Raw genomic sequence first — 57,671 nt, forward strand, 5'->3', positions numbered from 1 at the left:
CGCAAGAGTGCACGTCGACCACTGGGTAAGCTGGGCAGTTGATGGACCTCTTGAATTTTCCCCCCGCGTAGCGTCGGATCGCCTATGGTTGATCCGAACCGGGGGGGCGACTTGCGACGCTTCACTCAATAACAAAGCCCAAGCGGAGTACCACAGATGGCGTTCTTCACCGCAGCCAGCAAGGCCGACTTCCAGCAACAACTGCAATCGGCCCTGGCTCAGCACATCAGCGATCAGGCATTGCCACAAGTAGCCCTGTTCGCCGATCAGTTCTTCGGCATCATCTCGCTGGACGAGCTTACCCAGCGCCGCCTCAGCGATCTGGCCGGCTGCACCCTTTCGGCCTGGCGCCTGCTGGAGCGGTTCGACCACGCCCAGCCCCAGGTGCGGGTGTACAACCCCGACTACGAGCGCCACGGCTGGCAATCGACCCATACCGCCGTTGAAGTGCTCCACGAAGATTTGCCGTTCCTGGTGGACTCGGTGCGTACCGAACTCAACCGTCGCGGTTACAGCATCCACACCCTGCAGACCACCGTGCTCAGTGTGCGCCGCGGCAGCCAGGGCGAGTTGCTCGAAGTATTGCCCAAGGGCACCCAGGGCGAAGACGTGCTGCACGAGTCGCTGATGTACCTGGAAATCGACCGCTGCGCCAACGCCACCGAGCTCAATGTGCTGGCCCGAGAGCTGGAGCAGGTGCTGGGCGAGGTCCGCACCGTGGTGCGCGACTTCGAGCCGATGAAGGCCAAGGTCCGCGACATGATCGCGCTGGTCGCCCAGAACACCTACAACACCGATACCCAGGAGAAGGCCGAAATCGAGGCCTTCCTGGAGTGGTTGACCGACAACCACTTCACCTTCCTGGGTTACGAGGAATTCGAGGTCAATGCCGATGCCCAGGGTGGCCAGCTGTCCTACGACCCGCAATCCTTCCTCGGCCTGACCCGCCTGCTGCGTTCGGGCCTGAGCGCCGACGACCTGCACATCGAAGACTACGCCGTGCAGTACCTGCACGAGCCCATGCTGCTGTCGTTCGCCAAGGCTGCCCACCCGAGCCGCGTGCATCGCCCGGCGTACCCGGACTACGTGTCGATTCGCCAGATCGATGCCGATGGCAAGGTGATCAAGGAATGCCGCTTCATGGGCCTGTACACCTCCTCGGTGTACGGCGAGAGCGTGCGCGAGATTCCCTATATCCGCCGCAAGGTGGCGGAAGTCGAACGTCGCTCTGGCTTCCACCCCAAGGCGCACCTGGGCAAGGAATTGGCCCAGGTGGTGGAAGTACTGCCCCGCGATGACCTGTTCCAGACGCCCATCGACGAGCTGTTCAGCACTGTGATGTCGATCGTGCAGATCCAGGAGCGCAACAAGATTCGCGTGTTCCTGCGCAAGGACCCCTACGGTCGTTTCTGCTACTGCCTGGCCTACGTCCCCCGCGATGTCTATTCCACCGAGGTGCGCCAGAAAATCCAGCAGGTGCTGATGGAGCGCCTCAAGGCCACCGATTGCGAGTTCTGGACGTTCTTCTCCGAGTCGGTGCTGGCGCGCGTGCAGCTGATTCTGCGGGTCGACCCGAAAAATCGCATCGATATCGACCCGCAACAGCTGGAAAACGAAGTGATCCAGGCCTGTCGCTCGTGGCAGGACGACTACGCCAGCCTGACCATCGAAAGCTTCGGGGAAGCGGCGGGTACCAATGTGCTGGCCGATTTCCCCAAGGGTTTCCCGGCCGGGTTCCGTGAGCGCTTCGCCGCGCATTCGGCAGTGGTCGACATGCAGCACGTGCTGGCGTTGTCCGACAGCCGTCCGTTGGTGATGAGCTTCTACCAGCCGCTGGCCCAGGGCGGCGAGCGCCAGTTGCACTGCAAGCTGTACCACGCCGATACGCCCCTGGCGCTGTCCGACGTGCTGCCGATTCTGGAAAACCTCGGCTTGCGTGTGCTGGGCGAGTTTCCTTATCGCCTGCGCCACCGCAGTGGCCGCGAGTTCTGGATTCACGATTTTGCCTTCACCTACAGCGAAGGCCTGAACCTGGACATCCAGCAGCTCAACGACACCCTGCAGGATGCCTTTGTGCACATCGTGCGCGGCGATGCCGAGAACGATGCCTTCAACCGCCTGGTATTGACCGCCGGCTTGCCGTGGCGCGATGTGGCGCTGCTGCGTGCCTACGCGCGCTACCTGAAACAGATCCGCCTGGGCTTCGATCTGGGCTACATCGCCAGCACCCTGAACAACCACACCGATATCGCCCGCGAGCTGACCCGGTTGTTCAAGACCCGCTTCTACCTGGCGCGCAAGCTTGCCGGGGACGATCTGGACGACAAGCAGCAACGCCTGGAACAGGCCATTCTGACCGCCCTGGATGACGTCCAGGTGCTTAACGAAGACCGTATCCTGCGTCGCTACCTGGACCTGATCAAAGCCACCCTGCGCACCAACTTCTACCAGACCGATGGCAATGGCCAGGCGAAGTCGTACTTCAGCTTCAAGTTCAACCCCAAGCTGATCCCCGAACTACCCAAGCCGGTGCCCAAGTTCGAGATCTTCGTCTATTCGCCTCGGGTCGAAGGCGTGCATCTGCGCTTCGGCAACGTGGCCCGTGGCGGCCTGCGCTGGTCGGACCGCGAGGAAGATTTCCGTACCGAGGTGCTGGGTCTGGTGAAGGCGCAACACGTGAAGAACTCGGTGATCGTACCGGTGGGCGCCAAGGGCGGCTTCGTACCGCGTCGCCTGCCGCTGGGCGGCGGCCGCGACGAGATCCAGAACGAGGCCATCGCCTGCTACCGGATCTTCATCTCGGGCTTGCTGGACATCACCGACAACCTCAAGGACGGCAGCGTGGTGCCGCCGGTCAACGTGGTGCGCCACGATGACGACGACCCCTACCTGGTGGTGGCAGCGGACAAGGGCACCGCGACCTTTTCCGACATCGCCAACGGCATCGCCATCGATTACGGCTTCTGGCTGGGCGACGCCTTCGCCTCTGGCGGTTCGGCCGGCTACGACCACAAGAAGATGGGCATCACCGCCAAGGGCGCCTGGGTGGGTGTACAGCGTCACTTCCGCGAACGCGGCATCAACGTCCAGCAAGACAGCATCACCGTGATCGGTGTGGGTGACATGGCCGGCGATGTGTTCGGCAATGGCCTGCTGATGTCCGACAAACTGCAGCTGGTAGCAGCCTTCAACCACCTGCACATCTTCATCGACCCGAACCCCGAACCGGCCAGCAGTTTTGCCGAGCGGCGCCGTCTGTACGACCTGCCGCGTTCGGCCTGGAGTGACTACGACACCTCGATCATGTCGGCGGGTGGCGGCATCTTCTCGCGCAGCGCCAAGAGCATTGCCATCAGCCCGCAGATGAAAGAGCGTTTTGACATCCAGGCTGACAAGCTGACGCCCACCGAACTGCTCAATGCACTGCTCAAGGCGCCGGTCGATCTGCTGTGGAACGGCGGTATCGGCACCTATGTGAAGTCCAGCGACGAAAGCCACGCCGATGTCGGCGACAAGGCCAACGACGCGCTGCGTGTCAACGGCAACGAACTGCGCTGCAAGGTGGTGGGCGAGGGCGGTAACCTGGGCATGACCCAACTGGGTCGCGTCGAGTTCGGCCTGGCCGGCGGTGCCACCAACACCGACTTCATCGACAACGCCGCAGGGGTAGACTGCTCCGACCACGAGGTCAACATCAAGATCCTGCTCAACGAAGTGGTGCAGGCCGGCGACATGACCGAGAAGCAGCGCAACCTGCTGCTGGGCAGCATGACCGACGAGGTCGGCAGCCTGGTGCTGGGCAACAACTACAAGCAGACCCAGGCGTTGTCCCTGGCGGCGCGTCGTGCCTACGAGCGCATCGCCGAGTACCGTCGCTTGATGGCCGACCTCGAAGTGCGGGGCAAGCTGGACCGCGCCATCGAGTTTCTGCCCACCGAGGAGCAGCTCAACGAGCGCGTGGCGGCCAACCAGGGCCTGACACGGGCGGAGCTGTCGGTACTGATCTCGTACAGCAAGATCGACCTGAACGAAGCGCTGCTGGCGTCCCAGGTGCCAGACGACACCTACCTGACCCGCGACATGGAAACCGCGTTTCCGCCGTCTCTGGTCAGCAAGTACGCCGAGGCCATGCGCAGTCATCGCCTGAAGCGCGAGATCGTCAGCACCCAGATCGCCAACGATCTGGTCAACAACATGGGCATCACTTTCGTGCAGCGCTTGAAGGAGTCCACGGGCATGACCCCGGCCAATGTCGCCGGGGCCTACGTGATCGTGCGGGACATCTTCCACCTGCCTCATTGGTTCCGTCAGATCGAGGCGCTGGACTATCAGGTGTCCGCCGATGTGCAACTGGCGTTGATGGACGAACTGATGCGTCTGGGCCGCCGTGCCACCCGCTGGTTCCTGCGCAGCCGTCGCAACGAGCTGGACGCCGGCCGTGACGTGGCGCACTTCGGGCCGCACATCGCCGCGCTGGGGCTCAAGCTCGACGAACTGTTGGAAGGCCCGACCCGTGAGCGCTGGCAGGCGCGTTATCAGGGCTATGTGGAATCGGGTGTGCCGGAGCTGCTGGCACGCATGGTTGCCGGTACCAGCCACTTGTATACCCTGCTGCCGATCATCGAGGCCTCTGACGTGACCGGTCAGAATGCCGCCGAAGTGGCCAAGGCGTTCTTCGCCGTGGGCAGCAAGCTGGACCTGACCTGGTACCTGCAGCAGATCAGCAGCTTGCCGGTGGAGAACAACTGGCAGGCCCTGGCCCGCGAGGCGTTCCGCGACGATATCGACCTGCAACAACGGGCGATCACCATTTCGGTACTGCAGATGCAGGACGCCCCAGCCGATGTGCAGGAGCGTCTGGACCTGTGGCTGGAGCAGCACGAAGTGATGGTCAAGCGCTGGCGCGCCATGCTCGACGAGATCAAGGCCGCGAGCGGGACCGATTACGCGATGTATGCCGTGGCGAATCGGGAGCTGATGGATCTGGCGTTGAGTGGGACCAGCAACGTCGTTTGACGGTTAGGGGGCTGGCTTTGTAGCGGCGTTGCATGGTCCGCTCTCCCTGAGGGAGAGGGGTCAACAGCTCCCTCTCCCCCAGGGAGAGGGCTGGGGTGAGGGGACCATCCAACCCAAATCCCAGGCCCGTCCCAAATCCCACATTCCCATCCCAACCCCAACCCCAACCCCAACCCAAAAAAAAGCCCGTCATCAGACGGGCTTTCTTCTGCAACTCATTCAATCAGACCATCAAGCCTGAACCACCGGAATGTTCGCGCTCGCCGCCGCATCGCGGAACTCGGCGATCTGGTCGAAGCTCAGGTAGCGGTACACATCGGCAGCCATGCTGTCGATGCTCGCCGCGTACTCCATGTACTCCTCGACAGTCGGCAGTTTGCCCAGAATGGACGCCACTGCTGCCAGTTCGGCGGAGGCCAGGAACACGTTGGCGCCGTCGCCCAAGCGGTTCGGGAAGTTACGCGTCGAGGTCGACACCACGGTGGAGTTCGGCTCTACACGTGCCTGGTTACCCATGCACAGCGAGCACCCCGGCATTTCCATGCGCGCGCCAGCCTTGCCGTAGATGCCGTAGTAGCCTTCCTCGGTCAGCTGGTGAGCGTCCATCTTGGTCGGCGGCGACAGCCACAGACGAGTTGGCAGCTGACCTTTGACCTTGTCGAGCAACTTGCCGGCAGCGCGGAAGTGGCCGATATTGGTCATGCAGGAACCGATGAACACTTCGTCGATCTTTTGGCCCTGGACGCTGGACAGCAGACGGGCGTCATCCGGATCGTTCGGCGCGCAGAGGACGGGCTCCTTGATCTCGGCCAGGTCGATCTCGATGATCTCCGCGTATTCGGCATCGGCGTCGGCCGACAGCAATACCGGGTTGGCGATCCAGGCTTCCATCGCCTGAGCACGACGTTCCATGGTGCGGGCATCGCCGTAGCCTTCGCTGATCATCCAGCGCAGCAGGGTGACGTTGGACTGCAGGTACTCGATGATCGGTTTTTCCGGCAGCTTGATGGTGCAACCGGCAGCGGAACGTTCAGCCGAAGCGTCGGACAGCTCGAACGCTTGCTCGATGGTCAGCTCGTCGAGACCTTCGATTTCCAGGATGCGACCCGAGAAGGCGTTGATCTTGCCTTTCTTCTCGACGGTCAGCAGGCCTTTCTGGATGCCGTAGTACGGAATCGCATGAACCAGGTCACGCAGGGTGATGCCAGGGTTCATCTTGCCTTTGAAGCGCACCAGCACCGACTCCGGCATGTCCAGCGGCATGACGCCGGTGGCAGCGGCGAAGGCGACCAGGCCGGAACCGGCCGGGAACGAGATGCCGATCGGGAAGCGGGTGTGCGAGTCACCACCGGTGCCGACGGTGTCAGGCAGCAGCATGCGGTTCAGCCAGCTGTGGATGATGCCGTCGCCAGGACGCAGGGACACGCCGCCACGGGTGCGGATGAAATCCGGCAGGGTGTGGTGGGTGGTGACGTCGATCGGCTTTGGATACGCCGCGGTGTGGCAGAACGACTGCATTACCAGGTCGGCCGAGAAGCCCAGGCAGGCGAGGTCCTTGAGCTCGTCGCGGGTCATCGGACCGGTGGTGTCCTGGGAACCGACGGTGGTCATCTTCGGTTCGCAGTAGGTGCCGGGGCGTACGCCTTTGCCCTCTGGCAGACCGCAGGCCTTGCCAACCATCTTCTGCGCCAGGGTGTAGCCCTTGCCGGTGTCGACAGGTGCTTCAGGCAGCTTGAACAGGTCGGTTGGGCCCAGGCCCAGCTCGGCGCGAGCCTTGTCGGTCAAGCCGCGGCCGACGATCAGCGGGATACGGCCGCCAGCGCGGACTTCGTCCAGCAGAACCGGGGTTTTCAGCTCGAACGTCGTGATCACTTCGTCGCTGTCGTGTTTGCACACCTTGCCCTGGTGGACATACAGGTCGATCACGTCGCCCATGTTGATGTTCGACACGTCGAATTCGATCGGCAGGGCGCCGGCGTCTTCCATGGTGTTGTAGAAGATCGGAGCGATCTTGCTGCCGAAGCAGAAGCCACCGGCGCGCTTGTTCGGCACGTAGGGGATGTCGGTACCGAAGAACCACAGCACCGAGTTGGTCGCCGATTTACGCGACGAACCGGTACCTACCACGTCACCGACGTAGGCTACCGGGAAGCCGTCGCCGTACATCTGGGCGATCTGCTTCATCGGGCCGATGGAGCCTTGCACGTCAGGCACGATGCCATCGCGGGCCATTTTCAGCATGGCCAGGGCGTGCAGCGGGATGTCCGGGCGCGACCAGGCGTCGGGTGCAGGGGACAGGTCGTCGGTATTGGTTTCGCCGGTGACCTTGAACACGCGCAGGCTGATCTTTTCGGCCAGGGTCGGACGCTTCTTGAACCACTCGCCATCGGCCCAGGATTGCAGCACGGCCTGAGCGTGGGCGTTGCCAGCCTTGGCTTTCTCGGCGACATCGTGGAAGGCGTCGAACATCAGCAGGGTGAATTTCAGCTGTTCGGCAGCGACCGGGGCCAGGGTGGCGTCATCCAGCAGCTCCACCATGGTGGCGATGTTGTAGCCGCCCTGCATGGTGCCCAGCAGCTCTACGGCGCGCTTCCTGTCGATCAGCGGGGAAGTGGCTTCGCCCTTGGCCAGGGCGGACAGGAAACCGGCCTTGACGTAGGCAGCTTCGTCAACGCCTGGCGGCACGCGGTTGGTGATCAGGTCGACCAGGAAGGCTTCTTCGCCGGCGGGAGGATTCTTCAGCAGCTCGACCAGGCCTGCGGTTTGTTCGGCGTTAAGCGGCTGGGGCACGATACCCTGGGCGGCACGCTCTTCGATGTGTTTGCGATAGGCTTCAAGCACAGTTATTACCCTCATCAGTGGTCCCGGAAGGGACGCTCATCCAGAGAATTCCAGCATCCATGCGCTGCGCGGTCTTTTGGGCCGTTTAGCCAGGATTGCGGGCATTCCTTACAGAAGCTGCTTTCAAAGTTTTACGCCTGTAGAAGGGAAGGCTGATGAGGGCTGGCACCGGCGACACCGGTGCCAACACCCTTCTACTGGATCAACTGTGCTCGTGACGCTTTGAAAACAGCTTCCAACGGACATTGGCGCCTAAAAAGGCTGCATGATTCTACGGTAATTTCAGCAGAAAGGTAAGTTAACCCCCACGACTTCTGGGGTGACCCTTGTTAGACAAAGGGCTAACATGCCGGTCTGTTCCACCGCGCAGCGTTCTGATTCGCCATGTCCAACCAATCCATCAAGACCCCTTGCGTCGGCCTCTGCTCCACCGTCTACGGTGATCTGGTGTGCCGCGGCTGCAAGCGCTATCACCATGAAGTCATTCACTGGAACGGCTACGACGAAGCGCAGAAACGCGCCGTGTGGATCCGTCTGGAGCAACTGCTGGTGCAGGTGATGGTGGCCAAGCTGGAAGTGTTCGATCCCCAGAGGCTGCGCCTGCAGCTTGAACAACGCAAGATACGTTTTGTCCCGCACCAGTCCGAATACTGCTGGGCCTACCAGTTGATCGCCCGCGGCGCGCGGGTCATCAACAACCTGGAGGCCTACGGCATGGTCTTGCTGCCCGAATTTCGCGACTGGCAGCTGCCCGAGTTGCGCGATGCCATCGATCGGGAATTCTTCATCCTGTCCGAGGCGCACTATCAACGCTATATCGCCCCGGCGTTCGTGCGTGACCTGACCGAACAGCGCATTATCTGAATCCGCGCGGCGGCCATCGCGGGTAGAACCCGCTCTCACAGCTGTTCTGTGCAGTTCGGCCAACCCCTGTGGAAGCGGGCACTGTCCGCGAAGAGGCCCGCCCATCCACCGTACATTTCCGGAACCTTCCCATGCTCATAGTCGCCGACGAAAACATCCCCCTGCTCGACGCCTTCTTCGAAGGTTTCGGCGAAATCCGCCGATTCCCCGGCCGTTCCATCGATCGCCAGGCCATTGCCGGGGCCGACGTGCTGCTGGTGCGCTCGGTGACCAAGGTCGACCGAACGTTGCTGGAAGGCAGCAGCGTGCGCTTCGTCGGCACCTGCACCATCGGCACCGATCACCTCGACCTGCCGTACTTCGCCGAAACCGGCATCCAATGGTCTGCGGCACCGGGCTGCAACGCCCGCGGCGTGGTCGACTACGTGTTGGGCAGCCTGCTCACTCTGGCCGAGATCGAGGGCGTCGAGCTGAGTCAGCGGCGTTACGGCGTGGTCGGGGCAGGGCAGGTAGGCGGCCGGCTGATTGCCGTGCTGCGTGGCCTGGGCTGGGATGTGCGGGTGTGCGATCCGGTGCGCCAGGCCGAAGAAGGCGGTGATTACGTCAGCCTCGAGGAGATCGTGGCGGACTGCGACGTGATCAGTCTGCATACGCCGCTGACCCATGGGGGCGAGCATCCCACCTGGCACCTGTTCGACGCCCGGCGTCTACAGGCCTTGCAGCCTGGCACCTGGCTGATCAATGCCGCCCGTGGCCCGGTAATCGACAACGCTGCGCTGCGCGAGACCTTGCTGGATCGCGACGACCTGCAAGCGGTACTGGACGTTTGGGAAGCCGAACCTCAGGTGGACCTGGGGCTGGCCGAGTTCTGCGTGATCGGCACCCCGCACATTGCCGGCTACAGCCTGGATGGGCGGCGTCGCGGTACGGCGCAGATCTATCAAGCGTTCTGCCAGTTTCTCGGCCAGCCTGCGCGCGTTCATCTGGATGAGTTGCTGCCCAAGCCCTGGCTTGGGGAAGTCACCCTCAGCGCCGACACCGATCCGGCGTGGGCCTTGGCCATGCTGTGCCGCGGCGTCTACGACCCACGCCGCGACGACGCCGATTTTCGTCGCAGCCTGAGTGAGGACGTAGGGGAGCAACGCGCGGCATTCGATCAGTTGCGCAAACATTACCCGCCGCGCCGAGAAATCGAGGGGTTGCGGGTGCGGGTGGAGGGGGATTCGCAGGCCTTGCGGCAGCTGGTGACAGCCTTGGGGGGAGTGTTGGTTTAAGAAAGAGGGCGCCCTACGCGGTATGTCTTTCGCGCCCTCTGCCCTAAAAAACAAAACCCGACCAAACGGCCGGGTTCAAGAATTCATCACGTCGATCACGCTTTATTGGAAGGTTCGACCAGACGTTTTTCCAGCTCGCGACAGGCATCCTGCACCATGTCCTCGGTGATCGGCACTTCGCGCCCTTGAGCGTCGATGATCGACCCGCCTACTGGCTCCTGCGGATGTACCCGCACGACTTCAATGCTGTTCTGCGATGTGTTCTGCAAGCCCATGGCCTCTCTCCTCGTCAGGTGGGTGCTCAATATGAACCCGTCGGATGAAAGCGCCGTTACAGCCCGGCGTTCATCAAGTGGCAGCCCTACTTCAGCAGAAAGCGGCTGCCGCGGCCAGCGATGTATTAGACCAAAACGGCCTAAACCACTGCCGACGGCCTCTATTGAGCTGACTTTGCCACTTTCATGGAGTTCCCCTACAAGCAGCCATCCGTCTGGGTGTACGCTTGCAGGTCAATTCGAAACGGACGGCACATGATCCAGATCCTTTCTTCCCGCCAGCGCCGTGCGGCGCGTCTGGCATGGCGCTTCGTGCGACCCTACCGATGGCAGGCCCTGGGCGCACTGTTGGCGCTGATCGTGACCGCGGGTATTACCTTGTCCATGGGCCAGGGCATTCGCCTGCTGGTGGACCAAGGCTTCATGACTCAGTCCAGCGAACTGCTCAACCGCTCGATCGCCGGTTTCATGATGTTGATCGTCGGCCTGGCGCTGGGCACCTTTGCCCGCTTCTATCTGGTGTCCTGGATTGGCGAGCGCTGCGTGGCGGACATTCGCCGGCAGGTCTTCGATCACCTGGTGTACCTGCACCCCGGCTTCTACGAGAACAACCGCAGTTCCGAGATCCAGTCGCGGTTGACCACCGACACTACCCTGCTGCAATCGGTGATCGGCTCGTCCCTGTCGTTGTTTCTGCGCAACGCCTTGATGGTCATCGGTGGTGTAGTGCTCTTGTTCATCACCAATCCCAAGCTCACCAGCATCGTGGTGGTGGCCCTACCCTTGGTGCTGGCGCCGATCCTGATGTTCGGCCGTCGTGTGCGCAGCCTGTCGCGGCAAAGTCAGGACCGCATCGCCGATGTTGGCAGCTATGTGGCCGAGACACTGACCCAGATCAAGACCGTCCAGGCCTACAACCATCAGGCCGAAGACCGACGCCGCTTTGCGCAGACCGTGGAGCAGGCGTTCGATACCGCGCGCCAGCGCATCCTGCAGCGGGCCTGGCTGATCACGCTGGTGATCGTGCTGGTGCTGGGCGCGGTGGCCGTGATGCTCTGGGTCGGCGGCATGGATGTGATCGCCGGGCGCATTTCGGCGGGGGAGTTGGCGGCTTTCGTGTTTTACAGCCTTATCGTCGGCAGCGCGTTCGGCACGCTGAGCGAGGTCATGGGCGAACTCCAGCGTGCCGCCGGCGCGGCCGAGCGGATCGCCGAACTGCTGCAGGCACGCAGCGAAATCCAGGCACCCTGCGAAGGGTTGCAACGTTTGCCGGCCAGGGCAAGCGGGGCGTTGGCGCTCGATGATGTCGTGTTCGCCTACCCCTCACGGCTCGACCAGCCCGCCATCAAAGGGCTGAGTTTGCACGTATCGCCCGGTGAAACCCTGGCCTTGGTGGGGCCTTCCGGGGCCGGCAAGTCAACGATCTTCGACTTGCTGCTGCGTTTCTACGACCCCCAGCAGGGCCGCGTGTCGATTGAAGGCATCGAGTTGACCCAGCTCGATCCACTGGATCTGCGCCGCCACTTCGCTATGGTCTCGCAAACCCCAGCGCTGTTCTATGGCTCGGTGGAGGACAACATCCGCTATGGCAAGGCCAATGCCACTGCCGCGCAGATCGAGGCGGCGGCGCGCATTGCCCACGCCCATGAGTTCATTCTGCAACTGCCACAGGGTTATCAGACGCATCTGGGCGATGCCGGTTTGGGGTTGTCCGGCGGCCAGCGGCAACGCCTGGCCATCGCCAGGGCGTTGCTGGTGGATGCGCCCATCCTGCTGTTGGATGAGGCGACCAGCGCGCTGGACGCGCAAAGCGAGCATCTGATCCAGCAGGCGCTGCCGACACTGATGCAGGGCCGTACGACCCTGGTGATTGCCCACCGCCTGGCCACGGTGCAGAACGCCGATCGCATTGCGGTGATAGAGGAGGGGAGGTTGATTGCACTGGGGACCCACCGGGAACTGATCGCCGGGAATCCCCTGTATGCCCGACTGGCGCAGTTGCAGTTCGGGCTCTAGCGGCCTATTGGCGGCGACCGCGGCCCCTTATCTGCAGGGGTGGCGTGAAACCGCGAACAGGGCAGACCTGCTAACTGCGAATCAGCGGTACTCGCACAGGTACGCGGTTTCCACCGACACTTTCAGCTGAAATTTGCTGTTGGCCGGCACGTTGAACTGGCTGCCGGTGGCAAAGGTTTCCCACTCGCCGCTGTCAGGCAGCTTGACCACCAACTCACCCGACACCACGTGCATGATTTCGCGCTGGGCCGTGCCGAATTCGTACTCGCCGGGGGCCATCACGCCGATAGTGGCCGGGCCGTCTGCCTGGCTGAAAGCGATAGACTTGACGGTGCCATCGAAATATTCGTTGACCTTGAACATGGGCAGTTCCTCGCGCAGTGGTTGAAAAAAGGCTGGCCAGTATGCCCAAGCCTCTGCCACGCGTCATCCGCTTTGGGGGCTGCCTTGAGCAGGAAGTACCAGGGGCAGCAACCTGGCAGTATTGCGCGCGTCTTCCAGAGCGCGATGCTGCTGGCCGCTGAACTGCATGCCCGCGAGCTGCAACGCCGCATTGAGCCCCAGCGGGCGTTGCAGCTTGCGAGCCTTGGCGAAGCGCTGCTTCAGGTTGATGTGGGCCACCTGTGTCAGCACACTGTCGAGTCTGAGTTGCTGCCAGTCGAGCACCAGTTGCTGGCGGTCGTAATCGCCCCAGCTCACCCAGCCTTGCAGCTGTGATCGATAGGGCGCCAGCCACTGCTCGAACGCCGGCCATACTTGGGGCAAGGGCAAGGCATCGTCAACGTTGGCCTGGCTGATGTGGGTCAGTTGCCGGCAGAACGGCGTTAGACAGGGCCGCCGTATTGGCTTGACGAAACACTGGAACTGGTCGACCTCACGGCCATCGCGGTTGACCAGGCTCGCGCCGATTTCGATGATTTCCATTTCAGTGACCGGCCAACCACCTTCGTCGGTGGTGGCTTCCAGGTCGATGACCAGCCAATGCGGCATAACGGGCTCCCAGGCACGTGCGCTTACAGCCTAGAGCCTAACCAAGGGCGAAGAGTTCCGATATCCCCTGTATGTACCTGATTGCGTGACAAGTGCGATGGCCTATTTAGCAGTTGTCAGCTGGGGGCAAAACCCCTAGCGTACGCGCTTCTGAAAACCGGCTTGCGGAGATGTTGCCTTGAAGTTCTCGTGCGTAAAGGCTGCCCTGGCCTGCGTCACCTCTCTTGGGCTGTCGCTGTGGGCGTGTGTGGCCTGGTCCGCGCAGGAAATCCGCATAGGCGCCGCGCATTTTCCCCCGTATGTCGTGCACCCTGAGCAAAACGTCGACAATGGCCTGCTGGCGCAGTTGGCAGCGGCCTTGAACGGCGCGCAGGACGACTATCACTTCGTGCTGATACCTACGTCTTTGCCCCGTCGTTACCAGGATTTCGAGCAGGGGCGAGTGGACATGGCCTTGTTCGAGAATCCCGATTGGGGTTGGCAAGGCATTGCGCACGAGGCGGTTGATCTAGGGCTGGAGGACGCCGAGGTGTTCGTGACGCTCAAGGGCGACCATGAGCAGGACTATTTCGACGATCTGAACGGCAAACGCCTGGCGCTGTTCAGTGGTTATCACTATGCATTCGCCGGTTTCGATGCGAACCCGCAGTACCTGCTACGGCGCTTCAGCGCGACCTTGACCTATTCCCACGACAGCAACCTGATGATGGTTCTGCGCCAGCGTGCGGACATCGCCCTGGTCACGCGTTCGTATCTGCACGATTTCCTGGCTCGCAATCCAGAACTGGCAGAAAAACTGCTGGTCTCGCGCCGCATCGATCAGCACTACCACCATTACGCATTGGTCAGGCCAGGCGCGCCGATTACCGGCCATGCGTTCCAGGCTTTGCTGCAGCGCTTGCGCGCCGATGGCCAGCTATCCGCCTTATTTTCACCCTACGAAGTGGCGGTCCTGCCGTCTGAAGAGCAGCAGATGATGGCCCGAACCAAGCCCATCGCTCACTGACGGATCAATGATCCATGCGCTGACGCTTCGTCACCCGGCTGACATAGGCCTGGCTTTCCCGCTCCGCTTCCTCGCGGGTGGCGAACGGACCTTCAAGGGTGTTCTCCCGTGTGCTGAAGAAATAGAAGCCGTTGACCGTGCTGAAGCGCTCCGCACGAAAGTGCGTGGCCGGGCGCGGGTCTTGTGCACGTTTACCAAACATTGCATTGCTCCTCTGATGAACGCCGAATGGTGGAAAACCGGCGCCAATGGCGCCGGGAGCCCTTACAACATATCTTCAGGCTTGACCCACTGGTCGAACTGCTCGTCCGACAGGTGCCCCAGGGCCAGCGCCGCCTCACGCAAGGTCGAGCCCTCCGTGTACGCCTTCTTGGCGATTTCGGCAGCCTTGTCATAGCCAATGTGCGGGTTGAGCGCGGTCACCAGCATCAAACCACGTTCCAGGTGTTCTGCCATCTGCCTCGCGTCCGGAACCAGGCCAGCCACGCAATGCTCCTGGAAATTGCGGCAGCCGTCGGCCAGTAGTTTGATCGACTGCAGCAGGTTGTGGATGATCACCGGCTTGTACACATTGAGCTGCAGATGCCCCTGGCTGGCGGCAATGCCGATCACCACGTCATTGCCCATCACCTGACAAGCCAGCATGGAGAGCGCTTCGCACTGGGTCGGGTTGACCTTGCCGGGCATGATCGAACTGCCGGGTTCGTTGGCCGGCAGCTTGATTTCCGCCAGGCCTGCCCGCGGGCCGGAGCCCAACAGGCGAAAATCGTTGGCCAGCTTCATCAACGCCACCGCCAGGGTTTTCAGCGCCCCGGACAGCGTCGTCAGAGGCTCATGCCCGGCCAGGGCGGCGAACTTGTTGGGCGCAGTCACGAATGGCAGCCCGGACAAGGCTGCCAATTCCGCTGCGATCGCTTCGCTGAAGCCCTTCGGTGCATTGAGTCCGGTGCCTACGGCAGTACCGCCCTGGGCCAGTTCGCACACGGCAGGAAGGGCTGCGCGGATGGCTTTCTCTGCATAGTCCAACTGCGCAACGTAGGCGGACAGTTCCTGACCGAAAGTGATCGGCGTGGCATCCATCATGTGGGTGCGTCCGGTCTTGACCAGATGCATATGGCGTGCAGACAGATCAGCCAGGCCTTCGGACAGCTCGGCAATGCCCGGCAGCAGGTCACCTTGAACGGCCTGGGCGGCAGCGATGTGCATGGCCGTGGGGAAGCAGTCGTTGGAGCTCTGGGAGCGATTGACGTGGTCGTTGGGGTGGACCGGGGCCTTGCCGCCGCGGCCATTGCCCGCCAGCTCGTTGGCGCGCCCGGCAATCACTTCGTTGACGTTCATGTTGCTCTGGGTGCCGCTGCCTGTTTGCCACACCACCAGCGGGAATTGACTGTCCAGCTCGCCGCTCAGCACCTCATTGGCAGCCTGTTCGATCAGGCGAGCGATATCGGCGGGCAGGTCGCCGTTGCGATCATTGACACGCGCTGCGGCCTTCTTGATCAGCGCCAGGGCATGGGAGACCGGCAGTGGCATACGCTCGCTGCCAATCGCGAAATTGACCAGCGAGCGCTGCGTCTGGGCGCCCCAATAGGCGTCTTCAGGAACTTCGACCTGTCCGAGGCTGTCTGTTTCGATACGGCTCATGCTGTTCATACTCCTTGTTCGGGCTCGTGTCGCGCACTGGCGCGGTTACAGGCTTGCCTTAGACGCGGTGCTACCGCGGCCTTCGCTATTTAGGTAGCGTCCCTGGCTTCAGGTTCAATGAAACTGCATGTGCCGTTCGTAGCTCGGGGTTGAGTCACGCGCGCCCAAGAGCGCAGAATGATCGATTCTGGGGTTTTACCTCGCCTGCTAGATAAGGAAACTCGATGACTCGTTTTCGTGCCATCTGCACCGCGGCTGTTCTCGTCTGTGCCAGTGGCCAGGTGCTCGCCGATACCGCTAGCCACAATGCCAGCGCCGAAGCCTTCCTGATGATGGCCCACGCTGACAAGCTGGGTACCCCGGTGTACATGCAAGTGCAGCAGATGTTTGCTCAGCGCTTCGAACAAACCAAGGCGCCAGCGACCAAGCAAGCTACCCTCGAAACCTACCAGGCCAAGGCCAACGCCGCCCTGGACCAGGCCATTGGCTGGCCGAAGCTCAAGCCGGACATGGTCAAGCTGTACACCACCAACTTCTCCGAGCAGGAGCTCAAGGACCTGGTCAAGTTCTACCAGTCGCCGCTGGGCAAGAAAGTCCTCGAGAAGATGCCGGCCGTGACCCAGCAGTCCGCCCAGCTGACCCAGCAGAAGCTGGAAAGCGCGGTGCCGGTGGTCAACAAGTTGCTGGCTGACATGACCAAGGAACTCGACCCGCAAGGTGCCGCCAAGGCTGGCGCCGCGCCGGCCAAGCCGTAACGGAGCCGCCGTCGATGTCCATGCAGCAACGTATCCAATCGACCCTCGGGCTGTTGCAACCGCAACACCTCGAGGTGCTGGACGAAAGTCACATGCACAGCCGGGGTACGCAAACCCACTACAAGGCTGTAGTGGTGAGTGATCGCTTCGTTGGCCTCAACAGCGTCAAGCGCCACCAGTTGGTGTACGGCACGCTGAGCGAGCTGATGGGTGAGTTTCATGCCCTGGCGCTGCACACCTATACGCCCGAGGAATGGGCCAAGGTCGATGCGGCCCCCGCGTCGCCGACGTGTGCCGGCGGTGGGCACTGATCCACGGATTTTGCTAGAATCCGCAACCCGCCAGTGGCCAAGCCGCTGGCGGGTTTTTTGTGCCTGACCCTAGGTAAGTCTTGCAACCGCGAAGAATCTCGCAAGACCACCCAACACCCTATTGAACACATCCGGTCCGGCCCTTACGAGGCTGACCACCTGGAGATCTACCACCCATGACACAAGCCATCGTCGTGGCGGCACTGTACAAGTTCGTCACCCTGGAAAACTATGTGGAGATGCGTGAGCCGTTGTTGCAGGCCATGCTCGACAACGATATCAAAGGCACCCTGCTGATCGCCCAAGAGGGCATCAACGGCACGGTCTCGGGCAGCCGCGAAGGCATCGACGGCCTGCTGGCGTGGCTCAAGCTCGATCCGCGCATGGACGATATCGATCACAAGGAATCCTACTGCGACGAGCAGCCGTTCTACCGCACCAAGGTCAAGCTCAAGAAAGAGATCGTCACTCTAGGGGTGCCTGGGGTGGACCCCAATCGCAAGGTCGGCACCTATGTCGAGCCGCAGGACTGGAACGCACTGATCAGCGATCCCGAAGTACTGCTGATCGACACACGTAACGACTACGAGGTATCGATCGGCACCTTTCAGGGCGCCATCGATCCCAAGACCACCTCGTTTCGCGAGTTTCCCGAGTACATCAAGGCCAACTTCGACCCGGCGGTGCACAAGAAGGTCGCCATGTTCTGCACCGGCGGCATTCGCTGCGAAAAAGCCTCCAGCTACATGCTCGGCGAAGGTTTCGACGAGGTGTATCACCTCAAGGGCGGCATTCTCAAGTATCTGGAAGAGGTGCCCCAGCAGGACAGCAAGTGGGAAGGCGACTGCTTCGTCTTCGACAACCGTGTCACAGTGCGTCACGATCTCACCGAAGGTGACTATGATCAATGTCATGCCTGCCGCACGCCAATCAGCGTGCAGGACCGGGAGTCGGAGCACTACGTGGCAGGCATCAGTTGCCCTCATTGCTGGAACAGCTTGAGCGAGAAAACGCGTAAGAGCGCCATCGATCGGCAGAAGCAGATCGAACTGGCCCGCGCGCGCAACCTGCCACACCCTATTGGCCACAACTACCGCAAAGCCGCCCAGGATTGAAAGCATGTCGCGCAACCGCCTGATCTACGTGATGGACCCGATGTGCTCCTGGTGCTGGGGCTTCGCTCCAGTGGCCGAGGCCTTGATCCAGCAGGCGGAGGCCGCCGGGGTGAAAACCCACGTCGTGGTTGGCGGTCTGCGCACCGGCAGCGGCGCTGCCCTGGACCCTGATACCCGCGCCTACATCGTCAAGCACTGGCAGGCGGTGTACGAGGCCACCGAGCAGCCGTTCAAGTTCGAAGGTGCGCTGCCCGACGGCTTCGTCTACGACACCGAGCCTGCCTGCCGCGCGGTGGTGGTGGCGCGGGAGCTGGCTGCCGATCTGGCCTGGCCGCTGGCCAAGCTGATCGAGCATGCGTTCTATGCTCAGGGTGTGGACGTGACCCAGGCCGCTGAGCTGGTGCGACTTGCCGAAGTGGCCGGTATCCCGCGCATCGAGTTTGCCGAAGCGTACGACCGCGAAGCTGCGCTCCAGAGCACTCAGGTGGATTTTTCCTGGGCGCGTGACCTGGGCATCTCCGGTTTTCCGACGCTGCTTGCCGAGCGTAACGGGCAGCTGGCCTTGCTGACCAATGGCTATCAGCCGTTGACCGCATTGGCACCGCTGCTGGGGCGTTGGCTCGAGCGCGCCGCCCATGCTTGAGCCGTCGGCGCCCACCGATTCGAACGCTCAACCGTCTTCGCGCCAGGCCGACCGGCTGAGTTGGGCTGAAATCCGTCGGCTGGCGCTGCGCCATCGCAAAGCGCTGTGGATCGCCAATGGCGTGGCAGTGCTGGCGACGCTGTGCAGTGTGCCCATCCCCTTGCTGCTGCCGTTGCTGGTGGATGAAGTGCTGCTCGGCAATGGCGATGCGGCCCTGAAATGGATGGGGCACGTGCTGCCGTCGGCCTGGCAGGTGCCGGCCGGCTTCATAGGCGTGATGCTGGTGCTGACCTTGGCCTTGCGCTGCGGGGCTCTGCTGTTCAACGTGGTGCAGGCGCGGCTTTTTGCCAGCCTGGCCAAAGATATCGTCTACCGCCTGCGGGTTCGCCTGATCGAGCGGCTCAAGCGTATTTCCCTGAGCGAATACGAGAGCCTGGGCAGTGGCACCGTGACCACCCACCTGGTAACGGATCTGGACACCCTGGACAAGTTCATCGGCGACACCCTGAGCCGCTTTCTGGTGGCCATGCTGACCCTGGCCGGTACAGCCGGAATCCTCTTGTGGATGCACTGGAAGCTGGCCTTGTTGATTCTGCTGTTCAATCCGCTGGTGGTCTACGCCACGGTCAAGCTGGGCAAGCGCGTCAAACATCTGAAGAAACTGGAGAACGACAGCACCGCGCGGTTCACCCAGGCGCTGAGCGAGACGCTGGATTCGATCCAGGAAATCCGCGCGAGCAATCGCCAGGGGTACTTTCTTGGCCGGCTGGGCCTGCGTGCGCAAGAGGTGCGCGACTTTGCAGTGGCCTCCATGTGGAAAAGCGACGCCTCCGGGCGGGCCAGCGCCGTATTGTTTCAGTTCGGTATCGACATCTTCCGCGCCGCGGCCATGCTCACCGTGTTGTTCTCGGACCTCAGCATCGGCCAGATGCTCGCGGTGTTCAGCTACCTGTGGTTCATGATCGCCCCGGTGGAGCAGCTGTTGAACCTGCAGTACGCCTTCTATGCGGCAGGCGGCGCCCTGGGCCGCATCAACGAACTGCTGGCGCGAGCCGACGAGCCCGAGTACCCAGGGGGCAGCGACCCCTTCCAGGGTCGCAGCACCGTTGGCATCGAGGTACGTGGCCTGAGCTTTGCCTACGCCGAAGACAGCGTGCTGGATCGTCTGGACCTGAGCATCGCCCCAGGGGAAAAGGTGGCGATCGTCGGCGCCAGCGGTGGCGGCAAGAGCACGTTGGTGCAGCTGTTGCTGGGCCTGTACACCCCTCAGTGCGGAGAGATTCGCTTTGGTGGCGCCACCCAGCAGGCAATTGGCCTGGAAACCCTGCGCGACAATGTGGCGGTGGTGCTCCAGCACCCGTCGCTGTTCAACGACAGCATTCGCGCCAACCTGACCATGGGCCGCGACAGCACCGACCACGCCTGCTGGAACGCATTGGCGATCGCCCAGCTCGACAGCACCGTGCGGGCGCTTCCCCAAGGCCTGGACAGTATCGTCGGACGTTCAGGCGTCAGGCTGTCGGGTGGCCAGCGACAACGCCTGGCCATCGCGCGAATGGTGCTGGCCGAGCCCAAAGTGGTGATCCTCGATGAGGCGACTTCCGCTCTGGATGCGGCCACCGAATACAATCTGCACCAGGCGCTGGGGCAGTTTCTGCAGGGGCGCACGACCTTGATCATCGCCCACCGTCTTTCGGCGGTGAAGCAGGCTGACCGGGTGCTGGTGTTCGACGGCGGGCGGATCGCCGAAGATGGCGACCATCAGCAGTTGATCGCCGAGGGAGGCCTGTACGCCAGGCTTTACGGCTACCTGCAGCAAGTTTGATCTCGCTTCTCTATCAGAGAACGCTGTTCGATTGCAGGCAGGCCGTGTACAAACTGTTTCAAGTCGGTAAAAACTATCTCAATCTTTTCAAAAACTAGCCTAGTCTGTGCCAGTGGGGATTGAAGTTTTTACTCGGATGTTGCCTGGACTGCTGAAGCAAGGGACCTCATGAAGCAAGCACAGACGCTCGATACACCGAGATTATTGGGGATTGTCTGGCCATTCATCGCCGTCGTCGGGCTGATGGCGCTGTTGGGTTGCTTCAGTCTGTACGCGTTGTCTGCGGTGCGCAGCTATGTGGCGGGCGAAAGCTTCTGGTCCAAAGGCCAGAAGGACGCGATCTACTACCTCAATCTCTACGCCGACAGCCGCGATGAGCAGGTTTTCCAGAAATACCTGCGCGCGATCGCCGTGCCCCAAGGTGGCCATGAGCTGCGCCTGGCGCTGGATCGGCCCGAACCCGACATCGAAGCAGCGCGCGCGGGCATACTCAAAGGCAACAACCACCCGGATGACGTCAAGAACATCATCTGGTTGTATCGCCACTTCAGCGAAGTCAGTTTCATGGCCCGGGCCATCGATCGGTGGAAGATCGGTGATGCCTACCTGATGCAGCTGGATGCCGTCGCCCAGCAGATGCATGCCGCGCAACAGGCTGGCAGCGCCACCGACGCCGACATGGCGCGCTGGAAGGCGCAGATCATGAGCATCAACGATGAAGTCACGCCAGCGGCCATGGCCTTCAGCGTGGCATTGGGCGAAGGATCGCGCACGGTCCAATACCTGCTGGTGATCAGCAACTTGCTGGTGGCTGCGCTGCTGATTGCCCTGGCGCTGTGGCGTACGCGCAAGCTGCTCAATCAGCGGCATGCCTTTGCCTACGCGCTGCAGTTGGAAAAAGACCGTGCCCAAGTCACGCTGGCTTCGATTGGCGATGGGGTCATCACCACCGATGTCGATGGTGCGATCCTGTACATGAACCCCGCCGCCGAGCAGCTGACGCACTGGAATGCCGAGCAGGCCATGGGCTTGCCGCTGGCGGCGCTGTTCAATCTGCTGGACGAGAATGCCGAAAAAGACAGCTTCACGCTGATCGAGCACATCGTCAGCGGCGATCTGCGCGGGGGCAGCGAACACGCCAAGCTGATCCAGCGTCTGGACGGCAGCACGGTGTCGGTGACGCTGGTGGGCGCGCCGATCCAGACCGAGGATCGCATCAGTGGCACCGTGCTGGTGCTGCATGACATGACTCAGGAGCGGCAATACATTGCCAATCTGTCCTGGCAGGCCACTCACGATGCGCTGACAGGCCTGGCCAATCGGCGCGAATTCGAGTTCCGCCTGGAGCAGGCGCTGTCGTCGCTGATGCGTTCACAGACGCAGCATTCGCTGATGTTCCTGGACCTGGACCAGTTCAAGCTGGTCAACGATACCTGCGGCCATGCCGCCGGCGATGAACTGCTGCGCCACATCTGCGCGCTGCTGCAGTCGGGCCTGCGCGAAGGCGACACGCTGGCGCGTCTGGGGGGGGACGAATTCGGCATCCTGCTGGAGAACTGCCCGCCGGACATGGCCGAGAAGATTGCCGAGAATCTGCGCCAGACCGTCCAGAATCTGCACTTCGTATGGAAGGGCAGGCCATTCGTCACCACGGTCAGCCTGGGGCTGGTGCACATCAACCAGACACCAACCACCCTCGAAGCTTCGCTGCGGGCGGCAGACATGGCGTGCTACCTGGCCAAGGAAAAGGGCCGTAACAGGGTGCAGGTCTACCATGCCAATGACAGTGAGTTGTCGCTGCGTGTGGGCGAGATGGCGTGGGTGCAGCGGCTGCACATGGCCCTGGAAGAGAACCGCTTCTGCCTGTACGCCCAGGAAATCGCGGCCCTGAGTGGGGTGGACGAACGCAAGGGCGGACATATCGAGGTATTGCTGCGGTTGAACGACGAGTCGGGGCGAATCATCATGCCCGAGGTCTTCATACCGGCAGCCGAGCGCTACGGTTTGATGACCGCGCTGGATCGCTGGGTGGTGCACAATGTGTTCCAGGTGATCCGCCAGTGTATCGATCAGAATCAGCCCGGGCCGCTGGCAATGTGCGCCATCAACTTGTCGGGAATCAGTATCGGCGACGAGGAATTTCTGGAATACCTGCGCGAGCAATTCGAGCGTTATGCCATCCCGCCGGAATTAATTTGTTTCGAAATCACCGAGACCAGTGCCATCGCCAATCTCGGTAGTGCCATCCGCTTTATCAATGAATTGAAGAGCTTAGGCTGTCACTTTTCGCTGGATGACTTCTGTGCGGGTATGTCTTCGTTCGCCTATCTGAAACATTTGCCCGTCGATTATTTGAAAATCGATGGCAGTTTCGTTAAAGATATGTTGGACGACCCGATCAACAGGGCCATGGTCGAAGTGATCAACCATATTGGCCACGTCATGGGTAAACGCACCATTGCCGAGTTTGTCGAGACGCCACTGATAGAACAGGCTTTGCTGGAAATTGGCGTGGATTACGCGCAAGGATATTTGATCGAGCGGCCCCAAGTCTTTACCTGCGACAGTCTTCGACGTGAGCAGGGAAGGCTGAAGCCGCTTCGGTTCAGCGCGCCTAACACTTTTCGCTAAAGGCACTTTGCCACTGTTCTTCACTTAATTAAATGGAGGTTTGTCAGTGAAAGATCCCTTTATCCGCCTTGGTCCGCTAATGGATCCGAAAAGTTATCCGCAGTGGGCGCAGAAACTTATTGAGGATTGTGCGGAAAACAAGCGGCGAGTGGTCGAGCATGAACTGTATGCGCGGATGCGCGACAATCAGTTGAGCTCCAGAACTATGCGCCATTACTTGATTGGCGGTTGGCCCGTAGTTGAACAGTTTTCACTGTACATGGCGCAGAACCTGACCAAAACCCGCTTCGCCCGTCATCCGGGTGAAGACATGGCGCGCCGCTGGCTGATGCGCAACATCCGCGTCGAGCTTAATCACGCGGACTATTGGGTGAACTGGAGTCAGGCCCACGGCGTGAGCCTGGAAGACTTGCTGGCCCAGGATGTTCCGGCCGAGCTGCATGCCTTGAGTCATTGGTGCTGGCAGAGCTGTGCCACGGATTCGCTGGCGGTGGCCATGGCGGCGACCAACTACGCTATCGAAGGGGCTACGGGCGAATGGTCGGCTGTGGTGTGTGCCAACGACACCTATGCCCAGGCGTTTCCCGAGCAGCACCGCAAGCGCGCGATGCGCTGGTTGAGTCTGCATGCGCAATACGACGATGAGCATCCCTGGGAAGCATTGGAGATCATCTGCACCTTGATCGGCAACGAAGCCACGGTGTTCCAGCAGGCCGAGCTGCGTAACGCCATCTGCAAGAGCTACGACTTCATGTTCCTGTTTCTGGAGCGTTGCATGGCGCTGGAGCAGCGTGCCACCGGCCACGGCGTGGTCGAGAAGATGGCGCTGGCGTGATTCACGGCGGTGCGCCGCTCTACAGGAGCGGCGCACCGCCGCCAACACCGCGCTGACTACCGCAGCTACTTTTGCGCGTCGAATGCTTGCCCGTTGATGCCGGTGCTATCCGGACCCATCAGATACAGGTACACCGGCATGATGTCTTCAGGCGCCGGGTTTCGGCCCGGATCCTCGGCTGGGTAGGCCTGGGCGCGCATCGCGGTACGGGTGCCGCCAGGGTTGATGCTGTTGGAGCGAACGGCGGCCACGCCTTCGAGCTCGTCGGCCAGGGTCTGCATCAGGCCTTCGGTGGCGAACTTCGACACACCATAGGCGCCCCAGTGCGCACGGCCCTTGCGGCCCACGCTGCTGGAGGTGAACACCACTGAACCGTCCTGGGACAGTTTGAGCAGCGGCAACAGTGCGCCGGTCAGCATGAACGTTGCGTTGACGTTGACCTGCATCACTTGCATGAACTGCTCGCCGCTCAGCTGCTCCAGCGGTGTGCGCGGGCCGATGATCGAGGCGTTGTGCAGGAGGCCATCGAGGTGGCCGAATTCGCGTTCTATCATCGCGGCCAGTTCGTGGTACTGACCTGGCAGCGCGGTTTCCAGGTCGAAGGGAATGACAGCCGGTTTTGCATGGCCGGCGGCTTCGATTTCGTCATAGAGCGCGATCAGATGGGCTTCGGTCTTGCCCAGCAGCAGCACGGTCGCGCCATGGGCCGCGTAGGTTCTGGCAGCGGCAGCACCGATGCCGCGGCCTGCGCCGGTGACTAGAATGATGCGCCCGGCCAACAGATCGGGAGGGGCTGAGTAGTCGAACATCGGGTTGTTCCTTTTTCAGGTGGGGCGCCAGCATGAATGCAGTCGCACGGCGACCGGGACCCTGAGGGAGCGGGCTCTGCCCGCGAAAGGCGTTCGCCAACCCCCCAGTCAGATCAGCATCCGCACAACGCCTGATCCAGCACCTTGCGCAGGTCCAGTGGGCGGTCCACTACCACATCGGCGCCCCAATGATTGGGGTTGTCGCTGGGGTGGATGTAGCCGTAGCGCACCGCAGCAGTCTTGGTGCCGGCGTCACGGCCCGACTCGATGTCGCGCAGGTCATCGCCCACGAACAGGACGCTGGCAGGGTCCAGGTCCAGCTTGCTGCAGGCCAGCAACAATGGCTCGGGATCGGGCTTGCTGTTCTTCACATGATCCGGGCAGATCAGCACCGCGCAGCGCTCGGCCAAGCCCAGCTGTTGCATGATCGGTTCGGCGAAGCGTACGGGCTTGTTGGTCACCACGCCCCAGATCAGGTTAGCCTTCTCGATGTCGGCGAGCAGTTCGGCCATGCCTTCGTACAGGTGGCTGTGCACGGCGCAGCCGACCTGATAGCGCTCGAGAAACTCCAGGCGCAGCGCTTCGAACTCCGGCGCGTCGGGCGACAGGGCGAAAGCCGCGGAGACCATCGCCCGCGCGCCACCGGAAATCACGTCGTGAATCAGCTTGCCGTCCACCGCTGGCAAGCCGCGCTCGGCCAGCATCGCCTGACAGATGGCGATGAAGTCGGGCGAGGTGTCCAGCAAGGTGCCGTCCATGTCGAAGAGTACGGCTCGAAGGCGCATGTTTATTCCTCGCGCAGGGTCTGGATCATGTAGTTGACGTCGACGTCCGAGGCCAGCTTGTAGTGCTTGGTCAGGGGGTTGTAGGTCAGGCCGATGATATCCTTGACCGTCAGCCCAGCCTCACGGCTCCAGGCGCCCAGCTCGGAAGGGCGGATGAATTTCTTGAAGTCGTGGGTGCCGCGTGGCAGCAGCTTCATGATGTACTCGGCGCCGATGATGGCGAACAGGTAGGCCTTGGGGTTGCGGTTGATGGTGGAGAAAAACACCTGGCCGCCGGGCTTGACCATGCGAAAGCAGGCGCGGATCACCGAAGAAGGATCGGGCACGTGCTCGAGCATTTCCAGGCAGGTCACCACGTCGAATTGCTCCGGGCATTCCTCGGCCAGGGCCTCGGCAGTGGTCTGGCGGTACTCCACCTGGACCCCGGATTCCAACTGGTGCAATTGAGCGACCGCCAGTGGCGCTTCACCCATGTCGATGCCGGTCACGGTGGCGCCGCGCAAGGCCATGGCCTCGCTGAGGATGCCGCCCCCACAGCCCACGTCCAGCACCTTCTTGCCGGCCAGCTTGACGCGCTCGTCGATCCAGTTGACGCGTAGCGGGTTGATGTCGTGCAGCGGCTTGAACTCGCTGTTGCGGTCCCACCAGCGGTGAGCCAGGGCTTCGAATTTGGCGATTTCGGCGTGATCGACGTTGCTCATTGGGTGTCCTCTAAACGGTTTGATTCTTCAGATCGTGGGTGGGGCGAGCGGCGCTCGATCATTCAGCGGCCCCGATGCGCTCACCCCAGGCGATGGCGGTGGCGCGCAGTTGCTGTTCATTCAGGCGCGTCAGGCGCCGCTCGTCCAACAGGTGTTTGCCGGCGACCCAGACATGCTGCACGCAGTCTCGACCGCAGGTGTAGATCAATTGCGATACCGGGTCGTAGACCGGTTGCTGGGCCAGCTGGGACAGGTCGAAGGCGACGATGTCCGCCGCCTTGCCCACTTCCAGCGAGCCGATATGCTGTTCCAGGCCCAGCGCGCGGGCGCCGTTGAGCGTCGCCATGCGCAGGGCCCGATGGGCGTCCAGCGCGCTCGCCGAGCCAGCCACCGCCTTGGCCAGCAGCGCGGCCGTGCGGGTTTCGCCGAGCAGGTCGAGATCGTTGTTGCTGGCTGCGCCATCGGTGCCGATGGCCACGTTCACGCCCGCCTGCCAGAGCTTCTCGACCGGGCAGAAGCCGCTGGCCAGCTTGAGGTTCGATTCGGGACAGTGCACCACGCTGGTATTGCTCTCTACCAGCAGCGCCAGGTCCTCATCGTTCACCTGGGTCATGTGCACGGCCTGAAACCGCGGTCCCAGCAGGCCCAGTCGGGCGAGGCGGGCGAGGGGGCGTTCGTGGTTCTGGTCCAGCGCATCCTGGACTTCGCTGGCCGATTCGTGGACATGCATATGAATGGCGGCGTCCAGTTCGTCGGCCAGTACCCGGACCTTTTCCAGGTTGTCGTCGCTCACGCTATAGGGCGCGTGGGGCCCGAAAGCGATGCTGATGCGCGGGTGGTGCTTGAGATCATTGAACAGCTCGACGCCCTTGTGCAGGGCTTCGTCGGCGGTGCGTGCCCCGGGAATGGGGAAGTCCAGCACGGCAATGGTGATCTGCGCGCGGATACCGCTGTCATGGACCCGGCTGGCCGCCGTGGCGGGAAAGAAATACATATCCGAAAAGCAGCTGATGCCGCCTTTCAACTGCTCGGCGATTGCCAGGTCGGTGCCGTCGCGCACGAAGTCTTCGTTGACCCAGCGCGCCTCGGCGGGCCAGATATGCTTTTGCAGCCAGGTCATCAGCGGCAGGTCGTCGGCCAGGCCGCGAAACAGCGTCATGGCGGCATGGCCGTGAGCATTGACCAGCCCCGGCGCCAGCAGGCTACCCGGCAGCTCACGGGTTTCCAGCGCTGTCAGGCGCAGCGCCGCTTGCCGAGGGCCGATGAACACGATGCGACCGTCGCGGATGCCCAGGCCATGCTCTTTGAGCACCACACCGGCCGGCTCCACTGGCACCAGCCAGGTCGGCAGCAACAGCAGGTCCAGTGGAGTGTCGGCGTTGGGCATGGCGGAGTCCGGTGCAGATGAACGATGATGGCGAAGTATACCCGAGCGTCTTCACCGGGGGCTCGCTATAATCGACCGCTTTTGATGTCTGAGTATGGGGTGAGGCATGCGCGATCGACTGTTGGCTGCCGAAAGAGTGAAAGCCATCGATTGGCGCGATGGCGCTTTGTATCTGTTGGATCAGCGCGCACTGCCGGCGCAGGAAGTCTGGCTGTCCTTCGTCGATGCTGCCGGCGTGGCCAGCGCCATCCGTTCGATGGTGGTGCGGGGTGCCCCGGCCATCGGCATCTGTGCCGCCTACGCTGTGGTGCTGGCCGCCCGCTTGCGGGTGGTCGCTGGCGGCGACTGGCGCAGCGCGTTGGACGAAGACTTCAAGCTGCTGGCCGCCTCCCGGCCTACCGCGATCAACCTGTTCTGGGCCTTGGGTCGGATGCGTGAGCGTCTGACCCGGCTGCGTCCGACCGACGACCTGCTCACCGTGCTGGAAGCCGAAGCACTCGCCATCCACGAGAGCGACCGTGAAGCCAACCTGACCATGGCCCAACTGGGTGTCGACCTGATCCGTCGGCATCAGGGCAATCTGCAGACCGTACTCACCCATTGCAACACCGGCGCGCTGGCTACGGGCGGTTTCGGCACGGCGCTGGGCGTGATTCGCGGCGCATTCCTGGAGGGCATGGTCGAGCGCGTCTACGTCGATGAAACCCGGCCCTGGCTGCAGGGCTCGCGATTGACCGCGTGGGAACTGGCCAACGAAGGCATTCCAGTGACCGTGAACGCCGATTCCGCGGCGGCCCACCTGATGAAGACCAAGGGCATCACCTGGGTCATCGTCGGCGCCGATCGCATCACGGCCAATGGCGATGTGGCAAACAAGATCGGCACCTATCAACTGGCGGTGTGCGCCATGCACCACGGGGTACGCTTCATGGTGGTGGCGCCCAGTTCGACCATCGACATGAATCTGGCCAGCGGCGAGGACATTCCCATCGAGGAACGCGACGGCCGGGAACTGCTGGAAATCGGCGGCCAGCGCATCGGTGCCAATGTCGATGCCTTCAATGCCGTGTTCGATGTGACACCGGCCGATCTCATCGATGTGATCGTGACCGAGAAGGGCATCGTCGAGCGCCCGGACACTGCCAAGATGGCTCAACTGATGTGCCGCAAGCGCCTTCACTGAGCCGCCACGCCACCTCACCTGGCCGATCAGGTCGATCTGGCGGCCGGTCTGGACAAAAAACGCACATCTTTTCACTGCCGATTTGTGCTCCAAGCCCCTAAGAGCCACCTTGCAGGGCGATCCTGCTCAGATTAATGGTCCTGCCAGGGTTTTAGGGGATAGGTCCCTGACGGCGATTGTGGTAACATCCGGCGGTTTTCGGGGCTGCATTGCGGTGCTGCCCTGACGCCGCTGATCCATGGCATAACTCGTTGATTTGTCGTAAGTCGCTGCTGGCACCTGGCCACGGCGGCGAGCTTCGTTCGTCCCGCAGGGGCGCGGCGGAGTTTCACCAGAAAAAGGAATCAGGCTTCTCATGGGCGAACTGGCCAAAGAAATCCTCCCGGTCAATATCGAAGACGAGCTGAGACAGTCCTACCTCGACTACGCAATGAGCGTAATCGTCGGTCGTGCACTGCCTGATGCGCGTGATGGCTTGAAGCCCGTGCATCGCCGCGTTCTGTTTGCGATGAGTGAACTGGGCAACGATTGGAACAAGCCTTACAAGAAATCCGCCCGTGTGGTCGGTGACGTCATCGGTAAGTATCACCCCCACGGTGACACGGCCGTCTACGACACCATCGTACGGATGGCGCAGCCATTCTCGCTGCGCTACCTGCTGGTCGACGGCCAGGGCAACTTCGGTTCGGTGGACGGTGACAACGCCGCGGCCATGCGATACACCGAAGTGCGCATGACCAAGCTGGCGCACGAGCTGCTGGCCGACCTGCACAAGGAAACCGTCGACTGGGTGCCCAACTACGACGGCACCGAGCTGATCCCCGCGGTCATGCCGACCAAGATCCCCAACCTGCTGGTCAACGGCTCCAGCGGCATTGCCGTGGGCATGGCCACCAACATTCCGCCACACAACCTGGGCGAAGTGCTGGACGGCTGCCTGGCCGTGATCGACAACCCGGACGTCACCATCGATGAGCTGATGCAGTTCATCCCTGGCCCGGACTTCCCGACCGCCGCCATCATCAACGGCCGCCAGGGCATCATCGAGGCTTACCGCACCGGCCGCGGCCGCATCTACATGCGTGCCCGCTCCCACGTCGAAGACATCGACAAGGTCGGTGGTCGCCAGCAGATCGTGGTCACCGAACTGCCGTACCAGTTGAACAAGGCGCGCCTGATCGAGAAGATCGCCGAGCTGGTCAAAGAGAAGAAGCTGGAAGGTATCTCCGAACTGCGCGACGAATCCGACAAGGACGGCATGCGCATCGTCATCGAACTGCGCCGCGGTGAAGTGCCGGAGGTGATTCTCAACAACCTCTACGCGCAAACCCAGCTGCAGGCCGTGTTCGGCATCAACATCGTCGCGCTGATCGACAACCGCCCGCGCATCCTCAACCTCAAGGATCTGCTCGAAGCCTTCGTTCGCCACCGTCGCGAAGTGGTCACTCGGCGTACCGTGTTCGAGTTGCGCAAGGCCCGCGAGCGCGGCCATATCCTTGAGGGCCAGGCCGTTGCCCTGTCCAACATCGATCCGGTCATCGCCCTGATCAAGGCCTCGCCGACACCGTCGGAAGCCAAGGAAGCTCTGATCAGCACCCCGTGGGAATCCAGTGCCGTGGTGGCCATGGTCGAGCGCGCCGGCGCCGAATCGTCGCGCCCCGAGAACCTGGACCCGCAATACGGTCTGCGCGACGGCAAGTATTTCCTCTCGCCGGAACAGGCCCAGGCGATCCTCGAGTTGCGTCTGCACCGCCTGACGGGTCTGGAGCATGAGAAGCTTCTGGCCGAGTACCAGGAGATTCTCAACCAGATCGGCGAGCTGATCCGCATCCTCAACAGCGCCGAGCGCCTGATGGAAGTGATCCGCGAAGAGCTCGAGCTGATCCGCGCCGAATACGGCGACGTGCGTCGCACCGAGATCCTCGATTCGCGCCTCGACCTGACCCTGGGTGACATGATCCCGGAAGAAGAACGCGTGGTGACCATCTCCCACAGCGGTTACGCCAAGACCCAACCCCTGTCCTCCTACCAGGCCCAGCGCCGTGGCGGCAAGGGCAAGTCGGCCACCGGAGTCAAGGACGAGGACTACATCTCGCACCTGCTGGTCGCCAACAGTCACGCCACCCTGCTGCTGTTCTCCAGCAAGGGCAAGGTGTACTGGCTCAAGACCTACGAAATTCCCGAAGCGTCACGCGCCGCCCGTGGTCGGCCGCTGGTCAACCTGCTGCCGTTGGACGATGGCGAGTACATCACCACCATGCTGCAGATCGACCTGGAAGCCTTGCAGGCCAGTGCCGGTGCCGACGAAGATCTGGACGACGCCGATGACGCCGTGCTCGAAGGCGAGATCGTCGAGCCGGAGGAGGTCGTCGAGGCCGCCGAAAGCGAAGACGGCGACACCGCCGAACTGGTGGCAGAGCCTACCGGCGCCTACATTTTCATGGCGACCGCCTTCGGTACGGTCAAGAAAACACCGTTGGCCCAGTTCGCTCGCCCACGCTCCAGTGGGCTGATCGCACTGAAGCTCAAGGAAGGCGACACCCTGATCGCTGCGGCCATCACCGACGGCGCCAAGGAAGTCATGCTGTTCTCCGACGCCGGCAAGGTGATTCGCTTCGCCGAGAGCGTCGTGCGCCAGATGGGCCGCGGCGCCCGTGGTATCCGCGGCATGCGCCTGGGCAAGGGCCAGCAGTTGATCTCCATGCTGATCCCGGAGTCCGGCGCGCAGATCCTCACCGCTTCGGAGCGCGGCTTCGGCAAGCGCACACCGCTGAGCAAGTTCCCACGTCGCGGCCGTGGCGGTCAGGGCGTGATCGCCATGGTCACCAAGGAGCGCAACGGCAAGCTGATCGGCGCGATCCAGTCCCAGGAAGGCGAAGAGATCATGCTGATCTCCGACCAGGGCACTCTGGTACGCACCCGCGTCGGCGAAGTCTCCAGCCTGGGCCGAAATACCCAGGGCGTGACCTTGATCAAGCTGATCACCGACGAGAAGCTGGTAGGCCTGGAGCGTGTTCAGGAGCCTTCGGAAGTCGAGGGTGATGAGCTGGAAGAGGGCGTGATCGACGAGGCGGTCGAGGGTGTCGAGGCCGTCGACCCAGAGGTGGGCGAGGGTGATGCCCAGGCCGATGCTGTGGATGATGCGCCTGAAGAGTAATCTGTAGGGCAGGCATATCGGCGGCGCAGCCATCGCGGGCGGAGCCCGCTCCCACGGGGGGTATGCGGTGCATTTGGGAATCACTTGCTGCACAGGTGATTTTCGATGCTGCAGTCCACTGGGGGAGCGGGCTTTGCCCGCGATGAGGCCGGCCTTCACGCCCCGCAGACCCGAGATACACTGGGCCCAGCCCCGAATTCAAGCAGAGCGAGAGTGGATGTGAGCAATCGAGCCTTTAACTTCTGCGCAGGTCCCGCTGCGCTTCCCGAAGCAGTGTTGCAACGTGCCCAGGCGGAGATGCTGAACTGGCGCGGCAAGGGTCTTTCCGTCATGGAAATGAGCCACCGCAGCGACGAGTACACGGCCATCGCCGAGAAGGCCGAGCAGGATCTGCGCGATCTGCTCAACGTTCCGTCCAACTACAAGGTGCTGTTCCTGCAAGGCGGTGCCAGTCAGCAGTTCGCCGAAATCCCGCTGAACCTGCTGCCGGAAAACGGCACGGCGGACTACATCGAGACCGGTATCTGGTCCAAGAAGGCCATCGAGGAAGCCCGCCGCTACGGCAACATCAACGTTGCTGCCAGCGCCAAGTCCTACGACTATCTGGCCATTCCCGGCCAGAACGAATGGAACCTGACGCCAGGGGCCGCCTACGTCCACTACGCCTCCAACGAAACCATCGGCGGCCTGGAGTTTGACTGGGTGCCTCAGACCGGCGATACCCCGCTGGTGGTCGATATGTCCTCGGACATCCTCTCGCGCCCCATCGACGTCTCGCAGTTCGGCCTGATCTACGCCGGCGCACAGAAGAACATCGGCCCCAGCGGCCTGGTGGTGGTGATCGTGCGTGAAGACCTGCTGGGCAACGCCCGCAGTGCCTGCCCGACCATGCTCGACTACAAGGTCGCGGCGGACAACGGCTCCATGTACAACACCCCGGCGACCTATTCCTGGTACCTCTCGGGCCTGGTGTTCGAGTGGCTCAAGGAGCAGGGTGGCGTCGATGCCATGGAGCAGCGCAACCGCGCCAAGAAAGACCGCCTGTACGGTTTCATCGACAGCAGCGCGTTCTACAGCAACCCGATCTCGGCCAACGCCCGCTCGTGGATGAACGTGCCGTTCCGCCTGGCTGACGAGCGTCTGGACAAGGCCTTCCTGGCCGGCGCCGATGCCCGCGGCCTGCTCAATCTCAAGGGTCACCGTTCGGTCGGTGGCATGCGCGCCTCCATCTACAACGCCCTGGGCCTCGACGCCATCGAAGCGCTGGTCAGCTACATGGCGGAGTTCGAAAAGGAAAACGGCTGATGTCCGAGCATGAACTCAAGGCCCTGCGGGTCCGTATCGACAGCCTCGACGAGAAGATCCTCGAGCTGATCAGTGACCGTGCCCGCTGCGCCGAAGAAGTGGCCCGCGTCAAGATGGCTGCCCTGGCCGAGGGCGAAGTGCCGGTGTTCTATCGCCCCGAGCGTGAAGCCCAGGTGCTCAAACGGGTGATGCAGCGCAACAAGGGGCCGTTGAGCAACGAGGAGATGGCGCGTCTGTTCCGTGAGGTGATGTCGTCTTGCCTGGCGTTGGAGAACCCACTGAAAGTTGCTTACCTGGGGCCTGAAGGGACCTTCACCCAGGCTGCAGCCATGAAGCATTTCGGCCACGCAGTGATCAGCAAGCCGATGGCGGCCATCGATGAGGTGTTCCGCGAAGTGGTCGCCGGAGCGGTGAACTTTGGCGTGGTCCCGGTGGAAAACTCCACCGAGGGCGCGGTCAACCACACCCTCGACAGCTTCCTGGAACACGACATGGTGATCTGTGGTGAGGTCGAACTGCGTATCCACCACCATTTGCTGATCGGCGACAACACCAAGACCGACAGCATCAGCCGTATCTATTCCCATGCCCAGTCGCTGGCCCAGTGCCGCAAATGGCTGGACGCCCATTACCCCAATGTCGAACGCGTCGCGGTATCCAGCAATGCCGAAGCGGCCAAGCGCGTCAAGGGCGAGTGGAACTCGGCGGCTATTGCCGGCGACATGGCCGCAGGGCTCTACGGCCTGGAGCGCCTGGCAGAGAAAATCGAGGATCGGCCAGACAACGCCACGCGTTTTCTGATCATCGGTAATCAGGAAGTCCCTCCCACTGGCGACGACAAGACCTCGATCATTGTCTCCATGAGCAACCGTCCGGGTGCGCTGCATGAGCTGCTGGTGCCGTTCCACGACAACGGTATCGACCTGACTCGCATCGAAACGCGGCCTTCGCGCAGCGGCAAGTGGACCTACGTGTTCTTCATCGACTTCGTGGGTCACCACCGTGATCCGCTGATCAAGGGCGTGCTGGAAAAAATCAGCCAGGAAGCGGTAGCACTCAAGGTGCTGGGCTCCTACCCCAAAGCAGTTCTTTAAGAAGGGTTTGCACGCATGACTGATTTCCTTGCCCTGGCCCAGACCGGCGTTCAGCAACTTTCCGCGTACGTCCCCGGCAAGCCGGTGGATGAACTGGCCCGCGAGCTGAACCTGGATCCGGCCAATATCATCAAGCTGGCCAGTAACGAAAACCCACTGGGCGCCAGCCCGAAAAGCCTGGCGGCGATCCAGAAAGAACTCGCCGAGCTGACCCGTTACCCCGATGGCAACGGTTTCAACCTCAAGACGTTGCTGGCCCGGCAGTGTCGGGTAGAGCTTTCCCAGGTCACCCTGGGCAATGGCTCCAACGATATTCTGGAGCTGGTAGCAAGGGCTTACCTGGCGCCTGGCCTGAATGCGGTCTTCAGTGAGCACGCCTTTGCGGTCTATCCGCTGGTGGTCCAGGCAGTCAATGCCGGCGCACGGGTGATTCCGGCGAAGGACTGGGGTCATGATCTGCCGGCCATGCTGGCGGCCATCGACGACAAGACTCGCGTGGTGTTCATCGCCAACCCCAACAACCCCACGGGTACCTGGTTCGGTCCACAGGCCCTGGAGGAGTTCCTCAAGGCAGTGCCGGAGAGCGTCCTGGTCGTGCTCGACGAGGCGTACATCGAATACGCCAGCGGTGGCGAGCTGCCTGACGGCCTGGACTACCTGGCCGATTACCCGAACCTGCTGGTCTCGCGCACCTTTTCCAAGGCCTATGGCCTGGCGGCGTTGCGTGTCGGTTACGCGTTGTCGTCCCCCGTGGTGGCCGACGTGCTCAATCGGGTACGCCAGCCGTTCAACGTCAACAGCCTGGCCCTGGCCGCCGCGTGTGCTGCGCTTGGCGATACCGATTACCTGGCGCGTAGCCGTGAACTGAACACGGCGGGTATGCAGCAACTGGAGAATGGTTTTCGCGATCTGGGCCTGGAATGGATACCCTCCAAGGGCAATTTCATCGCTGTCGACGTCGGGCGCGAAGCGGGCCCGGTCTTCCAGGGCCTGCTGCGCGAAGGCGTGATCGTGCGTCCAGTGGCCGGGTACGGCATGCCCAACCACTTGCGGGTGACCATCGGGTTGCCGCGTGAAAACAGTCGCTTCCTCGATGCGTTGCGAGCGGTGCTGGCACGTGGGTGAATTCACGCAATTGCAATCCGCCGAGGCTAAGATCGGCCGCCTGGTGGTCGTCGGTCTGGGCTTGATCGGCGGGTCGTTTGCCAAGGGCCTCAAGCAAAGCGGTCTGTGCTCGGAAGTGGTCGGTGTGGATCTGGACGCGCAATCCCGGCTGCGCGCCGTGGAGCTGGGCGTGGTCGACCGCAGCGAGGCAGATCTGGCCCGCGCCTGCGTCGGGGCTGACGTGATTCAGTTGGCGGTGCCGATCCTGGGCATGGAGAAGGTCCTGGCCGCGCTGGCCAGGCTGGATCTTGGTCGGGCGGTGATCACCGATGTCGGCAGCGCCAAGGGCAATGTGGTCCGCGCCTTCCGCCAGGCATTTGCCGGCGACCTGACGCGCTTTGTACCCGGCCATCCGATTGCCGGTTCCGAGCAGAGCGGGGTGGAAGCTTCCAACCCCGATCTGTTCAAGCGGCACAAGGTGATCCTGACGCCATTGCCGGAGACCGACCCGCGCGCGTTGCAGCAGGTCGATGCGCTGTGGCGTGCGCTGGGCGCGGATGTCGAGCACATGGAAGTCGACCGCCACGACGAAGTGCTGGCCGCGACCAGCCATCTGCCGCACCTGCTGGCCTTCGGTTTGGTCGATTCGTTGGCCAAGCGCAGTGAAAATCTGGAGATCTTCCGTTACGCTGCTGGCGGTTTCCGCGATTTCACAAGGATCGCAGGCAGTGACCCGGTCATGTGGCACGACATCTTCCTCGCCAACCGCGAGGCCGTCCTGCGCACACTCGATACATATCGCAGCGATCTCGACGCCTTGCGCGACGCGGTCGATGCAGGGGACGGGCACCAATTGCTGGGCGTGTTCACACGCGCTCGGGTGGCCCGCGAGCATTTCAGTAAAATCCTGGCCCGTCGGGCCTATGTGGACGCTATGAATTCCAACGACGACCTGATTTTCCTGGGTAAACCCGGCGGCAGCCTCTCTGGCCGTATTCGCGTACCGGGTGACAAATCCATTTCCCATCGCTCGATCATGCTCGGCTCCCTGGCTGAGGGCACCACCGAGGTCGAAGGCTTTCTGGAAGGCGAGGACGCGTTGGCGACCTTGCAGGCCTTCCGCGACATGGGCGTAGTCATCGAGGGTCCGAACCAGGGCCGCGTGACCATCCATGGTGTCGGCCTGCATGGCCTCAAGCCGCCGCCGGGCCCGATCTATCTGGGCAACTCCGGCACCTCGATGCGCCTGCTGTCCGGTATTCTCGCGGCGCAGAGCTTCGACACCACCCTGACGGGCGATGCGTCGCTGTCCAAGCGTCCGATGAACCGCGTGGCCAATCCTCTGCGGGAAATGGGCGCCGTCATCGAAACGGCCGCCGAAGGCCGTCCGCCCATGGTGATCCGTGGGGGGCACAAGCTCAAGGCTCTGAACTACACGCTGCCGATGGCTTCGGCGCAGGTCAAATCGTGCCTGTTGCTGGCGGGCCTGTGGGCTGAAGGCAAGACCACCACCACTGAACCGGCTCCGACCCGCGACCACACCGAGCGCATGCTGCGCGGGTTTGGCTACCCGGTGGAAGTGAATGGGCCGCAGGCTTCGGTGGAGTCCGGCCACAAGCTGACCGCGACCCATATCGAAGTGCCGGGGGACATTTCCTCCTCGGCGTTCTTCCTGGTCGCGGCCTCCATCGCCGAAGGTTCTGACCTGACGCTGGAACACGTGGGTATCAACCCCACGCGTACCGGCGTGATCGACATCCTGCGCCTGATGGGTGCCGACATCACGCTGGAGAATCAGCGTGAGGTGGGCGGCGAGCCCGTGGCCGACCTGCACGTGCGTGCGGCCAGCCTCAAAGGGATCGAGATCCCCGAAGAACTGGTCCCACTGGCCATCGACGAGTTTCCTGTGTTGTTCGTGGCGGCCGCCTGCGCCGAAGGGCGTACCGTGCTGCGCGGCGCCGAGGAACTGCGGGTCAAGGAGTCCGACCGCATCCAGGTGATGGCCGATGGCTTGCTGGCATTGGGCGTGAAGTGCGAACCCACCCCCGACGGCATCATCATCGACGGTGTCGGCGCGGGCGTGCCGGCCATGGGTGGCGGCGAAGTCCACGGCCATGGCGACCATCGCATCGCCATGGCATTCAGTGTGGCCTCCCTGCGCGCGAGCGCGCCGATCCGCATCCATGACTGCGCCAACGTCGCCACCTCGTTCCCCAACTTCCTGGGCCTGTGTGCCCAGGTGGGCATCAACGTGGCCGAAGAGGGCAAGTCGTGAACGTGGCGCCGGTGATCACCATCGACGGCCCCAGCGGTTCGGGCAAGGGCACCATCGCCGGTATCCTGGCCAAGCGCCTGGGCTGGAATCTGCTCGACTCGGGCGCACTCTATCGCCTGTTGGCCTATGCGGCGCAGAATCACGGCGTGCAGTGGAGCAACGAAGCGTCGCTGATGGTGATGGCTGCGCACCTGGACGTGCAGTTCATCGGCGAGAAGATCATTCTGGAAGGCGAAGACGTCAGCAAAGACATTCGCAACGAGCAGATCGGTGCCGGCGCCTCACAGGTCGCTGCGCTGCCAGCCGTGCGCGACGCTTTGCTGCAGCGTCAGCGGGCGTTCCAGGAAGCACCCGGGCTGGTGGCCGACGGTCGCGACATGGGCACCGTGGTGTTTACCGAGGCGCCCCTGAAAATTTTCCTGACCGCCAGCGCCGAGGAACGGGCGCGGCGACGTTACTTGCAGTTGAAGGCTGCGGGCAACGATGTTAGTCTGTCGAGTCTGCTAGATGAGATACGTGCACGCGATGAGCGTGATACCCAGCGCGCAGTAGCCCCGCTCAAGCCGGCGGCCGATGCGATACAGCTGGATTCCACCGAATTGTCCATCGAGCAGGTGTTGGAACGCATCATGAGCGAGATCGCGCTTCGCGATATCGCCGGGTGACGAAGAAGCCATACGGGAACCCAGTCAACATCCCGGTGGCTTTCTTTTACTTGAACGAAACCCACGTTGTCTGGAGCGTGGCTGATGGGCGTATGTTTCGCCCAAATCTACAGGAATTAAAATGAGCGAAAGCTTTGCAGAACTCTTTGAAGAAAGCCTAAAAACTCTCAATCTTCAGCCAGGCGCAATCATCACCGGTATCGTTGTCGATATCGACGGTGACTGGGTTACCGTTCACGCCGGTCTGAAATCCGAGGGTGTCATCCCGCTCGAGCAGTTCTACAACGACGCTGGCGAACTGACCATCAAGGTCGGTGACGAAGTTCACGTTGCGCTGGACGCGGTCGAAGACGGCTTTGGCGAAACCAAACTGTCCCGTGAAAAAGCCAAGCGCGCCGAGTGCTGGATCGTTCTGGAAGCAGCTTTCGCCGCCGAGGAAGTGGTCAAGGGCGTTATCAACGGTAAGGTTAAGGGCGGCTTCACTGTCGACGTTAACGGCATCCGTGCGTTCCTGCCTGGTTCCCTGGTCGATGTCCGCCCTGTGCGCGACACCACCCACCTGGAAGGTAAAGAGCTCGAATTCAAGGTCATCAAGCTGGACCAGAAGCGCAACAACGTTGTCGTTTCCCGTCGCAGTGTCCTGGAAGCCGAGAACTCCGCCGAGCGCGAAGCTCTGCTGGAATCCCTGCAGGAAGGTCAGCAAGTCAAAGGTATCGTCAAGAACCTCACCGATTACGGCGCATTCGTCGATCTGGGTGGCGTCGATGGCCTGCTGCACATCACCGACATGGCCTGGAAGCGTATCAAGCACCCATCGGAAATCGTCAATGTTGGCGACGAGATCGATGTCAAGGTTCTGAAGTACGATCGCGAGCGTAACCGCGTATCCCTGGGCCTGAAGCAACTGGGCGAAGACCCATGGGTTGCTATCAAGGCACGTTACCCAGAAAGCACCCGCGTCATGGCGCGCGTCACCAACCTGACCGACTACGGCTGCTTCGCAGAGCTGGAAGAAGGCGTGGAAGGCCTGGTACACGTTTCCGAAATGGACTGGACCAACAAGAACATCCACCCTTCGAAAGTCGTACAAGTCGGCGACGAAGTGGAAGTCATGGTTCTGGACATCGACGAAGAGCGTCGTCGTATCTCCCTGGGTATCAAGCAGTGCAAGTCCAACCCATGGGAAGACTTCTCTGGCCAGTTCAACAAGGGCGATAAGATCTCCGGCACCATCAAGTCGATCACCGATTTCGGTATCTTCATTGGTCTGGACGGCGGCATCGACGGCCTGGTTCACCTGTCCGATATCTCCTGGAACGAAGTCGGCGAAGAAGCCGTACGTCGCTTCAAGAAGGGCGACGAGCTGGACACCGTCATCCTGTCGGTAGATCCAGAGCGCGAGCGCATCTCCCTGGGCATCAAGCAGCTGGAAGACGATCCGTTCTCCAACTACGTTGCTGTCAATGACAAAGGCGCTATCGTTCGCGGTACCGTCAAGGAAGTTGACGCCAAGGGCGCTGTCATCACCCTGGCCGACGATATCGAAGCCACTCTGAAAGCTTCCGAAATCAGCCGTGATCGCGTTGAAGACGCGCGTAACGTCCTGAAGGAAGGCGAAGAAGTCGAAGCCAAGATCATCAGCGTCGACCGCAAGTCCCGCGTCATCCAACTGTCGATCAAATCGAAAGACGTTGAAGACGAGAAAGAAGCGATCCAGAGCCTGCGCGACAAGCCAGCCACTTCGGATATCGCTGCCGGTCCTACCACTCTGGGCGACCTGCTGCGTGCTCAGATGGAAAAGCAGAACTAAGTTCTGTTTGACCTGTAAAAAAGGGCGGCTTCGGTCGCCCTTTTTTGTGCCTGCAATTTGGCCATTACGGCTTGCACCGAACTATCGCGGGGGCCCTATACTCAAAGCCGTAACAAAATGCCCAAGGACCCCCGGGATGAAAATTGTAGTAACCGCGATCCTGTTCGTTTTGATCGGCGCCACTTCAGCATGCTCGACGACCTCAGTGGTCAAGCGTGAGTACAAAGGTGCCCAGGCGTTGCAGATCAACTGCAGCGGGCTGGGGTCTTCCTGGGACAAGTGCTACGCCAAAGCCCAGCGCTCCTGCCTTGCCAATGGCTATCGCGTATTGGCCAAGACCTCCGATGTGAAGGAGGAACCTGGAGATGGCTTTCTCGGCTGGAATCCGGGGATGGCCAGCCGCACCATGTTCGTGAGGTGCAACGCCCCCAGCTAGGTGAAGCGCTTTTGCCCAGGCGTCATGTTTCTGTGGGTCAGATGTTGGCAAGGTCAATGCATGCAACGTGTCTAGCACCGCGAATTCGACTGAATTCCGTCGTACGGACATCTTGTGACAGTGACTTCAAACCTATGACCCCATCCGCAGCACTCACCACCTGCCATAGCCTGCCGCGCAATCCCGCGGGCCGGGACTTTGTGGTGGGCGATATCCATGGCCACTTCGAACTGGTCGAAGATGTCATGCGTCAGGTAGCGTTCGACCCGCAGCGTGACCGGATGATCGCGGTCGGCGACCTGGTCGACCGCGGCCCCAACTCCCATGACGTGCTGGCTTGGCTCAAGCAGCCCTGGTTTTTTTCGGTGCGAGGCAATCACGAACAGATGATCCTCGATCATCATGTCGGTACCGGTGAAGAAGCCCGCCATCGCAAGAACGGCGGCGCCTGGTTCCACGATTCCGATCAGGCCGTACGCCGGGCCATTGCCTTGCGGCTAGGGGCGCTGCCATTTGCACTGGAAGTTGAAACCGCTGCAGGCAAAGTTGGCGTGGTGCACGCCGAACCACCCTTGCTGCCAGGTCAGCACCATTGGGACGACGTCGTCCTTAATCTCTCGGGCGGGCAGGGCGGTGATGTGCAGCAATTGGCCCAGCGCCAGGCGCTGTATTCGCGCTTACGGATTCAACAGCGGGACGTGGTGCCGGTCCAGGGGGTACGGAGCGTCTACGTGGGTCACACGAGCGTCCCGGAGCCCATGCAGTTGGGCAATGTGGTGTATCTGGATACTGGCTGCTCCTGGGCCGATGGCAAGCTCAGTGCCATCGAGTTGAGCTCGGGCATGATCATTACCGCAGAGTACGAACAGTTACAAAGTTCCTGGTAGCGCGACCGAAACGCGATTGAAGTTAATTAGCAATTAGCCATCTATTTGGATAGGGTAGGTGGCCTGAAAACGCCATCAATGCAGTCGCTAAGGCCGGGGAATGAAACAGATACTGATCATCGCAGCTGCGCTGCTGATCACCGCATGTGCCGCAACCTCCACTACACACGGCAAACGTGGCAGCCGTGGTATCCACATCAACTGCTCGGGTCTGACCTCGTCGTGGAATCAGTGCCTCAAGGAGGCAGACTCGGCCTGCGGTCCGGCGGGTTATCGAACCTTGGCCAAGTCCAGCGATGCCAAGGAAGACCCTCAGGATTATCTGTTTGGCCTCAACCCGGCCGGCTATTCGACGCGCAGCATGATCATCAAATGCCGCAAGAGCAGCACCTTCGATTAAAACGGGTGTGAACCAGAACGGCTCATAAGTCCCTCAAAGTACGCGCAAAAACCGGGCGACCCGTGCAAGGACGCGGGTTGCGTATGACCCAAAATGAATCACCCGGCTGTCATGCTTCTGCAAAGCCACTGTGCTCAAACCAATTGATTTCGAAGAAGTCAAGGCTTGGGCTGTTCAAATCTGTCCGACCATGCTAAAACCTTCTGAGCGCTGATCTAGCTGCTTGATAAAGAAGGGAAAAATATGACGAAGTCGGAATTGATCGAACGTATTGTCACCCATCAAGGTCTACTCTCATCGAAGGATGTCGAACTGGCCATCAAGACCATGCTCGAGCAAATGTCGCAGTGCCTGGCCACTGGCGATCGGATCGAGATTCGCGGTTTTGGCAGCTTTTCCCTGCATTATCGGGCGCCACGCGTAGGTCGCAACCCAAAGACCGGCCAGTCTGTCAGCCTCGACGGCAAGTTCGTCCCGCACTTCAAGCCGGGCAAGGAACTGCGTGATCGCGTCAACGAGGACGAAGAGCACGTTTGATTGCACCGGTGAAAGGAGAAGGTTTTGCGTAATCTGAAAAAGCTGTTGCTGGTACTCATCTTCCTGGCGGTCGCCGCAGTGGTGCTGCTGTTCGTATTGGAAAATCAGCAGCCGATAGCGCTCACCTTCCTGGGCTGGTCCGGCCCTTCCTTGCCAGTATCGGTATTCGTGTTGTTGGGTCTGCTGGCCGGCATGGCGATTGGCCCCGTGCTGGGCTGGTACGTCGCTGCACGCAGCAAACGCCGCTTTCGCAAGCGCCTTGCCCAATCCAAGGCCGCCACCCCGTTGTGATGTCGGTCCGCCATCGGGTGTCTGGCTCCCGCTCAGGCGTTACTGGTCGGGTATGAGAAACATCATGTAGCAGGCAGGTAAGCGCCATGAAACGCTTTTCACGCCCCTACCTTCCTGGTTCTGTTGCACAATAGGCGCAGACTGTTTTCCCAGGATCGACAATGTCACAACCATCTCGCTACGGTGCTCGCCCGTTGGGTGCCGCGCTGGCTTTCGTATTGATCGGCCTTGCCGGTTGCTCCTCGCAAAAACCAGCCATCTACGAACACGAGAACTTCGACGACTCGGGTACCTTCTCGCGCAATTATCCGGTCAGCGATACGGCTTCCTGTGAAGCAGCACGGCGCGCGTTGTTGAGCCAAGGCTACATCATCACCAGCAGTGATCCGAAGCTGGTCAGTGGCCACAAGAGCTTTCAACAAACCGGCGAAACTCATCTGGAAATCAGCTTCAACGTCGTCTGCGCAGCGGATGCGACGGACCAGGGCTCGACGATGTTTGCCAATGCCCTGCAGGATCGCTACGCGCTGAAGAAGGTCAATAACTCTGCCAGCCTTGGCGTGGGTGTGCTGGGGTCGGTGTCGATGCCCATTGGCTCCACCGACGACTCGATGGTAAAGGTCGCCAGCGAGACAGTGGCCTCGGACAAGTTCTACGACCGCTATTTTTCCCTGGTGGAAAGCTTCCTGCCCGCCGAGGTCAAGAAGGCTGCCCATATCCCCGAGAAACCGAAGAACGATCTGGGGGTACCGGAAGCGGCACCGGCGCCACTTGCTCCGGCAGAGCAGTCCAACCAGCCCGCACAGCCGGCAGTCCAAGCCCCTGCCCAAGCGGTGCCTGAGGTCTCGCAACCCATGGCACCACCCGCAGAGCCGGCGCCGATCGAATCCATTCCCCTCGAGCCCGCGCCAACCGTCGAAAGCGCTCCGCCGGTCTCTGCTCCAGCCGAGGCACCGGCACCGGCGGCCGAGCCTTCGGTCGACACGCCAGCCGCTACGCCAGCCCCGTGATAAATCCTGCCGCCTTTGCTACGTTTGATAGTCAAGGGTGGTGGGTTCAATCGCCCTGGTCAGGCGTCATCGTTCCTTCATCGTGGCACTTTATGCTCGTGCTCAAGGTCGGTAACTGCCCATGGCCTGGACATCATCGTGAGGGGAGCAAACCAATGGACGACTATCAGGAAGAATGGCTGGAACTGCGTGCCGCAGAGCAAGATCCGCTAGAGCCTGCGGACGACGCTACGGAGTTGTGACGGCTGTACCCGCGCCATCTCGGCCATCTGGGTGCACGCTCAATGACGGGCTGAACGCCGGTATTCACCAGGCGTCTGCCCGCTCCACCGTTTGAACGCCCGCTGGAACGCTTCCGCCGAAGCGAAACCCAGCAGATAGGCAATTTCCCCCAGCACCAGTTCAGTGTCCCGAATGTAGGTCATCGCCAGGTCGCGGCGGGTGTCATTGAGGATGGCACGAAACTGAGTCCCTTCATCCGCCAGTCTGCGCCGCAAGGTCCACACCGGCAACTTCAGGCGTGCGGCAACTTCCTCCAGGCCCGGCTCGCGGCCACCGTTGAGCAACGGCCCCAGCAACTGACCGATGCGCTCACTCAGTGTGCGTGTGCGGGTGACCTTTTCCAGCTCCTGTTCACACAGTTGCAATAGATGCTGCCAGGTGCTGGGACAGTGATCGGGGTTGCGCAGGCTCAAGCTGGCGTGGTCCAGGCGCACCTGGTTGTGTTCGCAGTCGAAGAAGGTGTGCAGCGGATAGAGCTCGGCATACCCCGGTGGCGCGAACTCGATGTCAATGCGCTGCGGTTGGAGCGCGTGGCCAGCCAGGGTACCGAGTTGATGCACCCAGCCGGTCAGTAACGAGTCGACGACGAAGCGGTTGTAGGCATTGTACGGGCTGATCGAATAGAACCTCAGCCAGGCGCCGGCGGAGTCTTCATGGAAGCTGGATTGGCCGCGGTAGTTGGAGGCATACAGCGGTTCGAAGCGGATCAGCGTGCGAGCCGCTTCACGCACGGTGGGTGCCTGTGCCGCCGCCACCCCGGCAAGCCCGGCCTGGCTCAGGCGGCTGGCCCGTCCCATGGCCAGGCCCAACCCCGCATCACCGGTCAATTCGATGGCCGCATGCCCAAGGCGCATGTAGCGAGGAATCGACAATCGCCCGCCGGCTTGTGCCAGGCGGCCCGGATCAAGACCATAAGCGTCCAGCAGCGGCGTCGGATCCTGGCCGTGGCTACGCACGGCCGCAGTCAGGCTCTGAATGAAGCCGACCGAAAGATCCCCCAGCCGGACAGGGGCGCGGCTCATGTGCTCATAGCCACAAGTTGATCAAGCGCGCGCCCCGACCCTCGCTCACCTGGCTGGTGTGCTCGTCACGGCGAACAAAACTCTGCCCTTCGTTCGGCTCATTCCAGAAGCGGCCACCCATGAATACTGCAAGGCTTGCCAGGGGCTGATCGCCGGGTATCAGCCGCTGCCATGCCTGGCCCTCGGTGACCTCTCCCGGTTGCAGCGTGATCTGGGCAGGTGGCATGGAACTTCGAAACCCGCGCCATGGCCGTTGCCAGCGCCCTGGGCCCGAGGCCGATGCCGGAACAGCGAGCAACTGCACGTTCTGCTCACGCAGTTGGGCGTAACTGGCCGGATACCAGCTATCGGTGCCGATCAGTACGCCCAGCCTGCCGGCGGGAGTATCGACAATATTGAAAGGCGCATCGCCTGCGGGCTCCACATAGCGACGTGTCGCGTGATTGAGAAAGTGCTGACGTTGCGGCTGTGCCAACGGGCGACCGTTGCTGCCGAACACTACACTGATGTTGTAGAGCGGGCCACGGCCCGGGCGCAGCTCGCCTTGTACCAGCGACGGGTTGGGCAAGACGATGGAACCGGCCACCAGGGTGATCCCGAATTCTCTCGCCAGCCCGCCGAACAGATGCTGATATTGCTCGGCCATCTCCTGAGCCTTCATGCGCAGGTAGGCGTCCTCGAGACGGTCACGCCCCTGGGCACCGATCAATCCGCTGGCGAACTGGAGCGGATTGCTCAGCGCCAGCCATTGCTCGGCTTCCTTGCGCTCGGTGGCCTCGTAGAATTCCTTCTTCTCGCCCACCGCCCATAACCAGGTACCGATGTGTTCCGGCAGCACCACCACGGTCTTGTCGTTGAGCAGCCCTTGCTCGCGGGCTCGCCGCAGGTAGCCCGCCAGCTTCAGATGCAGGCGCTGCACGCTCTGGTAGTCGGCGGCGAAGAGTTCGGGCTGGATGCCCAGCAGATTGCCGCGATCGCCTCGCTCACCTTGAATGGCGTCCGTCTGGATGCGCAGGTCGGACAGGTAGTAGCTGGCCGGGCGTTTGCCGGTCCATAGTGCATAGACTGCCACGCATGTCACGAGCAGCAGGACGACAAGGGAAGTCAGGAGTTTACGCATGGGTTACAACGGCAGGCACCGGTACTGGGGTCGGCCTAGGGTAGACGCCGTACGCGGGCGGATCAATGACTTGTGTCGGCATCAGCGCTCGAGCGGCTCGGCAGGCCGCGGCAAGGCGAGGGTAAAGCAGGTGCCGCGGGCGTCACTGACAACCGTGACCGTGCCGCCGAGCAGGGTCATGATCGAGCGCACGATGGCCAGGCCCAGGCCACCGGAGTCTCCCGGCTCTGCCCGCGAGGGATCGATGCGAAAGAATCGATCAAAGAGTTTGTCCAGGTGTTCGGCGGCAATGGCCGGCCCCTGGTTGCAGACGCTGATGCAGGCCGTATCGTCCAGGTAATGGCAGCGCAACTGCACCGCCGTGCCGGGCAGGGCATGGCGCACGGCGTTGGCCAGCAGGTTGGCCAAGGCGCGTTGCAGCAATTGCAGGTCGGTTTGCAGGGTGCCGTTGAGGCTGTGTTGCAAGGTGGCGCCGCGGTCCTCGGCCAGGGCCTGGAAGTAGTCGCACATCTCATCGCCCAGCCAGGCCAGGTCGATGGCTTGCAGATTCACCGGGCGCTGCCCGTGATCGGCCCGAGCCAGGAACAGCAGGTTTTCCACCATACGGTTCAGGCGCTCGTACTCTTCGATATTGGAGCCCAGCAGTTCGCGGTATTCGGCAGCAGTGCGCGGTTGGTTGAGCGCCTGCCCGGTGCTGCCCAGCAAGTTGTGCAGGGGTGTGCGGATTTCGTGGGCCAGGTCCGCGGAAAACTGTGACAGCCTTTCGAACCCTTGGTCCAGCCGGGTCAACATGCCGTTGAGCGCCTGGATGGGCGCCTGTAATTCGGCGGGCACGGCGTTGGACGGCAGCCGTTTGTGCAGATTGCGCAGGTCGATCTGGGCCACCGCCAGGGCGATATCTTGCAGGGGCGCCAATGCCCGACGGACCAGCAGCAGACCAATGCCCAGCGCCAGCAATGCGCCCGTGGCCACACCCAGATACAGACGCAGCCGATAGCTGGCCAGGATCGCCTCGCGCTCGGCCAGGCGCTTGCCGACCAGCACGGTCAGCTGTTCGCCCGCTGGGCCCAGGGCGCGGCCGCTGAGCACCAGTGCAGCGTCGTGAACGTGGATGTCGGCACGCTGGGGCGGCTGGTCAATGGCAATGGGCGCTACGCTGGGCAGCAACTGGGCGTGAGGGTTGATCTCGATGACGGTGCTGCCATCGGCACGGCGCACCCACAGAACGCTTTCCTGATTGCCGAGCATGTTCTGGTAAAGGCCGGGGCGCTGTTGCAGTGCGCCCAGGCTATCGCTGTCGTGCAGCAGGGCACGCACCTGCTCCAGGCGGCCCAGCAGTGCCAGATCGTCGCGGTAGGCAATTTCGGCTATCAGAGAGCGATACAAAAACAGCGCCACGCCGGCCAGCACCACGGAGCACACCAGGGCAAACGCCAGGCCCAGGCGCCAGGCCAGGGAATGGGCGCGATCACTCATCCTCGGTGTCCAGCTGATAACCCACGCCGCGCACGGTGTGAATCAGCTTGGGCATGAACGGGTCGTCGACCTTGGCGCGCAGCCGGCGCACGGCCACTTCGACCATGTTGGTGTCGCTGTCGAAGTTCAGGTTCCACACCTGTGAAGCGATCAGCGTGCGGGACAACGCTTCGCCGCGGCGGCTGACCAGCATGTGCAGCAGGGCGAATTCCTTGTTGGTCAGGTTGATGCGCTGGCCACCCCGGCTGACCCTTCGGCGCAATAGATCCAGCTCCAGATCGGCGACGCGATAGACCTCAGGTTCGCGAGCCGGGCCGCGCCGTAGCAAGGTACGGACCCTGGCCAGCAGTTCAGCGAAGGCGAAGGGTTTGACCAGGTAGTCGTCGGCTCCCAGTTCCAGACCGCGCACGCGGTCCTCGATCGCATCCTTGGCGGTGAGAAACAGCACCGGTGTTTCACCGCGCTGACGGATCAGCTTGAGCAATTGCCAGCCATTGAGGCCCGGCAGCATCACGTCCAGGATGACCAGGTCGTACACCTGTTCCTCGATCAGGTAGCGCCCGTCCAGGCCGTTCAAGGCCACGTCCACCGCAAAACCCGACTCCCCCAGCCCCTTGGCCAGGAAATTGGCCGTCTTGGCTTCGTCTTCCACTACCAGCACTCGCATCGCTCACCTCTTTGTATGCGCGCCTAGGCTAGGCCTGATACGCCGGCTTGCCTATTACAAAGTTGTAATCCGTGTGACGGGGTTCTGTGGGGGAGGGGTTGTTAACGTGCAGCCACCCCCATCAGGAGCTCTCCCATGACGCCACGAAACCTGCTGTTCGGCGCGCTCTGCCTGGCCACGGCGCACGCCCAGGCCGCGCTGCCTCAGCATCCCGACCTGGATTTGGCCAGCGCCCTGCGTCTGGCCAGCGGCAGCGATTGCACTGCAGCCATTGCCGTTCTGGACCGGGGTGGTAACCCGATCCTGCAACAACGCGCCGATGGTGTCGGCCCGCACAACGCCGATGCCGCCCGCCTGAAGGCCTACACCGCGCTTTCCACGAAAACGCCGACCCGGCTGTTCGCCGAGCGCGCTCGCAACAACCCCGAAGCCGCCAACCTGAACACCCTGGGCCAACTGCTGCTGTTGGGCGGTGGTGTGCCGCTGTTCGAAGGCCAGCAATTGGTGGGCGCCATTGGCATTGCCGGGGCCGGTGGTGCCGAGCAAGACGAAAACTGTGCAATCAAGGCCGCCGAACACCTTGGCCTGGCCATTCACCCTTGAAGGAGCGACACATGAACATTCGTAGAACCCTGCTGGCCATGGCGCTGGCGTCGGTATCCGGCTTTGCCGCCGCCGCCAATCCGTTGAGCGTGCACGTACTGAATCTGGAAACCGGTGTGCCATCGCCTGGCATCACCGTCACCCTGGAACAACATCAGGGCCAGCGCTGGGAATCCCTGGGGCAGGGCACCACCAATGAGCAGGGTCGGATCGCCGAACTGTTCCCCGCACAGCGCACCTTCGCACCGGGCGAGTATCGGGTGGTGTTCAAGACGGGTGAGTACTACAAAACCGCAGGCCACGAGACGTTCTTCCCCGAGATCCCGGTGATCTTCGAAGTGAAGAACACCGATCAGCACTATCACATTCCGCTGCTGCTCAGTCCTTATGGCTTCAGCACCTACCGCGGGTCGTAGTCTCACGGCCGGCAAGTCTGATCATTCCCCTGGTTAAAACGCAGGCCGGTGCGCAAAGCGCATCGGCCTGCAGCGTTTCAATGTTGCGCAGGCAGTCGAGCTGCGTTTGGGCACGAACGCAAATCGTGATTGTATTATGTCGCTCTGGAGTACAAAATGCGGGTGCGGCGCTTGATTGGGCACAGACCTGAATCTCGCTGACCTAGACCAGTTCCCAATGCGCTACGACCTGACCACCCTGGCCCATCCATCAGCGGTGAGCAGGCGAGCTGTCGACCAACAGCGCGGACATTGAAAAAAATGAGTGATGCAACCATGACCGAGCGTGCCACCGGCCTGTTGAACACCTTGCTGATCGATGGCGAACACTTCGCGTACGTCGATCTGCACAAGATGTTGACGCCTTCTCAAATTGCGAAACTTCCGTATTCGATCCGTATCCTGCTGGAGAACGTCGCGCGTTGTACCCCTCAGGCGCTACCCTCGGTTCTGGCCAGGGCGCTGGGCGAGGGGCCGGACTGCGAAGTGCCTTTCCAGCCCAACCGCCTGATGTTCCATGACACCACGTGCTTGCCAGCCCTGGCGGATTTCGCCGGCATGCGCGACGTGGTTGCGGAGTTGGGTGGCGATCCCAAGGCCATGAACCCGCTGATCCCCGCAGTGCTGACCATCGACCACTCGGTGATCGTCGAGCATTACGCTGAACCCGATGCGGTCGAGGAAAACCTCAATATCGATTTTCGTCGCAACAGCGAGCGCTACCGCTTTATCAAGTGGGCGCAGAAGAGCCTCGACAACTTCGGCGTGATTCCGCCGGGCACCGGCATCATCCACCAGATGAACATGGAGGCGCTGGCGCAGGTGGTCTGGGAAAGCAAAAGCGAAGACGGCCAGCGCATGCTCCACCCCGACGACATGGTCGCCACTGACAGCCATACGCCCATGATCAATGCCATTGGCGTATTGGGCTGGGGTGTGGGTGGGCTGGAAGGGCAGGCGGCCATGGTCGGCGAGCCGGTACCGATCAGCTTTCCGAAAGTCGTCGGCATTCGTGTCAGCAACATCATGCGTCCCGGTGTGACGGCCACCGACCTTTCGCTGCACGTGGCGCAAATCCTGCGCAAGCGTTCGGTGGTCGGCAAATTCGTCGAGTTCACCGGCTCTGGCCTTTCCACGCTGAGCTGGGCAGCCCGCGGCACCGTTGCAAACATGGCACCTGAGTATGGCGCGACGGTGGTGTTCTTCCCGTTCGACACTGACACGCTCAACTATCTAGAATTGACTGGCCGCTCTGCGCAGTTGCGCAACAAGGTTGTGGCCTACATGAATGCCCAGCCACTGTGGCGTCGTGACGAGCATCCCGAGCCGCAATTCGATGAACTCATCGACCTCGACCTGGCCAGTATCGAGCCCAGCGTGGCCGGCCCTCATCAGCCCCATCAACGCCAAAGTCTGGCGAACGCTGCGGCGTCGTTCCGTGACGGTGTGATGGGCGGTGGTAACCTGATCGCCGGTCCCGCCCAGCAGGTTTTTTTCGAGCCCAGCTTCGGTGAGCCGATCACACATGGCGCCGTCGTGATGTCGGCCATCACCAGTTGCACCAACACGGCCAACCCATCGCAAATGGTCCAGGCCGGTCTGCTGGCGCGCAACGCCCGTGCGCTCGGGCTCAAGAGCAAACCCTGGGTGAAAACCTCATTGTCTCCAGGCTCGCAGGTGGTGGCGGATTACCTGGCCGAAGCGAACCTGTTGGAAGACTTTGCGGCGCTGGGCTTCGACCTCGCAGGCTTCGGTTGCATGACCTGCATCGGCAACTCCGGCAAGCTCGAAGAGCACGTCGAAGCCTTTGCCGATCAGGGTCTCAAAGGTGTGGTGGTATTGTCCGGCAACCGCAACTTCGAAGGTCGAGTCAATCCGAAACTGCAGGCCGGTTATCTGGCATCGCCTGCGCTCTGCGTGGCCTATGCCATCGCCGGGACTATCGATATTGATCTGGAGTCCCAGCCCCTTGGCCGGGATGCAAACGGCCAGCCGGTGTACATGCGCGACCTGATGCCCAGCGATGCAGACATTGCCGCCCAGGTACTGGAAGTGGTCAAACCCGAGTTCTTCCAGCAACGGCTGGCGACAGTCTGGAACGGGACCCATCAGTGGCAGGCGCTGTCGGCAGTCGGTAGCGTGCAGTTCCCATGGAGCCCGGAGTCGACCTATCTGCGCCGTCCGCAGTACCTGGCGGACATCAAGGCCGAACCGAAAGATTCGCTGGCCATCGGTGGCGCGCGGGTGTTGATGGTGGTGGGCGACAACGTCACCACCGACCATATTTCACCGGCGGGTGCGATTCCGGGCAACAGTCTGGCCGGACAGTGGCTGCTTGAACGCGGCGAAGACCCGCAGGATCTCAACCAATACTCCACCCGTCGCAGCAACCACGAAGTGATGTTGCGCGGTGCCTTCACTAACCGTTCCGTGAAGAATCTGCTGCTGGGGGACAACCAGCCAGGGCTGGGTGTGTGGGCGTGGAATGCGGATCACAGCGAGTGCTTGCCGTTGTTTCTGGCGGCCGAGAGTTATACCCGTCAGCAGACTCCGATGGTGGTCTTCGCTGGCATCAACTATGGCGCCGGCTCCAGCCGTGACTGGGCGGCCAAGGCTCAGGCGTTGCTCGGCGTCAAAGCCGTGGTGGCCAGCAGCGTGGAACGCATCCACCGCAGCAACCTGATCGGCATGGGCGTGATCCCGCTGCAGTTCAAGCCTGACCAAAAGGTTCAGGACCTGAACCTCGATGGCAGCGAGCACCTTGACTTCGCCGGGCTGGATGACCTGGTCGTCGGCAACAACCCGGTCATCATGACCGTGCGCCGCAGCAATGGCGATCAGGAGCGCGTCCAGTTGTTCGCCCGCATCGATTCCTTGCAGGAGATCCGCTACCTCATCAATGGCGGCGTGTTGCCATACGTGATCCGCAAGGTGGTCAAGCGCACGACCTCGTAAGCTGTATTACCCTTGTTGCGGCCCTGGCTACTAACCTCTCACTGCCCGTCCAGGCTATGGATTCGGAGAAAAACACATGAGCTCAGTATCACCGGCCGTCCTGGCTGATCTGGCCCCTGCCGGCACACTTCGTGCGGCGATCAACCTGGGTAATCCTGTGCTGGCGCAACAGGCCGCCGATGGCAGCCCGCAAGGGGTCTCGGTCCAGCTTGCCAAAGCCCTGGCGAAAGAGCTGAACGTCGCGCTGGAAATGGTTATCTACGATGCCGCAGGAAAAGTCTTTGCCGCCCTCGATCAAAAAACCTGGACCGTGGCGTTCATGGCGATCGAGCCGGTTCGTGCTGCCCAGGTTGCCTTCAGTGATCCCTACGTGGCGATAGAAGGGACTTACCTGGTGCGAGCCGATTCGGCGTATTTCCAGGTCGACGATCTGGACAGCCCTGGCCTGAAGCTCGCGGTGGGTAAAGGCGCGGCCTACGATCTGTACTTGTCCCGGACGTTGAAGCACGCCGAGTTGCATCGGGCTGAAACCTCGGCGGGTGCAGTGGACTTGTTTCTCGACCAGGGGCTGGATGCTGCAGCCGGTGTGCGTCAGCCGCTGGAGAAGTTCGCTGCGGCCCATGCCGGTTACCGAGTGATCGAGGGGCAATTCACCTCCATTCGCCAGGCCATGGCCGTGCCCTTGCAGCACTCGGCAGGGGCTGAATACGTTCAGGCCTTTGTGAAGCGGCAGAAGGCCAATGGCCTGGTCCGCGCGGCACTGGACGAAACCGGGCAGGCGGACGTTACCGTTCCGGAGTAACGCCCGAGCGCGAGTGAGCGCCGTTCCACAGGTTGCGGCATTCGGCTGGCGGTAAGCGGCCGTAGGATGCAGCCTTGGCACACATAATCGTTCAAGAGGGCTGTGCGTTTCGGTCAGTCAGTTGTCACTTTCAGCCATTGAGCGCGGGCACCATGGTCTTTACTGTCTGGTGCTACCCATGACGAGCCCCACCTTCACGAGGCGCTCGCATTTTCCGTGATCATGCCTGTGGAGTACCTATGGCCGCCGCCCCCTATCCGCATCTGTTGGCCCCGCTGGACCTGGGCTTTACCACTCTGCGCAACCGCAGCCTGATGGGCTCCATGCACACGGGGTTGGAAGAGAAGCCCGGTGGGTTCGAGCGCATGGCGGTGTATTTCGCCGAACGTGCCCGTGGCGGCGTCGGCTTGATGGTCACCGGCGGCATTGCACCCAACGAGGAGGGTGGGGTGTACGCGGGTGCGGCCAAGCTGAGCACCCCCGAAGAGGCGGAAAAGCACAAGGTGGTGACACAGGCGGTGCATCAGGCGGGGGGCAAGATCTGCCTGCAGATCCTTCACGCCGGGCGCTATGCCTATAGCCCCAAGCTGGTGGCGCCCAGTGCGATCCAGGCACCGATCAACCCCTTCAAGCCCCATGAGCTGGACGAAGACGGCATCCAGAAACAGATCGCCGACTTCGTCCAATGCGCACGGCTGGCCCAGTCGGCGGGTTACGACGGCGTCGAAATTATGGGCTCCGAGGGCTACTTCATCAATCAGTTCCTCGCTGCCCACAGCAATCAGCGCAGCGACCGCTGGGGCGGCAGCTACGAGAATCGCATGCGCTTGGCGGTGGCTATCGTGACCCAGGTGCGCGAGGCGGTGGGGCCGGATTTCATCATCATTTTCCGCCTGTCGATGCTCGATCTGATCGAGGGCGGCAGCGTCTGGGAGGAAGTGGTGCAACTGGCCCAGGCCATCGAAGCCGCGGGCGCCACGCTGATCAATACCGGTATCGGCTGGCACGAAGCGCGCATTCCTACCATCGCCACCAAGGTACCCCGGGCGGCGTTCAGCAAGGTCACCGCCAAATTGCGCGGTGCGGTGAAGATTCCGCTGATCACCACCAATCGGATCAACACCCCAGAGGTAGCCGAACGGATTCTGGCCGAGGGTGATGCCGACATGGTGTCCATGGCTCGACCCTTTCTGGCCGATCCGGAGTTCATGAACAAGGCGGCGGGCAGTCGTGCCGATGAGATCAACACCTGCATCGGTTGCAACCAGGCCTGCCTGGATCACACCTTTGCCGGCAAGCTGACCAGCTGCCTGGTCAACCCCCGTGCGTGCCATGAAACCGAACTCAATTACCTGCCGGTCACTACGGCGCGCAAGATCGCCGTGGTGGGCGCAGGTCCAGCGGGCTTGGCGGCAGCGACCGTGGCGGCCGAACGTGGCCATGCCGTGACCCTGTTCGATTCGCGCAGTGAAATCGGTGGTCAGTTCAACGTCGCCAAGCGAGTGCCGGGGAAGGAGGAGTTCTATGAAACCCTGCGTTACTTTCAGCGCAAGGTGCAGCTTACCGGTGTCGATTTGCAGCTTCAGACACGGGTCGATGTAGAGCAGTTGGTGGCCGGGGACTACGACGAGATCATCCTGGCCACCGGTATCGCCCCGCGCTTGCCGACGATCCCCGGCATCGAGCATCCCAAGGTGATGGGCTATCTGGATGTGCTGCTCGAGCACAAGCCCGTGGGGCCGCGTGTAGCGGTGATCGGGGCAGGGGGCATCGGCTTCGATGTGAGCGAGTACCTGGTGCACCAAGGGGTGTTTACCAGCCTGAACCGTGAAGCGTTCTGGAAAGAGTGGGGCATCGATCAAGCGCTGGAGGCGCGGGGTGGGGTGGCCGGTATCCGCGCTGAGCCCCATGCACCGGCGCGTCAGGTCTATCTGCTGCAACGCAAGAAATCCAAGGTCGGCGATGGCCTGGGCAAGACCACCGGCTGGATTCACCGCACGGGGCTCAAGAACAAGCGGGTGCAGATGATCAACAGTGTCGAGTATCTGAAGATCGACGACGCCGGGCTGCACATCAGCGTTGATGGCGGTGAGCCGCAAGTGCTGGAGGTAGATAACGTGATCATTTGCGCTGGCCAGGACCCGTTGCGTGAATTGCAGGAGGGTTTGCTGGCGGCGGGGCAGACGGTGCATCTGATTGGCGGAGCAGATGTCGCGGCGGAGCTGGATGCCAAGCGGGCCATCGGGCAGGGATCGCGGTTGGCGGCCCAGTTGTAGTCGCAGGCGGCTGGAGGGGTAGGGCTTGGGCGTGGTGGTGAAAGATCCCCTGGCCCAAGCCGCTCCCGCAGGGAGAGGGCGCCAAGCAGACCGCCGATAGCCGTCACACCCCAGGCCCCTGACCGGCGCCAACACGCTATCATCCGCCCATGAACCCGAACCTGCCCCCCGCCCCCCTACAACGCCTGCACCTGTCCTGGCTGAGCGCTGCCGGCATAGAGGCCGCCATCCTGCGCCTGGATCTGATCGATCCGCTGATCAGCGGCAACAAGTGGTTCAAGCTCCAGCACCACCTGCTCGCCGCGCAAGCCGCCGGGCACGAAGGGCTGATCAGCCTGGGGGGCGCCCATTCCAATCATCTGCACGCACTCGCTGCCGCCGGCAAGCGGCTGGGCTTTGCCACGGTCGGGCTGCTGCGCGGGCATCCGCTGCAGACGCCTACTGTCATCGATCTGCAGACCATGGGCATGACGTTGCACTGGCTGGGTTACCAAGGCTATCGCGAGCGCTACGCCCCAGGTTTCTGGGAGCCTTGGCAGGCCCGCTACCCGACGCTGCTGCCGGTGCCCGAGGGCGGTGGGGGCGTGCTCGGTGCGCAAGGTTGCGCGGCCTTGCTGGAGCAGGTCAATGCTCAGTTGCCGGCGTTGGAGTGGGCCGATTTCGACGGTTGGTGGCTGCCGGTAGGCACCGGCACTACGCTGGCCGGCCTGGTGCTGGCCGAGCGTGGTCGGCGCTGGGTGCACGGCGCCATGGCCGTACCCTCGCGGCATGGGGTGCATGAGCAGGTGATAGCGCTGTGCGGAACGCAGGGCTATTCGTTGATCGACGCCAGCCGTGGCGGCTTCGCCAAAACCGATGACCGGCTGCTGGCTTTCATGAGGCAGGCGGGCGAAGAATCGGGCGTGCCGCTGGAACCTGTGTACACGGCCAAGGCATTGTGGGCACTGCACGAGGCGGTTGAGCGAGGAGCGTTGAAGCGCGGGACGCGGCTGGTGTTCGTGCATACCGGAGGGTTGCAGGGGTGGCGAGGGTCCCACTGAGGGCCCATGTGGGAGCGGGCACTGCCCGCGATGGCGGCAGCCGGCCAGACTCGAGGTGGGTAACCGCCCCTTAACCCCGTCGTGGCAACATCCTCACCAGCGTATTGTCACGCCGCACATAATGGTGGCCAATCCCGGCCAGCGCGTGCAGGCCGATCAGCCAGTATCCCCACTCGCCAAAGCTCATGTGCCAGTCCTGGATCTGCCCGGCCAGGTCGCGGTTCTCGCCCATCAGAGGCGGCAATGCCAGGCCCCAGAATGGCACCGTGCGGCCTTGCCCGCTGAGGATCAACCAGCCCAGAAGTGGCATGCCGATCATCAAGGCATACAGTGCCCAATGCATCAGCGTCGCCAGCAGCGTCTGCCACACAGGCGGCGCAGGCACTATCTGCGGGGTCACGCCCAGGGTGCGCGCCAGCAGGCGCAGCCACACCAGCGTGAATACACTCAGCCCCAGCATGAAATGAAACTGCACGATCAAGGCGCGCGCCTCGGTACCTTTGGCAAACTGGCCACGCAGTTCGATACAGGCGTAGGTGGCGGCCAGCAGCACAACCATCAGCCAGTGCAACGCAATGGAAAGGCGGCCGTAATGGGCGTTGGTGTTCTTCCAGGTCATCGCGCGGTGGCTCTTACACGGTCATGGGAGGGATACGGGAAGGTTATCGGCGGCCGGCGGGGTTAATTGAACCCGCTCACACACCCGGCACATTCGGCCACAAATCGGCGACCAGAAAAAGCCGTTCCGCTTCTTCCCAGTCACCCTGTTCGTTCAGCGTCAGGCGCACCAGCAATTGGGCGGCGGCCAAGGGGTCCAGTTCGCCGATCCAGGCCTCCAGTTGCGTGGGTGGCCATACGTCGCGGGCATCGTAGCGTGCCGGTGCCAGCCAGGCGTGGCGGGGCAGGGGCTGCCAGCGCCCGGCGGGGCTCTGTTCGACGAACAGCGGCCAATCGCGCTGCCGTACCCATCGACCGCGCAGATGATCCGGGTGTGCTCCCGAGGGGGGCTCCGCCATTCCGGGCCAGGGGTAGAGCAGATAGCCGCCCAGCCATAGATGCGCATCGAATGTTTCGATATCCAGCGCGGCCAGTGCGTCAG

General features: G+C 62.1%; 48 protein-coding genes (1 of these 48 running past the window's edge). 32 read left to right on the plus strand and 16 right to left on the minus strand.

What is annotated here, in order from left to right; translation table 11 throughout:
- The first annotated feature begins 156 nt into the window (after positions 1-156).
- On the plus strand, positions 157-5,016 hold the full coding sequence (locus B3397_RS10040; RefSeq protein WP_296249575.1) for an NAD-glutamate dehydrogenase: 4,860 nt from the start codon (positions 157-159) through the stop codon (positions 5,014-5,016).
- A gap of 231 nt (positions 5,017-5,247) precedes the next feature.
- Here B3397_RS10040 and acnB read toward each other — a convergent pair whose 3' ends face one another.
- A complete protein-coding gene (gene acnB, locus B3397_RS10045) occupies positions 5,248-7,857 on the minus strand; it encodes a bifunctional aconitate hydratase 2/2-methylisocitrate dehydratase (RefSeq protein ID WP_296249724.1) in 2,610 nt (869 codons plus the stop codon).
- 384 nt (positions 7,858-8,241) lie between these two features.
- Between acnB and B3397_RS10050 the strand changes: the two genes are divergently transcribed.
- Complete coding sequence (locus B3397_RS10050; RefSeq protein ID WP_296249580.1) at positions 8,242-8,721, plus strand: DUF1289 domain-containing protein; 480 nt, start codon at positions 8,242-8,244, stop codon at positions 8,719-8,721.
- 131 nt (positions 8,722-8,852) lie between these two features.
- Positions 8,853-9,995, plus strand: a complete 1,143-nt coding sequence (pdxB, locus tag B3397_RS10055) for a 4-phosphoerythronate dehydrogenase PdxB (RefSeq protein WP_296249583.1) — start codon at positions 8,853-8,855, stop codon at positions 9,993-9,995.
- 95 nt (positions 9,996-10,090) lie between these two features.
- Here pdxB and B3397_RS10060 read toward each other — a convergent pair whose 3' ends face one another.
- Entirely contained in the window at positions 10,091-10,270 is a 180-nt protein-coding gene (locus B3397_RS10060; protein WP_296249585.1) for a PA1571 family protein, read from the minus strand.
- A gap of 255 nt (positions 10,271-10,525) precedes the next feature.
- Between B3397_RS10060 and B3397_RS10065 the strand changes: the two genes are divergently transcribed.
- Complete coding sequence (locus B3397_RS10065; protein WP_296249588.1) at positions 10,526-12,286, plus strand: ABC transporter transmembrane domain-containing protein; 1,761 nt, start codon at positions 10,526-10,528, stop codon at positions 12,284-12,286.
- Positions 12,287-12,367: 81 nt separating this feature from the next.
- On the opposite strand, the gene B3397_RS10070 is transcribed toward B3397_RS10065, so the two are convergent.
- Both B3397_RS10070 and B3397_RS10075 read right to left on the minus strand, forming a co-directional pair.
- On the minus strand, positions 12,368-12,649 hold the full coding sequence (locus B3397_RS10070) for a pyrimidine/purine nucleoside phosphorylase (protein WP_296249589.1): 282 nt from the start codon (positions 12,647-12,649) through the stop codon (positions 12,368-12,370).
- Positions 12,650-12,712: 63 nt separating this feature from the next.
- Positions 12,713-13,276 carry an exonuclease domain-containing protein gene (locus B3397_RS10075; RefSeq protein WP_296249592.1) on the minus strand — a complete coding sequence of 188 codons (564 nt, stop codon included), beginning with the start codon at positions 13,274-13,276 and terminating at the stop codon, positions 12,713-12,715.
- A 178-nt stretch (positions 13,277-13,454) separates the two neighbouring features.
- Here B3397_RS10075 and B3397_RS10080 point away from each other — a divergent pair, with 178 nt between their 5' ends.
- Positions 13,455-14,282: a substrate-binding periplasmic protein gene (locus B3397_RS10080; protein WP_414704368.1), complete on the plus strand. Its 828-nt coding sequence runs from the start codon at positions 13,455-13,457 to the stop codon at positions 14,280-14,282.
- Between the two features lie 4 nt (positions 14,283-14,286).
- Here B3397_RS10080 and B3397_RS10085 read toward each other — a convergent pair whose 3' ends face one another.
- Together B3397_RS10085 and B3397_RS10090 are read right to left on the minus strand one after the other, a co-directional pair.
- Positions 14,287-14,484 carry a DUF6316 family protein gene (locus B3397_RS10085; protein ID WP_296249595.1) on the minus strand — a complete coding sequence of 66 codons (198 nt, stop codon included), beginning with the start codon at positions 14,482-14,484 and terminating at the stop codon, positions 14,287-14,289.
- 62 nt (positions 14,485-14,546) lie between these two features.
- Complete coding sequence (locus tag B3397_RS10090) at positions 14,547-15,923, minus strand: class II fumarate hydratase (RefSeq protein WP_296249598.1); 1,377 nt, start codon at positions 15,921-15,923, stop codon at positions 14,547-14,549.
- Between the two features lie 224 nt (positions 15,924-16,147).
- Here B3397_RS10090 and B3397_RS10095 point away from each other — a divergent pair, with 224 nt between their 5' ends.
- The 7 genes from B3397_RS10095 to B3397_RS10125 all read left to right on the plus strand — a co-directional run bounded on the left by B3397_RS10095 (position 16,148) and on the right by B3397_RS10125 (position 24,038).
- Positions 16,148-16,678, plus strand: coding sequence for a DUF2059 domain-containing protein (locus tag B3397_RS10095; RefSeq protein WP_296249601.1), 531 nt, complete (start codon positions 16,148-16,150; stop codon positions 16,676-16,678).
- 14 nt (positions 16,679-16,692) lie between these two features.
- Positions 16,693-16,989, plus strand: a complete 297-nt coding sequence (locus B3397_RS10100; RefSeq protein ID WP_296249604.1) for a BolA family protein — start codon at positions 16,693-16,695, stop codon at positions 16,987-16,989.
- A 176-nt stretch (positions 16,990-17,165) separates the two neighbouring features.
- Positions 17,166-18,104 (plus strand): rhodanese-related sulfurtransferase, encoded by a 939-nt coding sequence (locus B3397_RS10105; RefSeq protein ID WP_296249606.1) that lies wholly within the window; start codon positions 17,166-17,168, stop codon positions 18,102-18,104.
- Positions 18,105-18,108: 4 nt separating this feature from the next.
- Complete coding sequence (locus B3397_RS10110; protein WP_296249608.1) at positions 18,109-18,747, plus strand: DsbA family protein; 639 nt, start codon at positions 18,109-18,111, stop codon at positions 18,745-18,747.
- A complete protein-coding gene (locus tag B3397_RS10115; RefSeq protein WP_296249611.1) occupies positions 18,740-20,572 on the plus strand; it encodes an ABC transporter ATP-binding protein in 1,833 nt (610 codons plus the stop codon). The genes B3397_RS10110 and B3397_RS10115 overlap by 8 nt, the downstream gene beginning before the upstream one ends.
- A 168-nt stretch (positions 20,573-20,740) precedes the next feature.
- The gene (locus B3397_RS10120) at positions 20,741-23,203 is read left to right on the plus strand and encodes an EAL domain-containing protein (protein ID WP_296249613.1); all 2,463 of its coding nucleotides are present in this window, start codon (positions 20,741-20,743) and stop codon (positions 23,201-23,203) included.
- 46 nt (positions 23,204-23,249) lie between these two features.
- The gene (locus B3397_RS10125) at positions 23,250-24,038 is read left to right on the plus strand and encodes a TenA family transcriptional regulator (RefSeq protein WP_296249616.1); all 789 of its coding nucleotides are present in this window, start codon (positions 23,250-23,252) and stop codon (positions 24,036-24,038) included.
- 65 nt (positions 24,039-24,103) lie between these two features.
- On the opposite strand, the gene B3397_RS10130 is transcribed toward B3397_RS10125, so the two are convergent.
- The 4 genes from B3397_RS10130 to B3397_RS10145 all read right to left on the minus strand — a co-directional run bounded on the left by B3397_RS10130 (position 24,104) and on the right by B3397_RS10145 (position 27,720).
- Positions 24,104-24,847 (minus strand): YciK family oxidoreductase, encoded by a 744-nt coding sequence (locus B3397_RS10130; RefSeq protein WP_296249617.1) that lies wholly within the window; start codon positions 24,845-24,847, stop codon positions 24,104-24,106.
- A gap of 113 nt (positions 24,848-24,960) precedes the next feature.
- Entirely contained in the window at positions 24,961-25,632 is a 672-nt protein-coding gene (gene mupP, locus B3397_RS10135; protein WP_296249619.1) for an N-acetylmuramic acid 6-phosphate phosphatase MupP, read from the minus strand.
- A 2-nt stretch (positions 25,633-25,634) separates the two neighbouring features.
- On the minus strand, positions 25,635-26,333 hold the full coding sequence (gene ubiG, locus B3397_RS10140) for a bifunctional 2-polyprenyl-6-hydroxyphenol methylase/3-demethylubiquinol 3-O-methyltransferase UbiG (protein WP_296249621.1): 699 nt from the start codon (positions 26,331-26,333) through the stop codon (positions 25,635-25,637).
- Positions 26,334-26,391: 58 nt separating this feature from the next.
- On the minus strand, positions 26,392-27,720 hold the full coding sequence (locus B3397_RS10145; RefSeq protein ID WP_296249623.1) for a TRZ/ATZ family hydrolase: 1,329 nt from the start codon (positions 27,718-27,720) through the stop codon (positions 26,392-26,394).
- Between the two features lie 106 nt (positions 27,721-27,826).
- Here B3397_RS10145 and mtnA point away from each other — a divergent pair, with 106 nt between their 5' ends.
- The 14 genes from mtnA to B3397_RS10215 all read left to right on the plus strand — a co-directional run bounded on the left by mtnA (position 27,827) and on the right by B3397_RS10215 (position 43,874).
- A complete protein-coding gene (gene mtnA / locus B3397_RS10150; RefSeq protein WP_296249625.1) occupies positions 27,827-28,903 on the plus strand; it encodes an S-methyl-5-thioribose-1-phosphate isomerase in 1,077 nt (358 codons plus the stop codon).
- 355 nt (positions 28,904-29,258) lie between these two features.
- The gene (gene gyrA, locus B3397_RS10155; RefSeq protein ID WP_296249627.1) at positions 29,259-32,060 is read left to right on the plus strand and encodes a DNA gyrase subunit A; all 2,802 of its coding nucleotides are present in this window, start codon (positions 29,259-29,261) and stop codon (positions 32,058-32,060) included.
- A gap of 219 nt (positions 32,061-32,279) precedes the next feature.
- Entirely contained in the window at positions 32,280-33,365 is a 1,086-nt protein-coding gene (serC, locus tag B3397_RS10160) for a 3-phosphoserine/phosphohydroxythreonine transaminase (protein ID WP_296249629.1), read from the plus strand.
- Positions 33,365-34,459 carry a prephenate dehydratase gene (pheA, locus tag B3397_RS10165; protein WP_296249632.1) on the plus strand — a complete coding sequence of 365 codons (1,095 nt, stop codon included), beginning with the start codon at positions 33,365-33,367 and terminating at the stop codon, positions 34,457-34,459. The genes serC and pheA overlap by 1 nt, the downstream gene beginning before the upstream one ends.
- Positions 34,460-34,474: 15 nt before the next feature.
- Entirely contained in the window at positions 34,475-35,584 is a 1,110-nt protein-coding gene (gene hisC / locus B3397_RS10170; protein WP_296249634.1) for a histidinol-phosphate transaminase, read from the plus strand.
- A complete protein-coding gene (locus tag B3397_RS10175; protein WP_414704369.1) occupies positions 35,553-37,838 on the plus strand; it encodes a bifunctional prephenate dehydrogenase/3-phosphoshikimate 1-carboxyvinyltransferase in 2,286 nt (761 codons plus the stop codon). The genes hisC and B3397_RS10175 overlap by 32 nt, the downstream gene beginning before the upstream one ends.
- Positions 37,835-38,503, plus strand: coding sequence for a (d)CMP kinase (gene cmk, locus B3397_RS10180; RefSeq protein ID WP_296249638.1), 669 nt, complete (start codon positions 37,835-37,837; stop codon positions 38,501-38,503). The genes B3397_RS10175 and cmk overlap by 4 nt, the downstream gene beginning before the upstream one ends.
- A 121-nt stretch (positions 38,504-38,624) precedes the next feature.
- On the plus strand, positions 38,625-40,313 hold the full coding sequence (gene rpsA, locus B3397_RS10185; RefSeq protein ID WP_049861362.1) for a 30S ribosomal protein S1: 1,689 nt from the start codon (positions 38,625-38,627) through the stop codon (positions 40,311-40,313).
- Positions 40,314-40,449: 136 nt separating this feature from the next.
- Positions 40,450-40,749, plus strand: a complete 300-nt coding sequence (locus B3397_RS10190) for a hypothetical protein (RefSeq protein ID WP_296249640.1) — start codon at positions 40,450-40,452, stop codon at positions 40,747-40,749.
- A 134-nt stretch (positions 40,750-40,883) separates the two neighbouring features.
- Positions 40,884-41,636: a metallophosphoesterase gene (locus B3397_RS10195; RefSeq protein WP_296249641.1), complete on the plus strand. Its 753-nt coding sequence runs from the start codon at positions 40,884-40,886 to the stop codon at positions 41,634-41,636.
- Positions 41,637-41,736: 100 nt separating this feature from the next.
- Complete coding sequence (locus B3397_RS10200) at positions 41,737-42,036, plus strand: hypothetical protein (RefSeq protein WP_296249643.1); 300 nt, start codon at positions 41,737-41,739, stop codon at positions 42,034-42,036.
- A gap of 243 nt (positions 42,037-42,279) precedes the next feature.
- Positions 42,280-42,573, plus strand: a complete 294-nt coding sequence (ihfB, locus tag B3397_RS10205; RefSeq protein WP_296249645.1) for an integration host factor subunit beta — start codon at positions 42,280-42,282, stop codon at positions 42,571-42,573.
- Between the two features lie 24 nt (positions 42,574-42,597).
- The gene (locus tag B3397_RS10210; protein WP_296249647.1) at positions 42,598-42,864 is read left to right on the plus strand and encodes a lipopolysaccharide assembly protein LapA domain-containing protein; all 267 of its coding nucleotides are present in this window, start codon (positions 42,598-42,600) and stop codon (positions 42,862-42,864) included.
- Positions 42,865-43,025: 161 nt separating this feature from the next.
- Positions 43,026-43,874 carry a DUF2242 domain-containing protein gene (locus B3397_RS10215; RefSeq protein ID WP_296249649.1) on the plus strand — a complete coding sequence of 283 codons (849 nt, stop codon included), beginning with the start codon at positions 43,026-43,028 and terminating at the stop codon, positions 43,872-43,874.
- Positions 43,875-44,155: 281 nt separating this feature from the next.
- Here the strand turns inward: B3397_RS10215 and B3397_RS10220 are convergent, their stop codons facing one another.
- From B3397_RS10220 to B3397_RS10235, 4 genes are all read right to left on the minus strand, one after another.
- Entirely contained in the window at positions 44,156-45,178 is a 1,023-nt protein-coding gene (locus tag B3397_RS10220; protein ID WP_296249651.1) for an AraC family transcriptional regulator, read from the minus strand.
- 4 nt (positions 45,179-45,182) lie between these two features.
- Positions 45,183-46,298: a carbon-nitrogen hydrolase family protein gene (locus B3397_RS10225; protein WP_296249652.1), complete on the minus strand. Its 1,116-nt coding sequence runs from the start codon at positions 46,296-46,298 to the stop codon at positions 45,183-45,185.
- 81 nt (positions 46,299-46,379) lie between these two features.
- Entirely contained in the window at positions 46,380-47,774 is a 1,395-nt protein-coding gene (locus B3397_RS10230; RefSeq protein ID WP_296249654.1) for a heavy metal sensor histidine kinase, read from the minus strand.
- On the minus strand, positions 47,767-48,441 hold the full coding sequence (locus B3397_RS10235) for a heavy metal response regulator transcription factor (RefSeq protein ID WP_296249656.1): 675 nt from the start codon (positions 48,439-48,441) through the stop codon (positions 47,767-47,769). Before B3397_RS10235 ends, B3397_RS10230 begins: the two co-directional genes overlap by 8 nt.
- 135 nt (positions 48,442-48,576) lie before the next feature.
- Here B3397_RS10235 and B3397_RS10240 point away from each other — a divergent pair, with 135 nt between their 5' ends.
- The 6 genes from B3397_RS10240 to B3397_RS10265 all read left to right on the plus strand — a co-directional run bounded on the left by B3397_RS10240 (position 48,577) and on the right by B3397_RS10265 (position 56,572).
- The gene (locus B3397_RS10240; RefSeq protein ID WP_296249658.1) at positions 48,577-49,044 is read left to right on the plus strand and encodes a GlcG/HbpS family heme-binding protein; all 468 of its coding nucleotides are present in this window, start codon (positions 48,577-48,579) and stop codon (positions 49,042-49,044) included.
- Positions 49,045-49,055: 11 nt separating this feature from the next.
- Positions 49,056-49,460 (plus strand): hydroxyisourate hydrolase, encoded by a 405-nt coding sequence (gene uraH / locus B3397_RS10245; protein WP_296249660.1) that lies wholly within the window; start codon positions 49,056-49,058, stop codon positions 49,458-49,460.
- A gap of 315 nt (positions 49,461-49,775) precedes the next feature.
- Positions 49,776-52,454: an aconitate hydratase AcnA gene (acnA, locus tag B3397_RS10250; RefSeq protein WP_296249727.1), complete on the plus strand. Its 2,679-nt coding sequence runs from the start codon at positions 49,776-49,778 to the stop codon at positions 52,452-52,454.
- A gap of 76 nt (positions 52,455-52,530) precedes the next feature.
- Positions 52,531-53,256 carry an ABC transporter substrate-binding protein gene (locus tag B3397_RS10255; protein ID WP_296249662.1) on the plus strand — a complete coding sequence of 242 codons (726 nt, stop codon included), beginning with the start codon at positions 52,531-52,533 and terminating at the stop codon, positions 53,254-53,256.
- Between the two features lie 239 nt (positions 53,257-53,495).
- Positions 53,496-55,532 carry an NADPH-dependent 2,4-dienoyl-CoA reductase gene (locus tag B3397_RS10260; RefSeq protein ID WP_296249664.1) on the plus strand — a complete coding sequence of 679 codons (2,037 nt, stop codon included), beginning with the start codon at positions 53,496-53,498 and terminating at the stop codon, positions 55,530-55,532.
- A 149-nt stretch (positions 55,533-55,681) separates the two neighbouring features.
- Entirely contained in the window at positions 55,682-56,572 is an 891-nt protein-coding gene (locus tag B3397_RS10265) for a 1-aminocyclopropane-1-carboxylate deaminase/D-cysteine desulfhydrase (RefSeq protein WP_296249666.1), read from the plus strand.
- A gap of 70 nt (positions 56,573-56,642) precedes the next feature.
- Here the strand turns inward: B3397_RS10265 and B3397_RS10270 are convergent, their stop codons facing one another.
- Entirely contained in the window at positions 56,643-57,191 is a 549-nt protein-coding gene (locus tag B3397_RS10270) for a cytochrome b (RefSeq protein WP_296249668.1), read from the minus strand.
- 76 nt (positions 57,192-57,267) lie between these two features.
- Positions 57,268-57,671, minus strand: partial view of a DUF1853 family protein gene (locus tag B3397_RS10275; protein ID WP_296249670.1) — the 3' end only. Its footprint extends 544 nt past the window's final position; the window shows 404 of its 948 coding nt (coding positions 545-948); its start codon lies off the right edge, out of view; its stop codon occupies positions 57,268-57,270.

The sequence above is a fragment of the Pseudomonas sp. UBA4194 genome, assembly GCF_002379585.1.
Lineage (GTDB): Bacteria > Pseudomonadota > Gammaproteobacteria > Pseudomonadales > Pseudomonadaceae > Aquipseudomonas.

Bases quoted from the DNA above. Each gene is read 5' to 3' on its own strand.
- B3397_RS10120 (WP_296249613.1), top strand. From the start codon at position 20,741: ATGAAGCAAGCACAGACGCTCGATACACCGAGATTATTGGGGATTGTC.
- mtnA (WP_296249625.1), top strand. From the start codon at position 27,827: ATGCGCGATCGACTGTTGGCTGCCGAAAGAGTGAAAGCCATCGATTGG.
- ihfB (WP_296249645.1), top strand. From the start codon at position 42,280: ATGACGAAGTCGGAATTGATCGAACGTATTGTCACCCATCAAGGTCTA.
- B3397_RS10110 (WP_296249608.1), top strand. From the start codon at position 18,109: ATGTCGCGCAACCGCCTGATCTACGTGATGGACCCGATGTGCTCCTGG.
- B3397_RS10130 (WP_296249617.1), bottom strand. From the start codon at position 24,847: ATGTTCGACTACTCAGCCCCTCCCGATCTGTTGGCCGGGCGCATCATT.
- B3397_RS10085 (WP_296249595.1), bottom strand. From the start codon at position 14,484: ATGTTTGGTAAACGTGCACAAGACCCGCGCCCGGCCACGCACTTTCGT.
- B3397_RS10270 (WP_296249668.1), bottom strand. From the start codon at position 57,191: ATGACCTGGAAGAACACCAACGCCCATTACGGCCGCCTTTCCATTGCG.
- B3397_RS10090 (WP_296249598.1), bottom strand. From the start codon at position 15,923: ATGAGCCGTATCGAAACAGACAGCCTCGGACAGGTCGAAGTTCCTGAA.
- B3397_RS10050 (WP_296249580.1), top strand. From the start codon at position 8,242: ATGTCCAACCAATCCATCAAGACCCCTTGCGTCGGCCTCTGCTCCACC.
- B3397_RS10145 (WP_296249623.1), bottom strand. From the start codon at position 27,720: ATGCCCAACGCCGACACTCCACTGGACCTGCTGTTGCTGCCGACCTGG.
- B3397_RS10100 (WP_296249604.1), top strand. From the start codon at position 16,693: ATGTCCATGCAGCAACGTATCCAATCGACCCTCGGGCTGTTGCAACCG.
- B3397_RS10215 (WP_296249649.1), top strand. From the start codon at position 43,026: ATGTCACAACCATCTCGCTACGGTGCTCGCCCGTTGGGTGCCGCGCTG.
- B3397_RS10115 (WP_296249611.1), top strand. From the start codon at position 18,740: ATGCTTGAGCCGTCGGCGCCCACCGATTCGAACGCTCAACCGTCTTCG.
- gyrA (WP_296249627.1), top strand. From the start codon at position 29,259: ATGGGCGAACTGGCCAAAGAAATCCTCCCGGTCAATATCGAAGACGAG.
- B3397_RS10190 (WP_296249640.1), top strand. From the start codon at position 40,450: ATGAAAATTGTAGTAACCGCGATCCTGTTCGTTTTGATCGGCGCCACT.
- B3397_RS10225 (WP_296249652.1), bottom strand. From the start codon at position 46,298: ATGCGTAAACTCCTGACTTCCCTTGTCGTCCTGCTGCTCGTGACATGC.
- pheA (WP_296249632.1), top strand. From the start codon at position 33,365: ATGTCCGAGCATGAACTCAAGGCCCTGCGGGTCCGTATCGACAGCCTC.
- B3397_RS10230 (WP_296249654.1), bottom strand. From the start codon at position 47,774: ATGAGTGATCGCGCCCATTCCCTGGCCTGGCGCCTGGGCCTGGCGTTT.
- hisC (WP_296249634.1), top strand. From the start codon at position 34,475: ATGACTGATTTCCTTGCCCTGGCCCAGACCGGCGTTCAGCAACTTTCC.
- B3397_RS10070 (WP_296249589.1), bottom strand. From the start codon at position 12,649: ATGTTCAAGGTCAACGAATATTTCGATGGCACCGTCAAGTCTATCGCT.
- uraH (WP_296249660.1), top strand. From the start codon at position 49,056: ATGAACATTCGTAGAACCCTGCTGGCCATGGCGCTGGCGTCGGTATCC.
- B3397_RS10095 (WP_296249601.1), top strand. From the start codon at position 16,148: ATGACTCGTTTTCGTGCCATCTGCACCGCGGCTGTTCTCGTCTGTGCC.
- B3397_RS10065 (WP_296249588.1), top strand. From the start codon at position 10,526: ATGATCCAGATCCTTTCTTCCCGCCAGCGCCGTGCGGCGCGTCTGGCA.
- B3397_RS10235 (WP_296249656.1), bottom strand. From the start codon at position 48,441: ATGCGAGTGCTGGTAGTGGAAGACGAAGCCAAGACGGCCAATTTCCTG.
- B3397_RS10175 (WP_414704369.1), top strand. From the start codon at position 35,553: ATGCGTTGCGAGCGGTGCTGGCACGTGGGTGAATTCACGCAATTGCAA.
- B3397_RS10200 (WP_296249643.1), top strand. From the start codon at position 41,737: ATGAAACAGATACTGATCATCGCAGCTGCGCTGCTGATCACCGCATGT.
- B3397_RS10040 (WP_296249575.1), top strand. From the start codon at position 157: ATGGCGTTCTTCACCGCAGCCAGCAAGGCCGACTTCCAGCAACAACTG.
- B3397_RS10240 (WP_296249658.1), top strand. From the start codon at position 48,577: ATGACGCCACGAAACCTGCTGTTCGGCGCGCTCTGCCTGGCCACGGCG.
- mupP (WP_296249619.1), bottom strand. From the start codon at position 25,632: ATGCGCCTTCGAGCCGTACTCTTCGACATGGACGGCACCTTGCTGGAC.
- B3397_RS10255 (WP_296249662.1), top strand. From the start codon at position 52,531: ATGAGCTCAGTATCACCGGCCGTCCTGGCTGATCTGGCCCCTGCCGGC.
- ubiG (WP_296249621.1), bottom strand. From the start codon at position 26,333: ATGAGCAACGTCGATCACGCCGAAATCGCCAAATTCGAAGCCCTGGCT.
- pdxB (WP_296249583.1), top strand. From the start codon at position 8,853: ATGCTCATAGTCGCCGACGAAAACATCCCCCTGCTCGACGCCTTCTTC.
- acnA (WP_296249727.1), top strand. From the start codon at position 49,776: ATGACCGAGCGTGCCACCGGCCTGTTGAACACCTTGCTGATCGATGGC.
- B3397_RS10220 (WP_296249651.1), bottom strand. From the start codon at position 45,178: ATGAGCCGCGCCCCTGTCCGGCTGGGGGATCTTTCGGTCGGCTTCATT.
- B3397_RS10075 (WP_296249592.1), bottom strand. From the start codon at position 13,276: ATGCCGCATTGGCTGGTCATCGACCTGGAAGCCACCACCGACGAAGGT.
- B3397_RS10265 (WP_296249666.1), top strand. From the start codon at position 55,682: ATGAACCCGAACCTGCCCCCCGCCCCCCTACAACGCCTGCACCTGTCC.
- B3397_RS10195 (WP_296249641.1), top strand. From the start codon at position 40,884: ATGACCCCATCCGCAGCACTCACCACCTGCCATAGCCTGCCGCGCAAT.
- rpsA (WP_049861362.1), top strand. From the start codon at position 38,625: ATGAGCGAAAGCTTTGCAGAACTCTTTGAAGAAAGCCTAAAAACTCTC.
- B3397_RS10060 (WP_296249585.1), bottom strand. From the start codon at position 10,270: ATGGGCTTGCAGAACACATCGCAGAACAGCATTGAAGTCGTGCGGGTA.
- B3397_RS10260 (WP_296249664.1), top strand. From the start codon at position 53,496: ATGGCCGCCGCCCCCTATCCGCATCTGTTGGCCCCGCTGGACCTGGGC.
- B3397_RS10105 (WP_296249606.1), top strand. From the start codon at position 17,166: ATGACACAAGCCATCGTCGTGGCGGCACTGTACAAGTTCGTCACCCTG.